This is a genomic window from Pasteurellaceae bacterium RH1A, from assembly GCA_012221805.1.
Classification (GTDB): domain Bacteria; phylum Pseudomonadota; class Gammaproteobacteria; order Enterobacterales; family Pasteurellaceae; genus RH1A.
In genome coordinates, this window is record CP015195.1 from 1,265,200 (window position 1) to 1,322,870 (window position 57,671).

The 57,671-nt window shown below is 47.5% G+C and carries 48 protein-coding genes and 4 pseudogenes (2 of these 52 only partly in view); 30 read left to right on the forward strand and 22 right to left on the reverse strand.

Translation table 11 applies throughout. The features are described from left to right. A protein-coding gene (locus A4G20_05950) for a hypothetical protein (protein ID QIW15905.1) crosses the window boundary here: on the reverse strand, nucleotides 1-646 show its 5' portion. 128 nt of this gene lie to the left of the window's left edge; the window shows 646 of its 774 coding nt (coding positions 1-646); the start codon lies at nucleotides 644-646; its stop codon lies off the left edge, out of view. 243 nt (nucleotides 647-889) lie between these two features. On the opposite strand from A4G20_05950, the gene A4G20_05955 reads away from it, so the two are divergent. The 12 genes from A4G20_05955 (at nucleotide 890) to A4G20_06010 (ending at nucleotide 13,580) form a co-directional block, all read left to right on the forward strand. Then, on the forward strand, nucleotides 890-2,533 hold the full coding sequence (locus A4G20_05955; GenBank protein ID QIW15906.1) for an oligopeptide ABC transporter substrate-binding protein OppA: 1,644 nt from the start codon (nucleotides 890-892) through the stop codon (nucleotides 2,531-2,533). Between the two features lie 133 nt (nucleotides 2,534-2,666). Then, nucleotides 2,667-2,954, forward strand: coding sequence for a 50S ribosomal protein L25 (locus A4G20_05960; GenBank protein QIW15907.1), 288 nt, complete (start codon nucleotides 2,667-2,669; stop codon nucleotides 2,952-2,954). 368 nt (nucleotides 2,955-3,322) lie between these two features. Next, nucleotides 3,323-3,901 (forward strand): RNA polymerase sigma factor RpoE, encoded by a 579-nt coding sequence (locus A4G20_05965; GenBank protein QIW15908.1) that lies wholly within the window; start codon nucleotides 3,323-3,325, stop codon nucleotides 3,899-3,901. A 40-nt stretch (nucleotides 3,902-3,941) separates the two neighbouring features. Beyond that, nucleotides 3,942-4,478, forward strand: a complete 537-nt coding sequence (locus tag A4G20_05970) for a transcriptional regulator (protein QIW15909.1) — start codon at nucleotides 3,942-3,944, stop codon at nucleotides 4,476-4,478. Between the two features lie 315 nt (nucleotides 4,479-4,793). Next, nucleotides 4,794-5,222, forward strand: coding sequence for a universal stress protein (locus A4G20_05975; GenBank protein QIW15910.1), 429 nt, complete (start codon nucleotides 4,794-4,796; stop codon nucleotides 5,220-5,222). Between the two features lie 201 nt (nucleotides 5,223-5,423). Beyond that, on the forward strand, nucleotides 5,424-8,054 hold the full coding sequence (locus tag A4G20_05980; protein ID QIW15911.1) for an alanine--tRNA ligase: 2,631 nt from the start codon (nucleotides 5,424-5,426) through the stop codon (nucleotides 8,052-8,054). An 85-nt stretch (nucleotides 8,055-8,139) separates the two neighbouring features. After that, entirely contained in the window at nucleotides 8,140-8,328 is a 189-nt protein-coding gene (locus tag A4G20_05985) for a carbon storage regulator (GenBank protein ID QIW15912.1), read from the forward strand. A 110-nt stretch (nucleotides 8,329-8,438) separates the two neighbouring features. Continuing rightward, complete coding sequence (locus tag A4G20_05990; GenBank protein QIW15913.1) at nucleotides 8,439-9,326, forward strand: UTP--glucose-1-phosphate uridylyltransferase; 888 nt, start codon at nucleotides 8,439-8,441, stop codon at nucleotides 9,324-9,326. A 183-nt stretch (nucleotides 9,327-9,509) separates the two neighbouring features. After that, nucleotides 9,510-10,559 (forward strand): rod shape-determining protein, encoded by a 1,050-nt coding sequence (locus A4G20_05995; GenBank protein ID QIW15914.1) that lies wholly within the window; start codon nucleotides 9,510-9,512, stop codon nucleotides 10,557-10,559. Nucleotides 10,560-10,617: 58 nt separating this feature from the next. Then, entirely contained in the window at nucleotides 10,618-11,670 is a 1,053-nt protein-coding gene (locus tag A4G20_06000) for a rod shape-determining protein MreC (GenBank protein QIW15915.1), read from the forward strand. Next, nucleotides 11,670-12,158, forward strand: coding sequence for a rod shape-determining protein MreD (locus tag A4G20_06005; GenBank protein ID QIW15916.1), 489 nt, complete (start codon nucleotides 11,670-11,672; stop codon nucleotides 12,156-12,158). Before A4G20_06000 ends, A4G20_06005 begins: the two co-directional genes overlap by 1 nt. 81 nt (nucleotides 12,159-12,239) lie before the next feature. Further along, entirely contained in the window at nucleotides 12,240-13,580 is a 1,341-nt protein-coding gene (locus tag A4G20_06010; protein QIW15917.1) for a recombination factor protein RarA, read from the forward strand. Nucleotides 13,581-13,701: 121 nt separating this feature from the next. On the opposite strand, the gene A4G20_06015 is transcribed toward A4G20_06010, so the two are convergent. Together A4G20_06015 and A4G20_06020 are read right to left on the reverse strand one after the other, a co-directional pair. Continuing rightward, on the reverse strand, nucleotides 13,702-14,457 hold the full coding sequence (locus tag A4G20_06015; protein ID QIW15918.1) for a deoxyribonuclease: 756 nt from the start codon (nucleotides 14,455-14,457) through the stop codon (nucleotides 13,702-13,704). Nucleotides 14,458-14,590: 133 nt separating this feature from the next. After that, the gene (locus tag A4G20_06020; protein QIW15919.1) at nucleotides 14,591-16,612 is read right to left on the reverse strand and encodes an excinuclease ABC subunit B; all 2,022 of its coding nucleotides are present in this window, start codon (nucleotides 16,610-16,612) and stop codon (nucleotides 14,591-14,593) included. A gap of 132 nt (nucleotides 16,613-16,744) precedes the next feature. Between A4G20_06020 and A4G20_06025 the strand changes: the two genes are divergently transcribed. From A4G20_06025 to A4G20_06055, 7 genes are all read left to right on the forward strand, one after another. After that, nucleotides 16,745-16,924: a hypothetical protein gene (locus A4G20_06025; protein QIW15920.1), complete on the forward strand. Its 180-nt coding sequence runs from the start codon at nucleotides 16,745-16,747 to the stop codon at nucleotides 16,922-16,924. Next, entirely contained in the window at nucleotides 16,925-17,224 is a 300-nt protein-coding gene (locus tag A4G20_06030; GenBank protein QIW15921.1) for a transcriptional regulator, read from the forward strand. Nucleotides 17,225-17,367: 143 nt separating this feature from the next. Then, nucleotides 17,368-17,961, forward strand: a complete 594-nt coding sequence (locus A4G20_06035) for a restriction endonuclease (GenBank protein QIW15922.1) — start codon at nucleotides 17,368-17,370, stop codon at nucleotides 17,959-17,961. A 672-nt stretch (nucleotides 17,962-18,633) separates the two neighbouring features. Beyond that, the gene (locus A4G20_06040; GenBank protein QIW15923.1) at nucleotides 18,634-19,788 is read left to right on the forward strand and encodes a hypothetical protein; all 1,155 of its coding nucleotides are present in this window, start codon (nucleotides 18,634-18,636) and stop codon (nucleotides 19,786-19,788) included. Between the two features lie 114 nt (nucleotides 19,789-19,902). Next, the gene (locus A4G20_06045) at nucleotides 19,903-20,172 is read left to right on the forward strand and encodes a hypothetical protein (protein ID QIW15924.1); all 270 of its coding nucleotides are present in this window, start codon (nucleotides 19,903-19,905) and stop codon (nucleotides 20,170-20,172) included. Next, on the forward strand, nucleotides 20,156-20,467 hold the full coding sequence (locus A4G20_06050) for a hypothetical protein (GenBank protein QIW15925.1): 312 nt from the start codon (nucleotides 20,156-20,158) through the stop codon (nucleotides 20,465-20,467). Before A4G20_06045 ends, A4G20_06050 begins: the two co-directional genes overlap by 17 nt. A gap of 224 nt (nucleotides 20,468-20,691) precedes the next feature. After that, nucleotides 20,692-21,711, forward strand: a complete 1,020-nt coding sequence (locus A4G20_06055; GenBank protein ID QIW15926.1) for a hypothetical protein — start codon at nucleotides 20,692-20,694, stop codon at nucleotides 21,709-21,711. 147 nt (nucleotides 21,712-21,858) lie between these two features. On the opposite strand, the gene A4G20_06060 is transcribed toward A4G20_06055, so the two are convergent. The 3 genes from A4G20_06060 to A4G20_06070 are packed head-to-tail and all read right to left on the reverse strand — an operon-like array spanning nucleotide 21,859 to nucleotide 23,077. Further along, the gene (locus A4G20_06060; GenBank protein ID QIW15927.1) at nucleotides 21,859-22,281 is read right to left on the reverse strand and encodes a guanosine-3',5'-bis(diphosphate) 3'-pyrophosphohydrolase; all 423 of its coding nucleotides are present in this window, start codon (nucleotides 22,279-22,281) and stop codon (nucleotides 21,859-21,861) included. Next, nucleotides 22,281-22,499, reverse strand: a complete 219-nt coding sequence (locus tag A4G20_06065) for a hypothetical protein (GenBank protein ID QIW15928.1) — start codon at nucleotides 22,497-22,499, stop codon at nucleotides 22,281-22,283. The genes A4G20_06060 and A4G20_06065 overlap by 1 nt, the downstream gene beginning before the upstream one ends. Continuing rightward, nucleotides 22,499-23,077 (reverse strand): hypothetical protein, encoded by a 579-nt coding sequence (locus A4G20_06070; protein QIW15929.1) that lies wholly within the window; start codon nucleotides 23,075-23,077, stop codon nucleotides 22,499-22,501. The genes A4G20_06065 and A4G20_06070 overlap by 1 nt, the downstream gene beginning before the upstream one ends. A gap of 149 nt (nucleotides 23,078-23,226) precedes the next feature. Between A4G20_06070 and A4G20_06075 the strand changes: the two genes are divergently transcribed. Continuing rightward, nucleotides 23,227-24,672: a catalase gene (locus tag A4G20_06075; GenBank protein ID QIW15930.1), complete on the forward strand. Its 1,446-nt coding sequence runs from the start codon at nucleotides 23,227-23,229 to the stop codon at nucleotides 24,670-24,672. 78 nt (nucleotides 24,673-24,750) lie between these two features. On the opposite strand, the gene A4G20_06080 is transcribed toward A4G20_06075, so the two are convergent. The 5 genes and pseudogenes from A4G20_06080 to A4G20_06100 all read right to left on the reverse strand — a co-directional run bounded on the left by A4G20_06080 (nucleotide 24,751) and on the right by A4G20_06100 (nucleotide 28,759). Beyond that, a complete protein-coding gene (locus A4G20_06080; protein ID QIW15931.1) occupies nucleotides 24,751-25,011 on the reverse strand; it encodes a toxin YoeB in 261 nt (86 codons plus the stop codon). After that, nucleotides 25,008-25,259: a prevent-host-death family protein gene (locus A4G20_06085; protein ID QIW15932.1), complete on the reverse strand. Its 252-nt coding sequence runs from the start codon at nucleotides 25,257-25,259 to the stop codon at nucleotides 25,008-25,010. Before A4G20_06085 ends, A4G20_06080 begins: the two co-directional genes overlap by 4 nt. Before the next feature lie 110 nt (nucleotides 25,260-25,369). Beyond that, a pseudogene (locus tag A4G20_06090) lies at nucleotides 25,370-26,703 on the reverse strand (exodeoxyribonuclease VII large subunit). A gap of 249 nt (nucleotides 26,704-26,952) precedes the next feature. Then, nucleotides 26,953-28,257, reverse strand: a complete 1,305-nt coding sequence (locus A4G20_06095) for a serine--tRNA ligase (protein QIW15933.1) — start codon at nucleotides 28,255-28,257, stop codon at nucleotides 26,953-26,955. A 19-nt stretch (nucleotides 28,258-28,276) separates the two neighbouring features. Next, nucleotides 28,277-28,759, reverse strand: a complete 483-nt coding sequence (locus tag A4G20_06100) for an SsrA-binding protein (protein ID QIW15934.1) — start codon at nucleotides 28,757-28,759, stop codon at nucleotides 28,277-28,279. Between the two features lie 243 nt (nucleotides 28,760-29,002). Between A4G20_06100 and A4G20_06105 the strand changes: the two genes are divergently transcribed. After that, nucleotides 29,003-31,510 carry a glycogen phosphorylase gene (locus tag A4G20_06105; protein ID QIW15935.1) on the forward strand — a complete coding sequence of 836 codons (2,508 nt, stop codon included), beginning with the start codon at nucleotides 29,003-29,005 and terminating at the stop codon, nucleotides 31,508-31,510. Between the two features lie 85 nt (nucleotides 31,511-31,595). Here A4G20_06105 and A4G20_06110 read toward each other — a convergent pair. The 3 genes and pseudogenes from A4G20_06110 to A4G20_06120 form a co-directional block, all read right to left on the reverse strand. Continuing rightward, nucleotides 31,596-32,908, reverse strand: a pseudogene (locus A4G20_06110) (ATP-dependent RNA helicase SrmB). A gap of 95 nt (nucleotides 32,909-33,003) precedes the next feature. Next, a complete protein-coding gene (locus A4G20_06115; protein QIW15936.1) occupies nucleotides 33,004-33,441 on the reverse strand; it encodes a ribosomal-protein-alanine N-acetyltransferase in 438 nt (145 codons plus the stop codon). Next, nucleotides 33,434-33,853 (reverse strand): DNA polymerase III subunit psi, encoded by a 420-nt coding sequence (locus A4G20_06120; GenBank protein QIW15937.1) that lies wholly within the window; start codon nucleotides 33,851-33,853, stop codon nucleotides 33,434-33,436. The genes A4G20_06115 and A4G20_06120 overlap by 8 nt, the downstream gene beginning before the upstream one ends. Nucleotides 33,854-34,047: 194 nt before the next feature. Between A4G20_06120 and A4G20_06125 the strand changes: the two genes are divergently transcribed. The 5 genes and pseudogenes from A4G20_06125 (at nucleotide 34,048) to A4G20_06145 (ending at nucleotide 42,741) form a co-directional block, all read left to right on the forward strand. Beyond that, the gene (locus A4G20_06125) at nucleotides 34,048-35,025 is read left to right on the forward strand and encodes a 16S rRNA (guanine(1207)-N(2))-methyltransferase (protein QIW15938.1); all 978 of its coding nucleotides are present in this window, start codon (nucleotides 34,048-34,050) and stop codon (nucleotides 35,023-35,025) included. A 111-nt stretch (nucleotides 35,026-35,136) separates the two neighbouring features. Further along, nucleotides 35,137-36,636 (forward strand): sodium/proline symporter, encoded by a 1,500-nt coding sequence (locus tag A4G20_06130; GenBank protein QIW15939.1) that lies wholly within the window; start codon nucleotides 35,137-35,139, stop codon nucleotides 36,634-36,636. 278 nt (nucleotides 36,637-36,914) lie between these two features. Then, a complete protein-coding gene (locus tag A4G20_06135; GenBank protein ID QIW15940.1) occupies nucleotides 36,915-38,114 on the forward strand; it encodes an integrase in 1,200 nt (399 codons plus the stop codon). 76 nt (nucleotides 38,115-38,190) lie between these two features. Beyond that, entirely contained in the window at nucleotides 38,191-39,099 is a 909-nt protein-coding gene (locus tag A4G20_06140; protein ID QIW15941.1) for a transporter, read from the forward strand. 37 nt (nucleotides 39,100-39,136) lie between these two features. Next, a pseudogene (locus A4G20_06145) lies at nucleotides 39,137-42,741 on the forward strand (bifunctional proline dehydrogenase/L-glutamate gamma-semialdehyde dehydrogenase). A 119-nt stretch (nucleotides 42,742-42,860) separates the two neighbouring features. On the opposite strand, the gene A4G20_06150 reads toward A4G20_06145, so the two are convergent. The 3 genes and pseudogenes from A4G20_06150 to A4G20_06160 all read right to left on the reverse strand — a co-directional run bounded on the left by A4G20_06150 (nucleotide 42,861) and on the right by A4G20_06160 (nucleotide 47,914). Then, nucleotides 42,861-43,958 carry a peptide chain release factor 2 gene (locus A4G20_06150; GenBank protein ID QIW15942.1) on the reverse strand — a complete coding sequence of 366 codons (1,098 nt, stop codon included), beginning with the start codon at nucleotides 43,956-43,958 and terminating at the stop codon, nucleotides 42,861-42,863. Nucleotides 43,959-44,229: 271 nt separating this feature from the next. Next, nucleotides 44,230-45,582 (reverse strand): lysine-sensitive aspartokinase 3, encoded by a 1,353-nt coding sequence (locus A4G20_06155; GenBank protein ID QIW15943.1) that lies wholly within the window; start codon nucleotides 45,580-45,582, stop codon nucleotides 44,230-44,232. A gap of 347 nt (nucleotides 45,583-45,929) precedes the next feature. Beyond that, nucleotides 45,930-47,914: pseudogene (locus A4G20_06160) on the reverse strand (iron ABC transporter permease). A 229-nt stretch (nucleotides 47,915-48,143) separates the two neighbouring features. Between A4G20_06160 and A4G20_06165 the strand changes: the two are divergent. Next, on the forward strand, nucleotides 48,144-48,353 hold the full coding sequence (locus A4G20_06165; GenBank protein ID QIW15944.1) for a cold shock domain protein CspD: 210 nt from the start codon (nucleotides 48,144-48,146) through the stop codon (nucleotides 48,351-48,353). A 64-nt stretch (nucleotides 48,354-48,417) separates the two neighbouring features. Here the strand turns inward: A4G20_06165 and A4G20_06170 are convergent, their stop codons facing one another. Both A4G20_06170 and A4G20_06175 read right to left on the reverse strand, forming a co-directional pair. Continuing rightward, nucleotides 48,418-49,719, reverse strand: a complete 1,302-nt coding sequence (locus A4G20_06170) for a purine permease (protein QIW15945.1) — start codon at nucleotides 49,717-49,719, stop codon at nucleotides 48,418-48,420. A 161-nt stretch (nucleotides 49,720-49,880) separates the two neighbouring features. Next, nucleotides 49,881-50,366, reverse strand: coding sequence for a DNA starvation/stationary phase protection protein (locus A4G20_06175; protein QIW15946.1), 486 nt, complete (start codon nucleotides 50,364-50,366; stop codon nucleotides 49,881-49,883). A gap of 385 nt (nucleotides 50,367-50,751) precedes the next feature. Here A4G20_06175 and A4G20_06180 point away from each other — a divergent pair, with 385 nt between their 5' ends. Beyond that, on the forward strand, nucleotides 50,752-52,131 hold the full coding sequence (locus A4G20_06180; GenBank protein ID QIW15947.1) for an L-serine ammonia-lyase: 1,380 nt from the start codon (nucleotides 50,752-50,754) through the stop codon (nucleotides 52,129-52,131). A 91-nt stretch (nucleotides 52,132-52,222) separates the two neighbouring features. Here A4G20_06180 and A4G20_06185 read toward each other — a convergent pair whose 3' ends face one another. After that, nucleotides 52,223-53,503 (reverse strand): serine/threonine protein kinase, encoded by a 1,281-nt coding sequence (locus A4G20_06185; protein ID QIW15948.1) that lies wholly within the window; start codon nucleotides 53,501-53,503, stop codon nucleotides 52,223-52,225. Continuing rightward, nucleotides 53,503-53,805 (reverse strand): transcriptional regulator, encoded by a 303-nt coding sequence (locus A4G20_06190; GenBank protein QIW15949.1) that lies wholly within the window; start codon nucleotides 53,803-53,805, stop codon nucleotides 53,503-53,505. The genes A4G20_06185 and A4G20_06190 overlap by 1 nt, the downstream gene beginning before the upstream one ends. A 224-nt stretch (nucleotides 53,806-54,029) precedes the next feature. Between A4G20_06190 and A4G20_06195 the strand changes: the two genes are divergently transcribed. Beyond that, nucleotides 54,030-55,409: a cysteine--tRNA ligase gene (locus A4G20_06195; protein QIW15950.1), complete on the forward strand. Its 1,380-nt coding sequence runs from the start codon at nucleotides 54,030-54,032 to the stop codon at nucleotides 55,407-55,409. 158 nt (nucleotides 55,410-55,567) lie between these two features. Here the strand turns inward: A4G20_06195 and A4G20_06200 are convergent, their stop codons facing one another. Further along, entirely contained in the window at nucleotides 55,568-56,725 is a 1,158-nt protein-coding gene (locus A4G20_06200; protein ID QIW16866.1) for a methionine synthase, read from the reverse strand. Between the two features lie 245 nt (nucleotides 56,726-56,970). Between A4G20_06200 and A4G20_06205 the strand changes: the two genes are divergently transcribed. Continuing rightward, on the forward strand, nucleotides 56,971-57,671 hold the 5' portion of the coding sequence (locus A4G20_06205) for an NADP-dependent isocitrate dehydrogenase (protein ID QIW15951.1). It continues 535 nt past the right edge of the window; only the first 701 of its 1,236 coding nucleotides appear in the window; the start codon lies at nucleotides 56,971-56,973; the stop codon falls past the right edge of the window.

A 57,671-nucleotide genomic window follows, 5' to 3' on the forward strand; every position in this document is an offset into this window, starting at 1 on the left:
CGCCAATAAACTGGCCGATCATCATAATCAAGCCCACCTTCCATAAAATTGCCCCGCCCAGCATAAAGAAAATCAGGGAGGCCAGGTTGGAGGTAAAATTCAAGACCTTGGCATGGGCAACAGCTTTAGGCAGGTTAAAGCCCAGCAAAAGCACAAAGGCCAGGGTGAAAAAAGATCCTGTGGCAGGGCCAAAGAGCCCATCATAAAAGCCAATGCCTAGGGCCGCTGTAAAGGCGAAAAGCGGAAAGCTGATACGCTGCTTACGATCTTCCTCGCCAATGCTGGGGCTAAAGAGGAAATAAAGGGCAATGATGAGGACTAAGAAGGGCAGGATAACCTTGAGCTGATCCACATCTAACATTTGCACCAGTATTGTACCTGCACTTGCCCCTAAAAAGGTCAATAAAATCAATAGGCTAATCTGACGTAAATTAACGGCCTTTTGGCGAATGAAATAGAGGGAGGCCGAAAAAGATCCGCCACAGGCCTGGAGCTTGTTGGTGCCCAGAGCTACAGCAGGCGGCAGGCCAGCAGCCAAGAGGGCAGGGATGGTAATCAGTCCGCCCCCACCTGCGATGGAGTCAATAAAACCTGCGACTGTGGCCGCAATAAATAAGAGTGCTAATACGTCAAAACCTAATTCCATAAGTCCCCACAAGCGGTTGAAAAAGTGAAAAAATTTGCAAGCAAGAGTAGCATTTCTTGGCTGGCTTGTTAATGGCCAAATGAGGTAAGGCAGGCATAAGGGGCAGAAAATCTGATTTGGCTTCAAACTAAATCTTTATTTTGTGAAAGAGATCACGTTTTTGAAAGTAAATGGCTTGTTAAAAAAAGGTGATTAGGGTAATTTACGCCCCGTTTATTTCCCCAAAATCAGAGGTTAAACCCCATGCAAGCGCAAAAACAACTAAAAAAACTCTTTACCCTTTCCCTCCTAGGCAGCCTTGTGGCCTTTTCCCACCAAGCTTTTGCGGCCAAGGTGCCAGCGGGTGTTGAGCTGGCTGCCAAACAAGAAATTGCCCTGCAAACGACAGCGGAAGTGAGTACGCTTGACCCGCAAAAGGCGTCAGGCGTGCCGGAATCCCGTGTCCTGCGCCAATTATCGGAGGGCTTGGTGATTACCGATGAGGCCGATAATATCATTCCAGGCGTGGCAGAGCGCTGGGAAAGTTCGCCTGATTTTAAAGAATGGACCTTCCACCTGCGTCAAGATGCCAAGTGGTCAAACGGCGATCCTGTCACTGCTCAAGACTTCGTTTTTGCCTGGCAGCGCTTGGTTGATCCTGCAACTGCCTCCCCTTATGCCTCTTATTTGAACTTTATGCAGCTAGAAAATGCGGCCAAAGTTGTAGCAGGCCAAGCACCTAAGGAAAGTTTAGGCGTTAAAGCCCTGGATGATCACACCCTGCAACTGACTCTTGAGGCCTCTGTGCCTTATGCGGTGGAGCTAACCCAACACTCCTCACTTATGCCGGTTCATCGTGCTTCTGTAGAAAAATATGGCGATAACTGGACGGCCGCAGATAAGTTTATCGGCAATGGTGCTTATAAAATCAGCAACCGAGTGATTAACGAAAAATTAGAGCTAGTGCGTAACGACCAGTACTGGAATGATAAGGAAACCGTGATTGATAAGGCCACCTTTGTTGTGCTGGGTGAAAGTGCAGGCATTAACCGCTTCCGTTCAGGAGACCTAGACGTTGCGATGATGCCACAACCCCTCTACAAGGATGCAAAATTCCAGCAAGAATATGGCTCGCAGATCCACAAGTTCCAGAAATTAGGCACCTTTATCTATAAATTCAATATGAATAAGGCTCCACTAGACGATGTTCGGGTGCGTAAGGCCTTGGATTTAGGGGTAGATCGGGATGTGATTGCTCATAAGGTGCTGGGCTTTGGTCAAAAACCAACCTTTACCTTTACCCCTGACTACATCGGCGCAGGCGAAAAAATCCAACAGCCTGAATATGCTAAATGGACTCAGCAGGAGCGTAATGAAGAAGCCAAGAAACTCTTGCGGGAAGCAGGCTTTAGCAAGCAAAATCCACTCAAGGCAGAATTGCTCTATAACACCAACGATGGCTTAAAAACCATCGCCATTGCAGTGGGTTCTATGTGGAAAACCAACCTTGATGGCATGGTTAATATCAGCCTCAAAAACCAAGAGTGGAAAACCTTCTTAGACATGAAAAAACAAGGCAACTACGAGATCATTTTCTCTGCCTGGAGTGCCGACTACAACGAAGCCAGCACCTTCTTGACCTACTTCTTGTCTAACAGTGAGCAAAATACCTCAGGCTTTAAGAGCGAGAAATTTGATGCTTTAATTGCTCAATCCTATGAAGCCAAAACCGAGGACGAGCGGGCAGAAATCTATGCCCAAGCAGAAGCTGAGCTAGACAGCCACCACCCATTTGTTGCTCTTTACCACTATGCTGGCCTCTTTATTAAGAACCCGAAACTCAAGGGCTATGAAGGCAAGAGCGCCCAAGACAACTACCGCATTAAAGATTTCTACCTTGAAAAATAGAAAAGGCTTTATTTTTTAAGCGATTTGGATTAAAATGCCCCTCGACCGACTGTTCAAGTCGGTCGAGTTATTTATAGGGAATAGCTGGGTCGCCTGCTATTTAATTTAAACCTTTTATTAGAGAATAAAAAAAATGTCATTTACATTTGAAGCTGAAGTACGTTTAACGCAAGGTAAGGGTGCGAGCCGCCGCCTGCGTCACAATGATCAAGTGCCTGCCATCATCTACGGTGGTTCAGAAGCGCCTTTATCAATCGTTTTAGACCACAACAAAGTAAACAACGCCCAAGTTCACGATGCGTTCTATGCTGAAGTTTTAACGATTGTTGTTGGCGGTAAAGAAGAGAAAGTGAAGGTTCAAGCCATCCAACGCCACCCAACCAAACCAAAATTAGTGCACTTAGACTTTAAACGTGCTTAATTCTTAGCATAAAAAGAAATGATAAAGCACTTTGATTCCTGTCAAAGTGCTTTATTTTTTGGATTATGTCGCTATGCTCATAGAACTGAAAGACGGTTGGTGAGCTTGTCGAACCATAAGTCTTTCAGTGTCGTGTGGCACAAAACTTATGCTTCGACAGGCTCAGCAACCGTTTTGTGCAAGTGCTACATGAGTGTACAATCAATCTACACGTTGATTTTTTCAGCAAACACAATACTTTTGCAAATTTTTAAAGAATTTCCCCCGCTTGAATGAACTTTTTTTAAATCTAAGCCACTAACCCAACGTAAGTGATCTAGAAACAAGAAAAATAAAGAAGGCAGCGAAGTTTAGGAGAATGCCGATAGATGAGTGAGCAAATCACCGATCAGGAATTAGTTGAACGTACGCAAAAAGGTGATAAAAAAGCATTTAATTTACTGGTGGTACGTTATCAAAACCGAGTAGCAGGCTTGCTAACTCGCTATGTTTCACGGGATGACATCCCCGATATTGTGCAAGAATCTTTTATCAAGGCCTATCGCTCCTTAGACAGTTTCCGGGGTGAAAGTGCTTTTTATACTTGGCTTTACCGCATTGCGGTAAACACCGCAAAGAATCATTTAACTTCCTTAGGCCGTCGCCCGCCCAAAGAAGATATTTTGGCCGAAGATGCAGAAAGCTACGATAGCGGCAGTCAGTTGCGTGACACCGACACGCCTGAAAACCTAGTGCTTTCTGATGAGCTTAAACGCATTGTATTTGATACCATCGAAAATTTGCCAGACGAATTGAAAACCGCCATCACCCTGCGGGAGATAGAAGGTTTAAGTTATGAGGAAATCGCCGAGGTCATGCAATGCCCAGTTGGAACAGTACGTTCCCGTATTTTCCGTGCTCGAGAAGCCATTGATGCAAAAGTAAACCCGCTAATGCAACAGCATTAGTTTAGAAATTGTGCAGAATTCAAGTAGATTGGAGTAAATTATGCAAGAGAAAGAAACCCTATCGGCCTATATGGATGGCAACCCAGCCGAGGGTCATTTCGTTGATACCTTGGTAAAAAGTCCTGAGTTACAAAAAACCTGGGCCAGCTACCACACCATTCGCAGTGTCATGCGGGGCGAAGAGCAGCTTTTAGGCCTGGATTTCAGTGCCAAAATGGAAGCCTTGATTGAACAAGAACAAATGGGTTCAGAAACCCAAGCGCCGAAAAAAGGTCTCCTGCTCAAATTAAAAGGCTGGAGCACCCCACTCCTGCAAGCAGGGATCGCAGCTTCTGTCTGCTTGATGGCTGTCGTAGGTGTTAATCTCTACAATGCTAACAGCAGCAGCGAAGTGGCCCAAGTTGAGCAGCCTGTTTTGCAAACCCTGCCCTTTACCAACACGGTTCAACAGGTCAGCTACCAAATTGCTAACCCTCAACAGCCTACCAAAGAGCAGTTGGAGTATCAGCAACAGCGTATCAACGAGCTGTTACAAAGCCACGAATTACAGCGCCATAGCACGCAACCAAATAAATAAATATCATCACAAAAAGCCACGATTTCGTGGCTTTTTTGCACTCTATGGTCGTGATATTGATAGGGCGTCTTGATGCTTTAAATATATAAAACAAGCAAGTTTATATTACCCCTTATTCCCCAGCCCCAAAGGGGCTGAAGATGCGTAACCTAGTACGGCTCTGCCGTGCTAGGCATAAATAGGTTGATTTTTATGCTTGAAACATCAATAGGCCTTAAATATTTCCCACCAATTTTCAAAAGTGTGATCTAGTCCAAGTTTTTTTGAAAATGAATATGTTAGGATAAAGCCATAACAGACCACCATAAGGAGTTCATTATGTACAAACATATTTTAGTTGCCGTTGATCTTTCCGAAGAAAGTCTGATCTTATTACGTAAGGGCGAGAGTTTGGCCAAACAGTGCGGGGCCAAATTGTCGGTCATTCATGTGGATGTGAATTTTTCCGATCTCTATACTGGCCTGATTGATATTAATATGTCTTCTGTACAAGACTCAGTCAGCAATGAAACCCTAGAGGCCTTGAATGAATTGGCAGGTAAAATTGATTATCCGCTGACAGAAAAACTCAATGGCACGGGCGATTTCAGCCAAGTCCTACAAGAAGCGGTGGATAATTACCAGGTTGATCTCTTGATTACTGGCCACCACCAAGACTTCTGGAGCAAGTTTGTCTCTTCCACTCGACAAGTCTTGAATACGGTATCTGTTGATATGTTGGTTGTGCCGCTGGCTGATGAATAACAAGCGGGGCATTTTAATCAAAAAATTGCAAATAAATCCCGAAAACAAACCGCTTGTTGGACGACAAGCGGTTTATTTTTGTAAAAGATAGGGAAATAGTCAGGTTTTTGCATGAAAAATCAGCATGAATGTTTTATAAAAAACCTAAAGTATGCAAGAATATGATGTATTTTGTCTTTATCCCTATTTAGAGTACGAAAAATGAAAACAACTTCTGACATCAGACAATCTTTTTTAGACTTTTTTAAAAGCCACGGCCATACGGTGGTGGAAAGTAGCTCCCTTGTGCCGGAGAACGACCCAACCCTGCTTTTTACCAATGCAGGCATGAACCAGTTTAAAGATGTATTCTTGGGCCTAGAAAAACGCCCTTACACCCGTGCTACCACAGCCCAACGCTGTGTGCGAGCTGGTGGCAAACATAATGATTTAGAAAATGTAGGTTATACCGCCCGCCACCATACCTTCTTTGAAATGATGGGTAATTTCAGCTTTGGCGATTATTTCAAGCACGATGCCATTCGTTTCGGCTGGGAATTTTTAACCTCGCCACAATGGCTGGGCCTGCCGAAAGAAAAACTTTACGTTACCGTCTATGAAACCGATGATGAGGCCTATGATATTTGGCACAAGGAAGTCGGTGTACCAGCCGATCACATTATTCGTATTGGCGACAATAAGGGCGCGCCTTATGCCTCAGATAACTTCTGGGCCATGGGCGATACAGGGCCTTGTGGGCCGTGTACTGAGATCTTCTACGATCATGGCGAAAGCCACTGGGGTGGCCTGCCGGGTACACCTGAAGAGGATGGCGACCGTTATATCGAAGTCTGGAACATCGTTTTCATGCAATTCAACCGTCAGGCCGATGGCGCCATGGAAAAATTACCAAAGCCATCGGTTGATACTGGAATGGGGCTTGAGCGGATGACCGCCGTGCTTCAGCATGTTAATTCCAACTACGAAATTGATATTTTCCAAACCCTGATTAAGGCCGTAGCAGATTTGTTAGGCGTGAGCGATTTAGACAATAAATCCCTGCGTGTGGTGGCCGACCACATCCGTGCCTGTTCTTACTTGATTGCTGACGGGGTTGTGCCGTCTAACGAAGGCCGTGGTTATGTATTACGCCGCATTATCCGCCGAGCTGTTCGCCACGGTAACATTTTAGGTGCTAAAGAAGCCTTCTTCTATAAATTAGTGCCTGTGCTTGCCCAGGTAATGGGTCAGGCTGGCCAAATTATTAGCCAAAAACAAGAACATATTGAGAAAACTCTCAAGGCTGAAGAAGAGCAGTTTGCCCGCACCCTTGAGCGTGGCTTGGCCCTATTGGAAGAGGCCTTGGCTAAGGTAGAAAACAAACAGCTTTCAGGCCAAGTTGCCTTTAGACTGTACGACACCTTCGGCTTCCCGCTAGATTTAACAGCCGATGTTTGTCGTGAACGTGAAATCACCATTGATGAAGCCGGCTTTGAGGCTGAAATGCAGGCCCAACGTGAGCGGGCCAAGGCCAGCAGTAACTTTGGCACAGACTACAACAATGTGATCAAGGTTGAAGGCTCAACCGAGTTTCTAGGCTATACCGAAACAGCGCTTGAGGGTGCTAAAGTGCTTGCCCTCTTTAGTAATGGCAAGGCTGTGGACAGCATTCAATCAGGCGAAAATGCGGTGGTTATCTTAGACAAAACGCCATTCTATGGTGAATCAGGGGGGCAAGTCGGTGATAGCGGCCTAATTTCAAAAGAAGATTGCAGTTTCTTCGCTGTAAACGATACTCAAAAATATGGATCGGTTTTCGGTCATATTGGTCAGCTTCGTTCAGGGACTCTCCAATTGGGTGATAAAGTTGCTTGTCAGATTAATGAAGCCCGCCGTCAGGCCATTACCCTTAATCACTCAGCTACCCACCTATTACATTCGGCCCTACGTCAGGTTTTAGGTGATCATGTGGCCCAAAAAGGCTCTTTGGTTAATGAAAACCTGCTTCGTTTCGATTTTTCTCAGCCAGAAGCCATTAGCAAGTCGCAATTAGAAGAAATTGAGCGTATTATTAACCGTAAGATCCGTGAAAATATTACCGTAACTACGGATGTTATGGATTTAGAGGCTGCCAAACAAAAAGGAGCCATGGCTCTCTTTGGCGAGAAGTATGGCGATAAGGTCCGTGTGGTGGGCATGAGTGAGTTTTCTGTCGAGTTATGTGGCGGGACACACGTTGGGCAAACCGGCCAGATTGGTTTATTCAAATTGGTCTCTGAAGGGGCCGTGGCCGCAGGCGTTCGCCGTGTGGAAGCCTTAACAGGTGAAAATGCTCTTGACTGGTTACACCACCAACAAAAAGTGATTCAACAGGGTGCAGAGCTGCTCAAGGCAGACAGCAATAGCCTAGTTGAAAAAATCCAACAACTACAAGACAAGGCCAAACGCACCGAGAAAGAATTGCAACAGCTCAAGGATAAGTTTGCCGCACAAGCGGGGACAGAATTGGCAAAATCTGCAAAACAAGTCAATGGTGTGAACTTGGTTGTTGAGAAACTTTCAGGCGTGGAAACCAAGGCCTTGAGAACCATGGTCGATGATCTGAAAAATCAACTGGGCACAGCCGTGATTGTCTTTGCCTCAGAGTTGGATGGCAAGGTTAATTTAGTGGTTGGGGTATCGCAAGATATCACCGACAAAATCAATGCGGGACAATTGGTTGGGCAGATGGCTCAAGCGGTTGGCGGCAAAGGGGGCGGCCGTGCAGATATGGCCATGGCTGGGGGGACACAGCCAGAGCATATCGAAGAGGCACTTGCCCTTGCGACGAATTGGATTCAAGCAAAACTTTAATCAATGAAGAGCGAAGCATAGGAGTTGCTTTACTCAGTTCTATAATATAGGAAGTTGTTATTATAGAGAAAACTAGGAGGCAACTATGTTAATTTTAACACGCAAGATTGGAGAGAGTTTACTGATCGGGGATGAAGTCGAAATTACCGTGCTAAGCGTGCGAGGCAATCAGGTAAAACTTGGGGTGAAAGCCCCCAAAGAAGTGGCTGTCCACCGTGAGGAAATCTACCAGCGCATCAAGGCATCAGAGGCTGAGTCCAATAATCAAAACTGATTTTTAGACTAGGGGCAAACAGGCCTCGCTACTGTTTTGTGTAATTTGTAAATTTTCAACCCAAACAAACCGCTTGCAGGATGTGCAAGCGGCATCTTTAAGGATATTTTATGAAAGTGATCATTCCTGTTGCGGGGCTTGGTACCCGTATGTTGCCTGCAACCAAGGCCATTCCAAAAGAAATGCTGACCATTGCAGATAAACCGCTGATTCAGTATATCGTCAATGAATGTGTGGCGGCAGGCATCAAGGAAATTGTTTTGGTGACGCACTCATCCAAGAATGCCATCGAAAACCACTTTGATACCTCTTTTGAGTTGGAAACCATGCTGGAAAAACGGGTAAAACGTCAGTTATTGGATGAAGTCCGTTCCATTGTGCCAAAAGATGTGACCATTATGCACGTCCGTCAAGGCCAGGCCAAGGGCCTAGGCCATGCGGTTTTATGTGGCCGTGCCTTGGTGGGTAATGAGCCTTTTGCGGTGGTTTTACCCGATGTGCTCTTGGCTGATTTTTCGGCTGATCAAAGCCGAGAAAACTTGGCAGCCATGATCAAGCGCTTTAAGGAAACAGGCAACAGCCAAATTATGGTGGCACCTGTCCCTCAAGAAAATGTCAGCAGCTATGGGATTGCTGACTGTGCAGGCGTGGACTTAGAAGCTGGCCTTAGTACGCCCGTTGTGAAATTGGTGGAAAAACCAAGCGTGGAAGAAGCACCGTCTAATTATGCGGTGGTCGGGCGTTATGTCTTCTCTGCGGCCATTTGGGATCTCTTAGCCAAAACCCCTGTGGGTGTGGGTGATGAAATCCAATTAACCGATGCCATTGATATGCTCTTGGCGAAAGAAACCGTGGAAGCCTTTAGGATGACGGGCAAAACCTTCGACTGTGGCGATAAATTAGGCTATATGGAAGCCTTTGTCGAATATAGCCTGCATCATAATAAGTGCGGAAAGGATTTTAAAACCTACCTCAAGAGCTTGCTCAAAACCCTTTAAGGCAAAATAGGCGGAATTAACCGCCTATTTTTTTGTCTCTATATAGGCCAAAGGCCTAAATTTTGCTGAAGGCAGATTATTTCATTGAATTAACAAGGGGTTTTTTGTTATATTTAGCAGGATTTTTCGCCTTAATCTGCGGTTAATGGCGGGCTGATTTTTATATTCAACGGATTTCACAATATGTTTAAAAAATTTCGAGGACTTTTCTCAAACGACCTTTCTATCGACCTTGGCACAGCCAATACCCTTATCTATGTAAAAGGCCAGGGCATCATCCTTGATGAGCCATCAGTGGTGGCAGTACGTCAAGACCGAATCGGGGCCAAAAGTATTGCAGCCGTGGGCAATGATGCCAAACTCATGCTAGGCCGTACCCCAAAAAGCATTGAAGCCATTCGCCCCATGAAAGATGGCGTGATTGCCAACTTCTTTGTGACAGAAAAAATGCTCCAGCACTTTATCAAACAGGTGCACAGTGGCAATTTTATGCGCCCAAGCCCACGGGTTTTGGTTTGTGTGCCAGCAGGGGCAACTCAGGTTGAACGCAAGGCCATTAAAGAATCGGCCATCGGTGCAGGCGCCCGTGAGGTTTATTTGATTGAAGAGCCAATGGCTGCTGCCATTGGTGCAGGCTTGCCAGTGCATGAAGCGACAGGCTCTATGGTGATTGACATCGGCGGTGGTACAACAGAAGTGGCTGTCTTATCCCTTAACGGCATTGTGCATTCAGCCTCTGTCCGCATTGGTGGCGATAAACTAGATGAAGCCATTGTAGCCTATGTCCGCCGCCATTTTGGTTCTGCTATCGGTGAAACCACGGCAGAACGGATTAAGAAAGAAATTGCCACGGCCTGCATCAAGGAAAATGATGAAATTAAAGCTATTGAAGTGCATGGCCATAACTTGGCAGAAGGGGCGCCGCGTACCTTTGAGCTTAATTCAAAACACGTTTTAGAAGCCATTGAACAGCCTTTAAGTGGCATTGTTGAAGCGGTTAAGGGCGTTTTAGAGCAATGCCCGCCAGAGCTGGCTGCGGATATTTTTGAGCGTGGCATGGTGCTGACAGGCGGTGGCGCACTCTTGCAAAACCTCGATGTCCTCCTTTCCCAAGCCACAGGCGTACCTGTCATTGTGGCCGAAGAGCCGCTAACCTGCGTAGCCCGTGGGGGCGGTAAAGCCCTAGATATGATCGACATGCACGGTGGCGATCTCTTTAGTGACGAAAGCTAAGTCCTTGAAATTGGCGATGTTCTCATCGCCAATCCCCTTTCCAGAGCCTTAAAAACGCATGAAGCCAATTTTTGCTAAATCCCCCTCCCTGGGCCTACGCCTATTTTTTGCTATCACCCTGTCTATCATCTGTATTCTTACAGATGGCCGCACGACAGCCATGATACAAGTACGCAACTGGCTTGAAACCGCAGTAAGTGGCCTCTATTATTTTGCCAATACCCCGCGTTCCGTCCTAGATGGTGTCAGTAATAACTTTATTGATAACAACAAACTTCAGCTTGAAAACCAGGCTTTAAAGGATCAGCTGCGTGAAAAAAATGCCGATCTGCTTTTGCTTGATCAGCTCAAGGTGGAAAACCAGCGCCTGCGCCTCCTATTAAGTTCCCCTCTGCGTCAAGATGAATATAAAAAAGTGGCAGAAGTTTTGGCCGCTGAAATGGATAACTACCGCCAGCAGGTGGTCATCAACCAGGGCCGAAATGATGGTGCCTTTGTGGGGCAGCCTATTATTGATGAACGGGGCGTGGTCGGCCAGGTCATTTCGGTGGGGGAAAAGAGCAGTCGAGTGCTACTGATTAGTGATGTGACCCACGCTGTGCCAGTTCAGGTCTTGCGTAATGATGTGCGAGCCATTGCCAATGGCACGGGCCATAATGATGAACTCTTGCTGGATAACCTGCCCCGTACGGTGGATATTGCCAAGGGCGATGTCTTAGTTACCTCTGGCCTGGGTGGCCGTTTTCCTGAAGGTTATCCTGTTGCGGTGGTGGAATCGGTGTCAAATGACGGCAAGACCCACTTCGCCCGAGTGGTTGCCCGTCCGCTGGCTTCTCTGGATCGTTTGCGGTATTTGCTCCTGCTTTGGCCAACCAGCGAAGAGGTGCGTAAGGCACAAAGCATTTCGCCACAAGATGTGCGTGATGCGGTGGAAGAGCGCCGCCAAAGCCTCAACCCGCTAGAACGCCTTAAAAATGGTATGAAAAAGACCCCTATCAAGGAAGACAGCAGGGAAGAAGCACAGGATGATGACCTAGGTGAAAACCCAGCCAGCCTGCCTGAGCAAGAAGAGGACGGCATCAACCACAGCACAGAAGAAGGAGCAGAATAATGCGAGGCAACCCAATTTTTCAACTGCTGGTCTTAATCGCCATTTTTGTGGTGGCCTTTGTGCTGGAAATTATGCCTTGGCCAGCAGGCTTTCAAGGTCTACGTCCAACCTGGATTGTGTTGGTGCTGCTTTATTGGACTCTGGCTTTACCCAATAAAATTAACGTTGGCACAGCCTTTGCCGCAGGCATTGTTTGGGATCTGATTCTAGGCTCTATCTTGGGCATTCACGCCCTGGTTTTGTCCTTTGCCATTTATTTTGTGGCCAAATACCACCTGATTTTACGCAACCTCTCCCTTTGGTTACAAAGCCTCTTGGTCATGGGCTTTATTGTGCTGATTCGCTGTGCCATTTTCTTGGTGGAATTTATTTTACACAGTGCAGAATTTAACAGCCAAGAGTTAGCTGGGGCGGTCATTAGTGGCGTACTTTGGCCTTGGATCTTCTTGTTGATGCGCCATATCCGCCGAGGCTTGCATTTGCGTTAGGCCGTAGGGTGGGCATCCTTGCCCACCGTGTTACCCGTTCCTATGGTGGGCAAGGATGCCCACCCTACATTTATATTAGATATGAAAAGTAGCCTTTCCCTTGATTTTACCGAAGACTTCCGTCCTCTTTCTGCCCGTATGCGGCCCCGCAATCTCAATGAATATATCGGACAGTCGCACATTGTCGGCCCAGGCAAGCCCTTGCGTCGAGCCATTGAAGCAGGCCACAGCCATTCGATGATTTTCTGGGGGCCGCCAGGCACGGGTAAGACCACCTTGGCCGAAATCATTGCCCACCAACTTGATGCCGAAGTGGAGAGGATTTCAGCCGTGACCAGCGGCATTAAAGAAATCCGAGAAGCCATAGAGATTGCCAAACGCAACCAACAAACAGGCCGCCGTACCCTCTTGTTTGTGGATGAAGTCCACCGCTTTAACAAGAGCCAGCAAGATGCCTTCCTACCTCATATTGAAGACGGCACCATCATTTTTATTGGCGCAACTACCGAAAATCCTTCCTTTGAACTCAATAATGCCCTACTTTCACGAGCCAGGATCTACATTCTAAAATCCCTGACCAGCACCGAAATCCAGCAGGTCTTGGCACAAGCACTGGCCGATGAGGAGCGGGGCTTGGGCCGAGAAAAAATCATCTTAGAAGATGAAGTGATTGATCTCTTGGCCGATTATGTCAATGGCGATGCTCGCTTTGCTCTAAATTGCTTGGAGCTGATGGTGGATATGGCGGAAGGATCGCCCCAAGGAAAGGTACTCAATAAGGCGCTTTTGGTGGATGTGCTAGGCGAACGCCAAGCCCGCTTTGACAAGGGCGGAGATCGGTATTACGACCTGATTTCCGCTCTACACAAGTCTATCCGAGGTTCTTCGCCCGATGGCGCTCTTTATTGGTATGCTCGCATTCTCACCGCAGGCGGCGATCCCCTCTATGTGGCCCGCCGCCTTTTGGCCATCGCCTCTGAAGACATTGGCAATGCTGACCCTCGAGCCATGCAAGTAGCGCTCAGCGCCTGGGACTGCTTTACCCGAGTAGGCGCCTATGAGGGCGAGCGAGCCATTGCCCAGGCCGTGATTTATTTGGCGGTTGCTCCAAAAAGTAATGCGGTCTATCAGGCCTTTAACCAGGCCAAGAAACTGGCCCAAGAGGCCAAGGACTATGATGTTCCACCCCATCTTCGCAACGCCCCAACTAAATTGATGAAGGAGCTGGGCTACGGCGCTGAATACCGCTATGCCCACGATGAAGCCCACGCCTTTGCCGCAGGGGAAAACTATTTCCCTCCCGAACTCAAGGATACCAAGTTTTACTACCCCAATGAGCGAGGCTTAGAAAAGCAAATTAAAGACAAGGTGGAATGGATAGAGGAGCAGAATAGGTTGAGTGCCAAGCAGCGTTATAAGTAAGGCCTGTTGGTGTTTTAAGTATATTGGTGTTTTAAGTATATAAAACAAACAAATTTATCTCATCTTTTATCCCCAGCCCCAAAGGGGCTGAATATGCGTAACCTAGTACGGCTCTGCCATGCTAGGCAATAAATTCATAAAACCCCAAGGCATTTTCTCTCACCTGCCCAGTTACCTCTTCCACAGGTATGCCTTTCAGAACAGCAATTTGCTCCATCACAGCCTTAAGCTGAAGCACGGTTTCTCGAGCCATAAAGCCCTCTTGCGGATAGGGGGCATCAGTTTCGATCATCAAACGCTTGAGCGGAAAGGCTTTTACTACGGCCTGGGTCTTGGCATTCCATAAAATATCGGGCGTAACACTGACCATATAGGCTGTATCTAGCAGCTTGTTTATAAGGGCAGGGCTGGCCTTAAACCAGTGAAAATGTGCCTTACTGATCTGATGTTTTTCTAACAAGGCTAGAGCCAGTTCCGTATCTTCATAAACTATATGCAAATTTAAGGGTAAATCCCACCGCTTGGCGGTGATGATAAAACGCTCAAGCAGCTCAAGATAGGGCTGGTAATCAAGGCTTGGGTTTTCCTTCTTCAGATAATAGGGCAGGCCGACTTCGCCGATGGCCGATAATCTATGGTGGTTTTCATCAATCCAGTCAAAGAGGGCTTGGATTTCTGAAGGAGAGGGTAGGGCTTGTTCAGGGTGGAAGCCGGCGGCGATATGGAGTTTGCTTGCAAGCGGTTGGATTTGGGCCAATTTTTGCAAACTGGCCAAGGAGGTGCTGACGGCTAGGCAGCCAGATAATTGGGGCTGGTTGAGGATGTAGTCAATATCCTCAGGCGGGAATTGGTCTAGGTGGATATGGCTGTCGAACATGGTTTTATTCCTTAGTAGGGTGGGCATCCTTGCCCACCATAAAAGATCTCTCCGATAGCGCCAGCGTCCTCGCTGGTGCTGAAACCCCCTTGATAGATAGGGCACCAGCCTGGAGGCTGGCGCCATCTTTGAGTTAGACCTCTAACAAGGCCAACCTAAGCTGCTGGATCTGATCCCGCACCGCAGCCGCTTTTTCAAACTCCAAGTCCTTAGCAAAGTCTCGCATTTGGGCCTCCAAACGCTTGAGTTCTTTTTCCAAATCCTTGCGGGACTTCGGCACAAAATCACTTGCAAGTTTTTGGTCTTTTTTGACCGCTTGCTTGCTCCTTTTTGGTTTGTCAGTCTGACCAATATCCAGCAATTCACCCACCTTCTTATTTAGGGCTTGCGGGGTAATACCCTGTTCCTCATTGTATTTCTGCTGCTTCTCTCGGCGGCGTTCGGTCTCTTGAATGGCCTTTTGCATTGAATTAGTAATCCGATCACCATAAAGAATGGCCTTGCCGTTGAGATTACGGGCGGCTCGGCCGATGGTCTGAATCAGGGAGCGTTCGGAACGTAAGAAGCCCTCCTTATCTGCATCAAGAATAGCCACCAGCGAAACCTCTGGCATATCTAAACCTTCTCGAAGCAGGTTGATCCCCACCAGCACATCGAACATCCCCTTACGCAGGTCGTGGATAATTTCCACCCGTTCTACCGTGTCGATGTCGCTGTGCAGGTAACGCACCCGCACCCCGTGTTCGTCCAAGTAATCGGTCAAGTCCTCGGCCATTTTTTTTGTTAGGGTAGTGACCAAGACCCTTTCGTCCACCTCCACTCGCTTATGGATTTCAGACAGGAGATCATCCACCTGGGTAGCAACAGGTCGTACCTCAATCAGCGGATCTAAAAGCCCCGTTGGCCGCACCACCTGATCGACCACATCGCCGTTGGATTTCTCCAACTCGTAGGGGCCTGGGGTGGCGGACACATAAATGGTTTGAGGCGAAAGAGCTTCAAATTCCTCAAAACGAAGCGGGCGGTTGTCCAGGGCTGAAGGTAGGCGGAAGCCGTATTGCACCAGGGTTTCTTTTCTTGCTCGGTCGCCCCGATACATCCCGCCAATTTGCGGCACGGTAACGTGGGATTCATCAATAATCAGCAGACCATCAGCCGGCATATAGTCAAAGAGGGTTGGCGGTGGCTGGCCCTCTTTTCTGCCCGACAGGTAGCGGGAGTAGTTTTCAATGCCCGAACAGTAGCCCAGCTCGTTCATCATCTCAATATCGAATTGGGTGCGTTGGGCCAGGCGTTGTTCTTCCACCAGCTTGTTTTCCTTGATCAGATAGGTTCGGCGGTCGGCCAGCTCCTCCTTGATTTGTTCAATAGCCTCTAAAATCCGCTCCCTTGGAGTCACATAATGGCTCTTTGGATAGACCGTATAGCGGGGAACCTTGCCCAGGCTGTGGCCAGTCAGCGGGTCGAAGAGGGAGAGGTTTTCGATTTCATCATCAAACAGTTCGACCCGCAGGGCCACCTCGTCCGATTCGGCTGGGAAGATGTCAATCACCTCGCCCCGCACTCGGAAGGTGGAACGCTGGAAGGCCTGATCGTTACGGGTGTATTGGAGTTCGGCCAGGCGAGTGAGGATCTCCCGCTGGTTCATAATAGCCCCCACCTGCAAGTGCAACATCATCTGCATATAGGCATCCACATCCCCCAAGCCGTAAATGGCCGACACCGAGGCCACCACGATGGTATCCCGCCGTTCCAAGAAAGACTTGGTAGCAGACAGCCGCATTTGCTCGATCTGCTCGTTGATGGAGGCATCCTTTTCAATAAAGGTATCGCTGCTGGGCACATAGGCCTCAGGCTGGTAGTAGTCGTAGTAGGAAACGAAGTATTCCACCGCATTTTCAGGGAAAAAGGCCTTCATTTCGGCATAGAGCTGGGCGGCCAGGGTCTTATTGGGTGCGAGTAGCATGGCCGGGCGGTTAAGGGTGGCAATCACGTTTGCGATGGTGAAGGTCTTGCCCGAACCTGTTACCCCCAAAAGGGTTTGGTGGGCCAGGCCATCATTAAGCCCTTCGGTTAATTTGGCAATGGCCGAGGGCTGATCGCCCGAGGGCTTAAAGGGGCTGTGGAGGATAAAGGGTTTGCCGTGTTTGGTCATGGCTGAGTTCCTATCAAAAATAAGGGTTATTGTAGCAGATCTTTAGTGAGAGTGGGGCAATGGTCTGCATCTTCACCCATTCTCCTATAGGCTTGACATATAAGGAATAACTTATAAACTAAGGGTTAGTTTATGAACCAAGTAAATGAATATCAAGGCAAGCCCTTACGAGCTTTCTTTGCTTTTGATCCAAAACGCCAAGCGATTGTCTTGTGTGGCGGAGATAAAACAGGCGATAAGCAATTTTACCAACGAATGATCCGATTGGCGGATAGAGAACTAAGTCAGTATTTAAAGGAACTGGAGGCCTAAATGAAAACGCTCGCACAATTTCTTGATGAATTTAGCCCAACCGATCGCAAAGAGATCGAGCAAAAGGCCGAGGAGCTGATGCTTGAAAGCGGCTTATCCACCTTGCGGCAGGAATTGGCACTTTCCCAAAAAGATATGGCCAAAAGTTTAGGTATCTCCCAGCCTGCGATTGCACAAATTGAACAAAGAGGAAATGATTTACGACTTTCAACACTAAAACGCTATATTGAAACCATGGGCGGTAAACTTAGCCTTTCAGTAGAAATGCCAACAGGGGATATTCGTATTTTTCAGATATAAAAGCGAGGACAGCATTCGTTGGTAAACTAGTTGCCATCAGCGAAAACAACAAAAACCAACCCACCCTCTTGCCCTAAAATTTGACGAAAGAAAGCCTACTGTTTAAGATAGGCCAATTCAAGAACCATCTCCAAGGAGAGCCAATGAGCCTGCCTATGAATGAAATTACCCGCCTAGAGCAGTTAGATTTGAATCGTAGTTACAGCTACGCTGATTATCTGATGTGGAAGCTCAAGGAACGGGTGGAAATTATTAAAGGCAAGATTGTTGCCATGTCACCCGCTCCAACACGCCTACACCAGCGGATTTCAATGAAGCTTACCGCTTATTTTGTTAGCGTGTTTGACAACCACGACTGCCAGCTTTACGCAGCTCCCTTTGATGTTCGTTTACCCGATCAAAATGGCCAAATTAAAAACGTGGTTCAGCCAGACTTATGTGTCATTTGCGATCATAGCAAGTTAGACGACAGGGGCTGCATTGGTGCACCTGATTTGGTGGTAGAAATCCTCTCTATGGGCAACTCCAAGCGTGAAATCAAGCATAAGTTTGAGCTATACCAAGAATCAGGTGTGAGTGAGTATTGGGTGGTGAATCCCTCTCAGGAATATATCCAAATTTATGTGTTAGAAAATGGCCGCTATATCGGCATCGCCCCTGTTTCCGAAGGCGAAATCATTACCTCAGTACGATTTCCCCACTTGAGTTTTTCCACGGCCAAGTTATATGAGCTGTAAGCCTAGGAGCTATTGATGTTTTAAGTATTAAAACAAGCAACGTTATATAATCTTTTTCCCCAGCACGGCAGAGCCGTACTGGGTTAAGCATGGTTGAGCAGCTTTGCTGCTCCTCATTTCACAGCCCCAAAGGGGCTGACTTATGCGTAACCTAGTACGGCTCTGCCGTGCTAGGCAATAAATAGGTTGATTTTTTATGCTTCAAACATCAACAGACCTTAAATCCCATAAAAGAAAAACCTAAACCGCTCAAAATCCCACCATTTCTTTGTACAGAGAACCGTTCCGAATGCAAGTATTTTGTAAAAATGTGAGCCATATCACAAAATCAGAAGAAAGTTCCATAAAATGACAAAAATCAAATAAAAATATTTTCCCCTTGTTTTTCAATATGTTGAGTTATTTTAAAAATGAAGTTTTTTGTCATTTTTTTGAAATAAATAGAGTTACACTTCTAAAAATACTTATAACTTATTGATTTAAAACAGGTTTTTAAACTATTTAAAAAAATGCTTTAGATTATTGACACAAAATCACATTTTTGCCATTATTCGCTCGCATTCAACAGTCGCCTAGTTTACAAAACTGAAGTTGTTGAATTCGGAGGACGCTCTTATACCTTAACGAGAGCCGTTTCTAAGCAAACTAAAATAACAATTTAAGGTGATTATTATGAAAAAAACACTCGTTGCATTAGCAGTAACTGCATTCGCAGCATCAGCTTCAGCAGTAACCGTTTACGACAATGAAGGTACTAAGTTCGTTGTTGATGGTCGTGTACATGTTTATGCAGATAAAGAAACCTCTAAAGAAGGTAATGCAAAAACAACTGGCCATTCAAAATTAGCAAATAATGGCTCTCGTGTACGCTTTACTGTAACACACAATATTACTGATGACTTTTATGGCTTTGGCCGTGTTGAACTACGTTTTCATGGTAAAGACAAAACCAAATTAGTGAAAAATGAGAAGTATGATTCAACCAATCCAAATTCTTTACCATATACATTAGAAGAAGGCCATTCAACTGGATCTGCTAACTGGGGTAACGTATATGCGCACCGTGGTTATGTTGGTTTAGGTAGCAAATCAGCGGGTAGCGAAGTAACCTTTGGTAAGATGCTACTCATTGGTGATGATATTGGCCGTATCGGTTTAGATAACCTTTATGGTGTAGGTTCTGCCTTATCAGAAGTTAAAGGTCAATCTATCCTAACTGAAGCAACTAATAGTGGTGTTGAATATCGCTTTACAGGTGTGAAAGGCTTAACCTTAGCAGCCAACTATAATTTTGCGACTGAAACTGACACAGTTGGCTCAGCCAAAGCTGACTACGGTGTAGGTGCAATCTATGAGTTTGCAGTAGCTGAAGATGCAACCGTAAGTGCTTCTGTAGGTTACTCACACACAGACTTCCAAAATGTAGCTGCAACAAACCAAGAAGATAAAGATGGCGTTTACGGTGGTGTAAACTACCAAAACAGCTTCTTCAAAGTGGGTGTTGATGGTGGTCGTGCAGTGCTTAAAGCCAAAAATGGCGACAAACTTAACACAACCAGTTTTGTAAGAACAGGTGCTAAATTCAACGTAACAGATAAAGCTGCAGTGTATGGTAACTATGGTTACTTAACAGTTAAAGCGGATACACCTAAAGAAGCTAAAACGCATGGTAAGAATACTGCTCACCGCTTTATGTTAGGTGCTGAATACAAACTTCACAAACAAGTTAAAACTTATGTTGAAGGTAAATTTGATAAAATCAAATTTGCTAACGGTACAAAACAAAAAGATAAAGGTATTGGTGTTGGTTTAGTAGCATACTTCTAAGATCTTTTTCTCCTAGTTCAAAACCACCCTCTCAAGGGTGGTTTTTTGTTATTCGTTTTTTATATTGTGAAAAAAAGGAAAAATGATTAGAATTTGTCTGGATGAGGTATTCAAATGAAGATAGAATTTGATCCAGATAAAAACCAGCGAAATATTGTTGAGAGAGGATTGTCTTTTGAGCAAGTCATTGACTTCCAATGGGGAACGGCCTATATTTGGCCTGACTTACGCTTTGATTATGGAGAAATTCGCTTAAATGCATTAGGCTTTTTAGGAGAGCGTCTTCATTACTTAACCTTTAAGCCTATTGAGGGTGGTGTGAGAGTTATTAGCTTTAGAAAAGCGAATAAACGAGAGGTAAAACAATATGAAAGTAATCAATAAAGCTGACTACTATGATGAAATTGCAGAAAAGACGCCCTTAACAGATAAAGAGCTTTCTCAATTTCGTCCATTAAAGGATGTTATGCCTGCGGAATTTGTTGAGATGGTAATGGCTCATCAAGCAGAACGTGAGCGTTTAGGCTTTATCACTCCTCAAGATAAGCAAGTACCTTTAAAACAATCCGTCACCCTACGCCTATCGCCTGAAATCTTAGAAAAATTCCGAGCAACAGGCAAGGGCTGGCAAAGTCGCTTAAATGACGTTCTCTTGGATTATGTAAAAACGGCAATGTAATATAAGGTTAAAGCCACTCTTTAAGAGTGGTTTTTTGTTATCTATAGCCTCAGAAGTTTTCAATTTAAGATGACTAGGCTGGTACCTCTATATCAATGGCTTATCAGCACTAATCTATCCTAGGGTAACTCCTTACCCACGGCCAAAAGCAAAAAGAAAGAGTTACATTTCTCTTATTTATATGTTACTATTTTACTCAATTAATGTTACTTATTGAGGTGGGTATGAACAATATTTTGCACAAATTACTGGAAATAGTGAAAGATAATCCTACACAAACAGCAGATGCCCTTGCCACTACTTTATCTATTACTCGGCAAAGTGCATCACGCAAGCTAAAGGGCTGGGTAGAGGATAATTTGCTGAGTGTATCAGGCAGAGGGCGTGCAACACGTTATGCCTTGGTTGAACAGGTTGAATCTTTCCATTTTGGACAGATTGACAGTTTAGATGAGTTTTTAGTTTATTCACAAACCTTAGGCCCTAAATTGTCCAGCTTACCACGCAATGTGCTAGAAGCTTTCCAATATGGCTTTACTGAAATGTTCAATAATGCCATTGATCATTCAGCAGCAACGGAAATCATCGTTGAAATTCGCCAAACCCCTATTTCAACCTTTGTCAGCATTAAAGATAATGGCTTGGGGATTTTTGAAAAAATTCAAAAGGCCTTTGGTTTAATTGATATTCGCCAATCTATCTTTGAATTATCAAAAGGAAAGCTAACTACAGACAAGGCTAATCATAGCGGGGAAGGCATCTTCTTTGCCTCTAAAATTTTTGATTTTTTCTGTATTAGCTCAAAGGGCTGGGCCTTTGTTCATAATGGTGACTTAATTGATGTTATGTATGAACATGATGTTGATTATGTTGATGGCACAGAGGTAATGTTTGAACTAAAACATAGCTGGCCAAAACAGACAAAGGATATTTTTGACAAGTTTGCCATGCCTGAAGAATATACTTTTGCAACAACTGTTGTGCCTGTTAATTTGGCTAAACACGAGGGGGAATTTTTGATTTCACGCTCTCAGGCCAAAAGGCTGGTTGCACGTTTTGAACATTTTCAACAGGTGATTTTAGATTTTCAGAATGTAGCCAGCATTGGCCAGGCCTTTGCAGATCAAATTTTCCGTGTCTATCAAAATGAACACCCTGATGTGCAATTATTTGTTACAAATGCTACAGAGGATATCCAGAATATGATTTCTCGTACAGGGTTTAAATTTAGCGAAGGAAGTTGATTATTTAGCATAAGATTACCTCCAAAACCAACCGCTTGTTTCCTCAGCAAGCGGTTGATTTTTGCGATTTATTTGCAAAATAAGAGTTTATTCCCCCTACATCTCCCACAAATACTAATCACTCTCAAATAAAAACCTAGCTGTTAGCTAGGTTAGTAAGAAGTGCTTGGCTTGTTGATATTTTTGCTGGCGCAATCTATCTTTTTCTGTTGGGTTAGGTAAACGAGATAAATCCATATTATGTGTCAAATCCGCTATTTTAACTTTTCGAGCAATTTCATTGGCCTTCACACGCCCCAAGTAATCTTGGTAAGATTCCCCCTTGCGTTTAGTTATTGCCTCAACCGCTTTAGCAATGGCTTGGCCAAATAAAACTGAAATCTCTCCCAAAGACATCTGGGTATCTTCTACACTATCGTGTAACCAAGCGGTTGCTATCACTATATCATCTTCATGAGAAAGCAAATCTGCAACAAACTTCAAATGATAGATATAAGGTTGCCCAGCTTTATCAAGCTGATTTTGATGTGCTTGCTGAGCAAACTGTGCGGCTTTTTGGGAAAGTAACATCAATGCACCTTAATAAAGCGGATAGCTTCTTTTTCTGAAATTTCATCGTAATCAGAAAAGTCGCTTACCAAAATCTTGTCTGCCCAAAATGTGCCGAATTTCTGATCCCAATCTTCTTGTTCAGGCTCATAGACAGCGAAAGAAAGCCAATCTGACGGCATTCCACGGATCAACTTTTGCTTGTTGTCGCCAATATCTGCTAAATAATATTGATACATTACTTTTTACCTTTGATGAAATCAATGTTCTTAGGTACTTTTAGATTAGCACTTAATTTCTGCATTTCAAGCAAAATTTTTGCTTTTTCTTGTACCGATGTTTCAGGAGATCGAAATACCTCATATAGTTGATGCAGTCTGCCATTTTTGAGTTCAAAGCTTTCTTGGGTATGGTATTGCAGTTCAAAAATAATATTATCTTTCTTAAGCAGAACATTTACAAAAGTGTTAATACCTTTATAGCTTGAGCCATCTTGCCAAGTGTTTTTGATAATAAGGGTCTTATATCCTTGTTCAATAAGTTGAATCTGCATTTGTTGGTATTGCTCAACAAAGGTGTGAGGATCAAAAATAGCTGTATAACGGATCAGGTCTTTAATACTTTCTACGGCTTTTTCCTCTGAAAGCCCCGCTAACATTTCTGTTTTGATTTTACGCTCTAAGGATTCAACCGATTTTAGGCGATATTCAAGTCCTGCTGTTTTACCTCCCACGGAAGAAATGATTTTAGTTACATCACGGGTAATCTGAGGTTCAAGCTCTTTGGCCTTTTCCCATAAAAGTTTAGCGCTTTGCATTATTAGCTTTTTCTCTGTTAAATACTATCAATAATAATATATCAATCAGCATTTGTTATCAATTCAATAGTTTGCCCGCTTCCTCTCACCAACCTATAATCCCTCTTGATTTATTTCTGTTTTATTTTTACCCAGTAGGAGAGATTACCATGTCAAAATGTCCATTTGATCACAAAAGCCTAACCACAGCCGCTGGTAGCCCTGTTGTTGATAACGACAACACCATGTCAGCCGGCCCGAAAGGCCCTTTGCTTTTGCAAGATGTTTGGTTCCAAGAAAAATTAGCCCACTTCGCCCGTGAGCGTATTCCTGAGCGTGTGGTGCATGCCAAGGGTTCTGCGGCCTTTGGTACCTTCACTGTTACCCACGACATCAGCAAATACACCAAGGCTGCCCTTTTCAACCAAGTTGGCAAGCAAACCGAAGTCCTCTTGCGTTTCTCAACCGTAGCGGGTGAACGTGGTGCGGCCGATGCCGAGCGTGATGTACGTGGTTTCTCCCTCAAATTCTACACCGAGCAAGGCAACTGGGATTTAGTGGGCAACAACACGCCGGTCTTCTTTATCCGTGATCCGCTCAAGTTCCCAGACTTCATTCACACCCAAAAACGCAACCCACAAACCAACCTGCGTGATGCCAATGCGGCTTGGGATTTCTGGGCTCGTCACCCTGAATCCATGCATCAAGTGATGATCCTTCACTCAGACCGTGGTATTCCAGCCACCCTTCGCCACATGAACGGTTACGGCAGCCACACCTTCAGCTTTGTGAACGAAGCCAATGAGCGTTTCTGGGTTAAATTCCACTTTAAAACCCAGCAAGGCCACAAGCACTTCACCAATGAAGAAGCGGCTAAAGTGGTGGGTCAAGACCGTGAATCCAGCCAGCGTGATCTCTTTGAAGCCATTGAACGTGGCGACTTCCCACGTTGGACAGTGCAAGTACAAATTATGCCAGAGGCCGATGCCCACAAGCACAACTATGCCTTCGACTTAACCAAAGTATGGCCACACGCTGACTACCCAGTGATGGATGTAGGTGTACTTGAGCTTAACCGCAACCCAGCCAACTACTTTGCTGAAGTAGAGCAGGCTGCCTTTGCACCGAGCAATATCGTCTCAGGCATCGGTTTCTCGCCAGACCGTATGCTCCAAGGCCGCTTGTTCTCTTACCAAGATGCACAGCGTTACCGCTTGGGCGTAAACCACCACCAAATCCCAGTGAACGCACCAAAATGCCCATACCACACCACTCACCGTGATGGGGCAATGCGGGTGGACAACAACGGCGGTGCCAACCCGAATTACGCACCAAACCGTTTCAACACCTATGTGCCAAGCCACGATCAGCAACCTGAATTGGCTTTAGAGCGCGGTGCTGCCCACTTTGATTTCCGTGGCTACGATGAGGATTACTACTCACAGCCAGCCGCCCTTTACGCCCTTTTCTCTCAAGAAGAAAAAGACCGTCTAGCGGCCAACTACGCAGCGAGCTTGTCAGGTGTCGAGCAATCTATTTTAGATATGCAAATGGTTCACTTTGAGAAGATCAACCCAGAATTAGCAAACGCCATTCGCCAACATCTGGCCAAATAAGCCGATGGAGGCAAAAAATCCTCCTATACACATTGTTTGCTAAAACTAAATCCCCACCGAAAGGTGGGGATTTTTTGTTTATTCTCCATAATGATAACGACAAGATGCTATCAAAATAGCATCATTTTCTACGCTATAAACCAGGCGATGCTCATCATTAATACGACGGGACCAAAAGCCACTTAAGTTATATCGCAAAGGTTCAGGCTTACCAATACCCGCAAAAGGTTCACGGCGAATATCTTTGATAAGCGTGTTTATTCGCTTTAGCAAGGTCTTATCATATTGCTGCCAGTAAAGGTAATCATCCCAAGCCTCATTAGAAAAAATCAGCTTCATTCAATCAGCTCTCTCTCAAGACCTTGGTTTTCACGTAATTGTTCAATGCTGGCCATTAAGCGTTTGGCATTTGCGGGGGAGCGTAAAAGATAGGCCGTCTCCTCTAAGGAACGGAACTGTTCATAAGACATGAGCACGCAATTTTCGCCCTTGGTGCGAGTAATCAACATCGGTTCAACATTTTTCACTACGTTTGCCATTGTTTGAGCAAGGTTTTGCCGTGCTTCTGAATAAGTAATTGTTTGCATAAAAGCTCCTCTATTGTTGTCCAATTTATTGTACAATAACTTCCCTTAGTAGCGCAAATACAAGCGGTCTAAAAATGGCAAAATGTTGCTAATCTTGATTTTATGTCTCTTTAACTATCAACCAAACCCTGCACCACACTCACCACCTTCCCCCTCTCCAAGCGGGTGATAAGCCTGTCGCCCACTTGGACTTGGCCGGCTTTGGTTAGCACTTGGCCTGTTGCTTCTTGCTGGGTCAGGCTATAACCCCGCCCCAGAACCTTGAGCGGGCTTAAACTTTCAAGCTGCACACAAAGCTGCTTGAATTTTTGCTGATCAGCCGTTAATTTTTTCTCTAGGGCATAATTTAGGCGTTGCTGTAATTGAATCTGTTGCTGCTTGAGTTTGACCACTTGATAGGGCAGAGGGTTACGCTTGAGCCTGTCGGCCAAGCCTTGCCAGGTTCGGGTTTTATGGGCTAACAGGGCAGCCATTTGTTGATAGAGGGCTTGTTCCACGGCCTTGAGCTGCTCCTGCTGGCGGGCTAAAGAACGCTTAGGATCTTGAGCCTTGAGGCGGAGCTTGAGCTGCTCAAAACGGTGGAGTTTCCTGGCCCACAAGCGGTCGAAGGCCAGGTTAATTTTGTCAAATTGATGCGTGAGCTGGCGAACCAATTCCTGCCTGTCACGGCTAACCAACTCCGCTGCCGCAGATGGTGTTGGCGCCCGCAGGTCTGCCACAAAATCGGCAATGGTCACATCGGTTTCGTGGCCCACGGCACTGATAATCGGAATCTGTGAATTGAAAATGGCATAGGCCACCCTTTCCTCATTAAAGCACCACAAGTCCTCCAAGGAACCACCCCCACGGCCGACAATCAAGACATCACATTCTTGCCGCTGATTGGCCAGTTCAATGGTTGCCGCAATATCCTGCACCGCCTCCTTGCCCTGCACCAAGGTAGGGTAAATAATCAGGTGAAGGGAAGGATCCCGCCGCTGCAAAATTTGCAAAATATCCTGCAACGCCGCCCCGCTTGATGAGGTGATAATCCCAATGGTTTTGGCAAAGGGGGGAATGGGTTTCTTGTGTTCTTGGGCAAAGAGGCCAAGGCCTGCCAGCTTGAGCTTGAGGGCTTCAAACTGCTGTTGCAAAAGGCCATCACCCGCAGGCTGCATACTGTCGATAATAAGCTGATAATCCCCCGAGGCTCATAAAGGCTAACGCTGGCCCGCACCAAAACCTGCATCCCATTTTGCGGCCTAAAGGCCACCCGCTGGTTTTTCATCCTAAACATGGCACAACGCACCTGGGCTTGTTCATCCTTGAGGGTCAAATACCAATGGCCCGACACAGGCTGGCTAAAGTTAGAAATTTCCCCCGTCAGCCAAATGGCGCCGAGTTCCATCTCCAGCAGGTTGCGGACGGTGTAGTTAAGTTGGGTAACAGTGAGGATCTTGTTCATATATAGAGGACTAAGTTTTTTTGCACAGTTTACGTGGAATGGAACAAGAAGGGAAGTGTTTGCTGGAATTGGAGAGGAGCTTGATAAATAAAGCAAAAATTCTTCTTTTTACAAGCTTAAAAGTGATTTTTTCGTTTTGGATCGTAAGAGTGCTATTTTAGCCATATTAATAATATTCCAAGTGTAAAACAAAAGCCCGAATTACTTCGGGCTTTTGTTTGCAAAAAATTCAGCTTTTCTAGCCGCTTGTTAGCCAATCACTTCCAAGCCGCCCATATAGGGGCGTAAGACTTCTGGCACATCAATCTTGCCGTCTGCACGTTGGTAGTTTTCAAGCACGGCTACCAGGGTGCGGCCAACCGCCAAGCCTGAACCGTTAAGGGTGTGAACTAGGCGGGTTTTCTTATCGCCCTTGGTGCGGCAGCGGGCGGCCATGCGGCGGGCTTGGAAGTCCCACATATTGGAGCAAGAAGAAATCTCACGGTAGGTGTTTTGGGCTGGCAACCAGACTTCTAAATCATAGGTTTTGGCAGCACTAAAGCCCATGTCGCCAGAGCAAAGTAGCATTTTGCGGTATGGCAGGCCTAATAGCTGTAGCACTTTTTCGGCATGGCCGGTTAATTCTTCAAGGGCCTCCATGGATTTTTCAGGGGCGACAATTTGCACCATTTCCACCTTGTCAAACTGGTGCATACGAATTAAGCCACGAGTATCACGCCCGTAAGAACCCGCCTCGGCACGGAAGCAAGGAGTGTGGGCTGTGTATTTAAGCGGTAGGCTTTCTTCGTCTAAAATTTCATCCCGCACCAAGTTAGTAACAGGCACTTCTGCTGTTGGAATCAGGGCTAGAGATTTTTGCACCTCGTTCGGGTCTTGGCCTTCTAGGGGCTTGGTGTGGAAGAGATCTTCACCAAATTTTGGCAGCTGGCCTGTGCCAAAGAGGGTGTCGTGATTAACCAAATAAGGCACATAGGTTTCTTGGTAGCCATGTTGTTCGGTGTGGAGATCCAGCATAAATTGGCTCAAGGCACGGTGCAGTTTAGCCACCTGCCCCTTCATTACCGCAAAACGGCTGGCCGCCAATTTGACGCCGGCTGGGAAATCTAAACCGCCTAGGTTTTCGCCTAAGGTAACGTGATCTTTAACCTCAAAATCAAAGGTTCTCGGCGTGCCCCAGCGGGAAACTTCTAGATTTTCGCTGTCGTCTTTACCAATTGGCACTTCTTCCGCAGGCAGGTTTGGCACGCTTAAAAGCAGCTCACGAATCTGGGCTTGTACCTTGTCTAATTCAATCTTGGCCTGATCCAATTCATTGCCCATGGTATCCACTTCAGCCAAGAGGACACTAATGTCTTCGCCCTTAGCCTTGGCCTGGCCAATAGCCTTGGATCGGCTATTACGCTCTGCCTGTAAGGTTTCGGTTTTAACTTGGAGGGTCTTACGCTGCTCTTCTAGGCTGGCCACCAAGGCAGTGTCAAGGTTGAAGTTGCGTTTGGTTTTAAGGATGTGTGCGACCTCATCTAATTGGGTGCGCAGGAGGTTTTGGTCGATCATATTTGTCCCTTTTTATCAATTAGCCACGTTTGGCATTTTTCATAATCCGATCTTTGGCGATTTTCCATTCACGGTCTTTGATATCATCACGTTTGTCGTGCTGTTTTTTCCCCTTGGCCAGGCCGATTTTGACCTTGGCCCAGGCCGATTTCCAGTACATGGTGGTGGCCACAACCGTATAACCATCACGGCTGACCTTGCCATAAAGCGAATCCAACTCCCGCTTATTTAAGAGGAGTTTACGGGTGCGAGTTGGGTCGCACACAATATGGCTGGAGGCCACACTCAAAGGCGTGATTTGTGCCCCAAAGAGGTAGGCCTCACCATTTTTAAAAATCACATAGGAGTCGCCGATATTGGCCTTGCCTGCCCGCAGGGATTTGACTTCCCAGCCTTGCAGCTCCAGCCCTGCCTCAATTTCATCTTCAATGAAATAATCGTGGCGGGCCCGCTTGTTAAGGGCAATGGTATTGGAGGCGACCTTGGCTTTTTTCTTGGTCATAATCTTAGTCCATTATTCAAATAGGCAAGATTTTACCTAATCTCCCTCCTAATGCAAATTACAAGCGGTCATATTTAGCAAATTTTTTGCAAATTTTCAGGATTTCTCCCCTTTTCTTGATCAAAGCCGCCAAAAGTCCTATTTTTCATTCCACTTATTGAAATAAGATGTACAAGGCCTTGCCCTTTTAGGGTAAAATACGCACAATTTTTCCCTTTTTATTTATCTTTCAGGAGTATCACGATGGATAAGCGTTTGTCTCAAACCAGCCTTAGCCCAGAAAATATTGACCGCATTAAGCGGGCCATTCTACAAAAAATGATCTATGCCCTGGGCGTTGAACCCCAAGAGGCCAGCCGCCGCAACTGGCTCAATGCTGCCATTCGGGTGGTGCGTGACCTTTCTACCGAAACCTGGCTCCAAACCCGCCGCAGCCAGGCCGCTAACGTAAACCGCCGGGTTTACTACCTCTCTATGGAATTTTTGATGGGCCGTACCTTCAGCAATGCCATGATTTCTGAAAACGTGTATGAACTGATGAAGGCCGCTCTTGAAGAGCTGGGCCAGGACTTTGATGAAATCATCAATGAAGAAGGCGATCCAGGCCTGGGCAACGGCGGTTTAGGCCGCTTGGCTGCTTGTTATATGGACAGCCTAGCTGCCATGAAGATCCCAGCCATTGGCTATGGTATCCGCTATGAGTACGGTATGTTCCGCCAAGAAATCAAAGATGGCGAGCAAATCGAACACCCAGACCACTGGTTAGACAAGGAATTTGCCTGGTCTTACCTGCGTTCCAGCAAACGCTTCCCCGTCCGTTTCGGTGGCCAAGCCTGGAAAGAGGGCGACAAGGCCTTCTGGAACCCAGCCGAAGAAATTTTAGCCGTGGGCCACGATGATCTAATCCCAGGCTACAATGTGAACGTGACCAACAGCCTGCGTTTGTGGTCTGCCCACGCTGGTAACAAGGCCTTTGGCTTGGCCGACTTCAACCGTGGCGACTACTTCTCTGCCATCAGCCAACAAACCAGCTCGGAAAACGTTTCCCGTGTCCTCTATCCAGACGACTCCACCTACAACGGCCGTGAGCTACGTTTACGCCAAGAATACTTCCTCTGCTCGGCCTCAGTGCAAGACATCGTCCGTCGCCACGAAGCCGAAGCCGGTTCTTGCCGTAACCTGGCTGATAAAGTCGCTATTCATCTTAACGACACCCACCCAACCCTGGCCATTCCAGAGTTAATGCGGATCTTAATTGATGAGAAGGGCTACAGCTGGGAGTTGGCCTGGAACATGACCCGCAAGATCTTCTTCTACACCAACCACACCCTGATGAGCGAGGCCTTGGAAACCTGGCCAGTTGAGATGATCGGTCGCATTTTGCCACGCCACCTGCAAATCATCCTCGAAATCAACGAATGGTTCTTAAAAGAAGTGCGTGAGAAATTCCAGGATGAAGAGCTCGTCCGCCGAGTTTCCATTATTGATGAAAGCGGCGAACGCCGTGTACGGATGGCCTGGTTGGCCGTGATTGCCTCTGGCAAGGTCAATGGCGTGGCCAAGATCCACTCTGATCTCATGGTTGATTCCATCTTTGCCGACTTTGCCCGTATCTATCCAGACCGCTTCACCAACGTGACCAATGGTGTTACCCCTCGCCGCTGGATTGCCATTGCCAACCCAGGCCTGGCCGAAATTCTAGACAAACATATCGGCAGCGGCTGGCGGGCAGATCTGGAGCAACTCAGCAAGTTCAACGACTTTGTGGACAACGAAGATGTTCAGGCTGAAATCGCTGCCGTTAAAGTGGAAAACAAACGCCGCCTAGCCGACTATGTGGAACGCACCCAGGGCATCAAGCTCAACCCTGAAGCCATCTTCGATGTGCAGATCAAGCGTATTCACAAGTACAAACGCCAACAGATGAATGTGCTCAACATCATCACCCACTACAACCGCATCCTCAAAAACCCTGAGGGCAACTGGCAACCACGCGTCTTTATCTTCGCAGGTAAGGCCGCCAGTGCCTACTATGCGGCCAAGAAGATCATCCGCCTCATCAACGATGTGGCCAAGGTCATCAACAACGACAGCCGAGTACGTGATTTAATTAAAGTAGTCTTTATCCCGAACTACAGCGTAACGCTTGCTCAAATGATCATCCCAGCGGCCGATGTATCTGAGCAAATTTCCCTAGCAGGCACCGAGGCTTCAGGTACCTCTAATATGAAATTTGCCCTCAATGGTGCCTTGACTGTGGGAACGCTTGACGGGGCCAACGTGGAAATTCTAGACCGGGTGGGCAGCGAAAACATCTTTATCTTCGGTAACACCGTAGAACAGGTGGAAGAGATCCGCCGCCAGGGCTACAACCCGCAAGACTACCTCAACCAGGATGAAGAACTGCGTGAAGCCATCTCCCAAATCCACAACGGCTTCTTTAGCCCAGAAGATCCATACCGCTACCACGACATTCTACAACCGTGGGGCGACTACTATCAGGCCTTCGCCGACTACCGCAGCTATGTGGACACCCAGGTAGCCGTGGCCAATGCCTTTAAGGACAAAAAAGCCTGGACAAGATCTGCCATCATCAACATCGCCAACATGGGCTACTTCTCCTCCGACCGCTCGGTCATGGACTATGCCCGTGACATCTGGAAGATTGAGCCGATGAGTGATATTGCCCTCAAGCAGTCTATGATCCAAGAGGTCTTGGAAGATTCTGCGGCTGAAGTGAAGGTGGGGTAAAGACCAAGATAGCGCCAGCCTCTAGGCTGGTGCTTCTAATCCATTGATCTATAGTGTTAGCCTGGAGTGAACTGTCTCCTAGTGCTTATACCTGCTCAGCACTCGGCTTTCTCCGCTTACCAATGTTTTTGGTGTCCTTATGGCGAACCTTGGCCTTTTTCTTGGCTGCCTCTTTTTTCTCTTCCTTTTTCTTCTTGATTCGGGCCTTTTCCTTCTTGGAAATCGTGGCTACCTCGCCATCTTTAGGTGCCTTGGTGCGGGGTTCTAAGCCCTCTAAAACCCGTGGTTTTAGCTCTTCTTGTAGGTAACGCTTGATCTTGCCCAAGAGCTTGTAGTCGTGGGCTTCCACCAAGGACACTGCTGAGCCCTTTTTACCCGCCCGAGCCGTGCGACCAATTCTGTGCAGGTAGGTATCAGCACTGTAGGGCAGATCGAAGTTGATGACAAAATCCACATCTTCAATATCAATCCCCGAGCAGCGACATCCGTAGCCACCAAGACATTAACCACACCCTCTTTGAGGCGATCAATAGCCTGGTTACGCTGGGTTTGGGCCATTTCCCCCTCTAGGTAGGTGGAGCGCAGACCTCTTTTACGCAGGGTTTCACTGAGTTCCCGCACGGTTTCACGACGGCGGACAAAGACAATGGCTCGCTCCACTTCAAACTGACTGATAACCCGAGCTAGGAGCTTGGTCTTGTGCTCAAGATTGTCGGCATGGTAGTACCACTGCTGAATTTTCTTGCGTTCCCGGCGGCTGGGTTCGGCATCCACTTGAACAGGATCGTTTAGGATTCGCTGGGCAAAATCGACCAGGAGTTCGCCCTCAAGGGTGGCCGAAAAGAGCCAGGTATGCTTACGCCAGCGGGTTTCGGCGGCAATTTGTTCAGCGTCCTGGCCAAAGCCCATTTGGAGCATGCGGTCGGCTTCATCAAAAATTAAGACCTCTACTGCCCGGCAATCGAAATTTTCTTCCTTGATATATTGAAGCAAGCGGCCAGGGGTGGCAACCACGATATCTTGGTTGGAGTTGAAGATTTCACCGTGGTTTTGATAGGCCACGCCCCCTGTGATGGTGGTGATGTCTAATTGGGTGAACTGGGCCAGTTCTTCGGCCTGTTCTGCCACCTGCATGGCCAGCTCACGGGTTGGGGTCAAAATCAGCACCCGAGGGGCGCCTGCCTTACGGCGGGGATAGTCCAAGAGGTGTTGAATGGCTGGCAGGAGGAAGGCTGCCGTCTTGCCCGTACCGGTTGGGGCAGAGCCTAATAAATCCCGCCCTTCTAGGGCCAGGGGAATGGTCTGCTCCTGAATGGCGGTTGGGCGGGTGTAGCCCTTTTTATGTAAGGCCCTAAGAAGCTCAGGGCTGAGATCGAGGGATTCAAAGTTTGGGATCATTATGTTTCCTAATCTAAAATGGATAGCGCCAGCCTCCAGGCTGGTGCTGATAAGCATAAAGGCACAAGCGTGGACGCTTGCGCCATCAGTTCTAATTACAAATACAAGGCCATCACCACCGCATTTTCCCGCCCGCCGTCTGGGGTAGGGTAGTAGTTCTTGCGGATGGTCACTTCATTAAAGCCTAGCCTGTCATAAAGAGCCTGGGCGGCCTGGTTGGAGGCTCGAACTTCCAGCCAGAGGGTGGCAATTCCCTTCTCTTTCAGTTGCAAAATCAACTCATTTAAGAGCTGCTTGCCATAGCCCTGGCCCTGAAAGGCAGGATGGACGGCGATATTAAAGAGGGTCGCCTCATCGAGCACGGTCTGGCAGATGGCAAAGGCAACAATGTGCCCTCCTTCCACCAGTTTTAGGTTGAGGTACTTGGCGCCCTGGTTATTGAGCAAGGTTCCCTTAGACCAGGGGACCAAATGGGCGGCTTGTTCAATCTCAAAGAGGCGCTCAAAGTCTTGGGAAGTAACCGTTTCAATCATCAGTAAAAAGACCTAAAAAGGGTTGAAGAGCCTGCCAAAAGCGGCGTTTATCTTGTGGATGCTGGAGATCCTGCCACTGGTTTTGCCGGATACAAGCGGGCTGATTTGCAAATTTTTTCACAAATTGCCCCGCTTGTTCTTCCTTTTGAAGCAGCCAAAATAGGGGCTGGTGGCTAATATGCAATCGCAAGGACTGCTCCAGATTGAGCCATTGGTATTGGTGAGGCTTAAGCCCCAGGCAGTGCAAGATATCCTGAAAGAGGGGGCTTTTTTGCCCATCTTCCTCACAGACCACCACCAATTTGACCTCTGGGCTCAGGCGAATTTGGGCATCCCCCTTGAGCACCTGGGGTTTCACCAGTTCCCATTGGGTGATCTTCATTTCATGCAGGAGGAGGTCGCGGCGGTTCATTTTCATCTAAACAATATCATTGAGCATGATTGGTAGGGACGCAGACATGCGTCCGCAAACTACATCATTGTATCAATATCGCACGGACGCACGCAGTGCGTCCCTACAATACTTTTTCCATTAAAATATTTTGGGAATGGTAGCAAAACTCGCTACAATGGGGAAATGATTTATTCTTCGTTATTAGGAATTTTATGTTATCTGTCGAAAGTGAAGTCTTAAGCCGCCATTTAAACTTCTTTGAAGGCAAGTCCTGCCTCTTTTTTGGGGATGTACGGGATGATTTTCGCCCATCTGCCCAGTCTATTCAGGTTTTCTCCAGCTATTTTGATTTTGCCCGTAGCCGCCAGCAGGTGGAATTTGGCTTCAACTGCCAAGCTCAGGCAGATCTGGCCGTGTTTTACTGGACAAAGAACAAGCAGGAGTGCCTCTTTCAACTCCTCCAATGGCTTTCAACTGCTCCCCTTGGGCAAAAAATGCTGATCGTGGGGGAAAATCGTGCCGGGGTGCGGTCTGTCGAAAAACTGCTAGAACCTTACGGGGACATCAGCAAAATAGACTCCGCCCGCCGCTGTGGCCTTTATCTCTTTGAGCTGAAAGAGGCGGCCAGTTTCGATTGCAAGAAATTCTGGAAATCCTACCGCTTGCAGGACTTAGATATTTTTGCCCTGCCGGCTGTTTTTAGCTCGGCAGAGTTAGACGGAGGCACAAAATTGCTGCTTTCCACCTTCGACAAGGCCGACCGCCTCAAGGGCAAGGTTCTAGATCTGGGCTGCGGGGCCGGGGTGATTGGGGCCAGCCTCAAGCAGGCCTTCCCTAAAATCAAGCTGACCATGAGTGATATTCACGCCATGGCCCTGGAATCCAGCCGCTGCACCCTGGCGGAAAACCAACTTGAAGGGGAGGTTCTGGCCAGTGATGTTTTCTCCCACATTTCAGATCGTTTCGACCTGATTGTCTCCAACCCTCCCTTCCATGATGGGATTGACACGGCCTACCAGGCGGTCGAAAGCCTGATTGCCCAGGCCAAGCAGCATCTGACCAAGGGGGGAGAGCTACGGATTGTGGCCAATGCCTTCTTGCCCTATCCCGATCTGCTTGACCAAGCCTTTGGATCGCATCAGGTTTTAGCTAAAACGGGGAAATTTAAGGTCTATTCGGCTAGGTCTTAAAAAGAATGTGATCTCCCGCACAAATTTACAAAAAACTTGTTGCGATAATGTTAATTCGGAGTAACTTGTCGTCCGTTTTTGACAAAGATTATAAAACATAAGGAGACAAGCATGTTTGATAACCCTACCAATATAACATTTGCAATTTATATCGTTGCAATGTTATCCATTGGCTTTATCGCCTACCGTTTTACCAAAAACTTTTCTGACTATATTTTAGGTGGTCGAAGCCTGGGTAGTTTTGTGACAGGTTTGTCTGCTGGGGCATCAGATATGTCGGGTTGGCTCTTGATGGGCCTGCCTGGGGCGGTTTATGCTGCGGGCTTGGTGGAGGGCTGGATTGCCATCGGCCTAACCATCGGAGCCTATCTCAACTGGCTCTTTGTGGCAGGTCGCTTGCGGGTGCATACCGAATTTAGCGGTAATGCCCTGACCCTGCCAGAATATTTCCACCACCGTTTTAACGATAACTCCAAGATCTTAAAGATCGTTTCTGCCACCATTATCCTCTTCTTCTTCGCCATCTACTGTGCCTCAGGCGTAGTGGCAGGGGCCAGACTTTTTGAAAACCTTTTTGGCGTGCCTTATGATATTGCCCTTTGGTATGGGGCCTTGGCCACCATTGCCTACACCTTTATCGGTGGTTTCTTGGCTGTAAGCTGGACGGATACCATCCAGGCCACACTTATGCTCTTTGCCCTTTTCTTAACCCCGATTTTCGTGCTTATTCACCTAGGTGGCTTTGAAGAAACCCATACCGTGATTGTCAATGCTGGCCAAGCCGCTGGTAAGGACTTTACCGATCTCTTTACCGGCACTAGCTTGATTGGCCTTTTGAGCTTATCTGCCTGGGGGCTAGGTTACTTCGGCCAACCCCATATTCTAGCCCGCTTTATGGCGGCCAAAGATGCCAAATCTCTGGTTAATGCCCGCCGCATTAGTATTATGTGGATGATCATCTGCCTCTTCGGTGCGGTCGGTATCGGCTTCTTCGGCCAGGCCTACTTCTTCGCCAATCCACAAGTAGCTGGCACAGTAAACGCCAACCATGAACAGGTCTTTATCGAACTTTCCAAACTGCTTTTTAACCCATGGATTGCCGGTATTCTACTTTCCGCTATTTTAGCTGCGGTTATGAGTACCTTGAGCTGCCAGTTGCTTATTTGTTCTAGTGCCATTACGGAAGACTTCTACAAGGGCTTTATCCGTCCTAATGCTTCACAAAAAGAGCTGGTCTGGTTGGGTCGTCTTATGGTCTTGATTATTTCCGTGATTGCGATTTTACTGGCCCAAGACCCGAATAGTAAGGTGCTAGGCCTGGTGTCCTACGCCTGGGCTGGCTTCGGCTGTGCCTTCGGCCCGGTGGTCATTCTTTCCCTCTTCTGGAAACGTATGAACACAGCAGGCGCCTTGGCCGGTATGCTGGTGGGGGCTTTAGTCGTGGTCTTCTGGAACGACCTTGTGCCGAATAGTGGGATTTATGAAATGATCCCAGGCTTTATCTTGGCCATGGTGGCCATTGTGGTTGTGTCCTTGATTACACCTGCGCCAGTGGCTCAAGTGGTGGAAACCTTTGAGGCGGCGGATAGGGCTTATGAGGAGCAGAAATAAAAATCTCTATGGAAAATCCCCACCCCCGTTTACGGGGGAGGGTTAGGGAGGGGGGATTGCCGTCAGGCAAGAAAGCGGTAGGATTTTGGTAAATATTTGCAAAATATTTAAGAAAAATACCCGCTTGTTAAGGTTAGTCCCCCCACCCCCGCCCTCCCCCGCAAGCGGGGGAGGGAGTAGGGTACAACCTGATAACATCCTTTACATCATAACCCAAGGACATCGTTTACATTCTTTGCCGTAAAATCGCACCAAACATCTTATCTTTGGTGAAGAAAATGGCTTGGAAACAAACGAATCCTATGGAACAAAAAACGTTATTTATCAAGGCTTGGTTGTCCCAACGCTTTACAAAATCCGACCTGTGTGAACAGTTCGGAATCAGTCGTCCAACAGCCAATAAATGGATTGAACGCTTTAAACAAGGCGGCTTTCCTGGTTTGCAAGAGCTATCCAGAAAGCCACATTATTCGCCCAATGCCACGCCACAATGGATTGTTGAGTGGCTGGTCAGTGAGCGACGCAAACGCCCCGATTGGGGGGCAAAAAAGCTGCTTGACCTGTTTGAGCAACGCTTTCCTGAAGCCAAGAAACCGGCTGATAGCACAGGCGATTTAATCTTGGCTCGAGCAGGACTGGTCAAGCCCCGCAAGGTTCGCCGTCACACGCCAGCAGACAGCTTGCCCTTTGCCGAATGTGACGCCCCTAATACAACCTGGTGCGTGGATTTCAAGGGGCAATTCCAGCTAGGTGACCAGAAATGGTGCTACCCGCTAACGGTGAGCGACCAGTTTTGCCGTTACTTATTGCTTTGTCAGGCCCTGCCCAATACCTTGGGTGACCCTGTAAAAGCCCAGTTTGAACGACTTTTTTACGAGTTCGGGCTGCCTTGGAATATTCGTAGCGACAATGGCTCGCCCTTTGCCTCAACTGCCCTGGGTGGCTTAAGCAAGCTGGCCAAATGGTGGATTGACCTGGGCATTCGGCCCGAGCGTATTCGCCCCGCCCACCCCGAACAAAATGGGCATCATGAGCGAATGCACCGTAGCCTCAAGGCTTGTTTACTCAAGCGTGAGGCCATTGCAGGGAATCTTGCAGACCAACAGGCCATGTTCGATGCTTTTGTGCACGAATATAACCATGAGCGTAGCCACGAAAGCCTGCTTGATGATGACAAAAAACGTCAGACGCCAGCAAGTCTTTATCAGCCCTCAAGTCGTATTTATACCGGCAAGATTGAAGACTATGACTACGGTCAAGGTGTTGAACTTCGTCGAGTTAAACCCAGTGGCGAACTCTGTTGGCAAGGTGAAATTTACTACCTGAGCCAAATTTTAAAGCAAGAAACCGTTGCTTTTGTGCCTTACGCCGATGGTATTTGGCACATTTATTACCGTTTTCATTTTCTGGGTCAAATGGATGACCGAGAGAAGAAAATTACTCCAGCAAGTAGCTGGCATATTAACCATACAATGTAAACGATGTCCTTAGAGAAAAATGTAAAGGATGTTTATGTTGTACAGTAGTTCGTTTAGCATCGGAAAAGGAACCCCAATGAACCCCTTCAAAAACACCTACCTCCTAGGTCTAAGCTACATTATCCTAATGGGCTTTGGGTTCCCCTTGATGCGATATATGGCCATCCAGTTTAACACCCTCAACAACAATGCCGTGCGATTCTTATCGGGCGGTTTGGTCTTTATTGGCATTTGCCTTTGGAAATTTAGGCCTACCCTTAAACAGATTTTTCATTCGCCTAAACTGCTGCTTACCCTCCTAACAGTTGGCGGCTTTATGACGGCCAATATGTATTTTTTTATCCGTGGCCTGGAGCAAACCTCAGCCTTATCAGGCAGTATTTTTAGCATTCTAGCCATGCCTTTGGCTATTTTTGTGGCGGCTCTGGTTTATCCTGATGAACGATCTAAAATCAAGCACTGGGGCTTCTATCTGGGCAGTGGGCTGGCTATTGTCGGTTCGCTTATCTTTGTTTTAAACAAGTCAGGTGGGGAGCTGGGGCAGGTTAGTTTAAGAGGTAGCCTTTACCTCCTTATCGCCATTTGTATTCAAGCGGTGCAGAATTTAGTGGTTAAAACCCTGGCCAAGCAGGTTAATGTGATTGTGATTTCCGCCTTTACGGCCAGTATTTCAGGCTTGATTTATCTGCTTTGGGCTTGGCAAACCGATATTTTAAGCCAGCTAACTCATGTAAGCTCACCTATGTTGCTGGCCTTAGGATTGGCTGGTGTTTATGGCATGCTAACCGGTATGCTCCTGGCCTTTTTTATCGTGCAGCAAAAGGGCATTGTGGCCTTTAACATTATTCAACTCTTAATTCCCCTTTCCACCGCTTTGGTGGCTTATGTCAGTTTGGGAGAAAGCATTTCTATACAACAAATCTTCGGTGCAATTTTTATTATTGGCGGCTGCGGCTTGGTTTTGCAAAAAATCCAGCAAAAATGACCGCTTGTAAGTATATACCTAACCATTAGAGGCAATTATGACTTATCAACTCCTTCCACAAAATACAACAATTCGTGAAACCCTCAGCCAGCACTACCGTGTTGATGAGCAAACCCTGATGCAGCAACTGATTGCTGAAGCCAAAATTGATCAGGCAGACCAGGCCGCCATTACTCAACTGGCCAAAAATTTGGTGGGCAAGGTGCGGGATTCTCGTAAAAAATCCAGCGGGGTAGATGCCCTGATGTTGGAGTTTTCCCTCTCCAGTGAGGAGGGCGTGGCACTGATGTGCTTGGCTGAAGCCTTGCTCCGTATTCCAGATAGCATCACGGCCGACAAACTGATTCGGGATAAGATCTCTCGTGGCGACTGGAAATCCCATTTAGGCAACAGCCCCTCTCTCTTTGTGAATGCCGCCGCCTGGGGGCTTTTAGTGACAGGAAAGGTCATTTCGCCTAAACAGGAAAAGGGCTTGGTTTCTAGCCTAGGCAAGGCCATTCAGAAGGGGGGAGAGCCGCTTATTCGTAAGAGTGTAGAGCTGGCCATGCAGATGTTGGGCAAGCAGTTTGTAACTGGCGAAACCATTGAAGCGGCCATTAAAAACGGCGAAAAACGCTTCGAGCAGGGCTTCCGCTACAGCTACGATATGTTGGGCGAAGCGGCGCTGACTGAAGCCGATGCCGACCGCTACTACCAAGACTATGTCAATTCCATTCACGCCATGGGCAAGCTCTCCGCCGGCCTTGGGGTCTATAAGTCCTCGGGGATTTCCATCAAATTATCGGCTATCCACCCACGCTATAGCCTGTCGCAACACCAACGTGTGCTAGATGAACTCTATCCAAAACTCAAAGATCTCTTCCTCCTGGCCAAGCAATACGATATTGGCCTGAATATTGATGCCGAAGAAGCCGCTCGCCTAGAGCTTTCCTTTGACTTGGTTGACAGACTTATTCAAGATCCAGACTTGGCCGATTTCAAGGGCATTGGCTTGGTGGTTCAAGCCTACCAAAAACGCTGCCGTTTTGCGGTGGATTATTTGATTGAACAAGCCCGCAAGCACGGCCGCCGCCTTATGGTGCGTTTAGTGAAAGGGGCCTATTGGGATGCTGAAATCAAGCTGGCTCAGGCCGAAGGGGCAGACAATTACCCAGTCTTCTCCCGCAAGGTGCATACTGATGTGTCCTACATCGCCTGTGCCAAACGCTTGCTAGATGCCCAAGATGCCATCTACCCACAATTCGCCACCCACAATGCTCGCTCACTGGCCACCATTTACCACCTGGCCAAGGGCAAGGATTTCGAGTTCCAATGTCTGCACGGCATGGGCGAAACCCTCTACGATCAAATTGTGGGCAAGGACAACTTGGGCGTGCAATGCCGGATTTATGCCCCAGTGGGATCGTATAAGACCTTGCTGGCCTACTTGGTTCGCCGCTTGCTTGAAAACGGGGCCAACAGCTCCTTTGTAAACCAAATCGTGGATGAAAATGTGTCCATTGATTCCTTGGTGGGCGACCAAGTGGCCAAGGCTGAACAGACCTCGGGCACGATGCACCCGAAAATTCCTTTCCCTCGTGAGCTTTTCGGCGACAAGCGAGCCAACTCCAAAGGCTATGATTTAACCGATGCGGTGCAACTCAAGGCCTTGGAAGAAGCCCTAGAATTTGCAAAAAATCAGACTAATTTGACCGCTTACCCACTCCTAGGCAATGGCGCCAAACCAGCGGGCGAGAGCCGTGCCGTGCTTAACCCTGCCGAGCAGTCTATGGTGGTTGGCCAGGTCTTTGATGCCACAGCTGATGATGTGGCTACGGCCTTTGCCGAAGCTGAAAAAGTGCGGGAAAGCTGGGCGGCGACACCAAAAGCCCAGCGGGCTGAATGCCTAGACAAGATGGCAGACTTAATGGAATACAACCTGCCAATCCTCTTTGATTTGGCCGTCCGTGAGGCGGGCAAGACCCTCAATAATGCCATCGCCGAGGTGCGGGAAGCGGTGGATTTCTGCCGTTATTATGCAGAAGAGAGCCGCAACCAGCCAGAACAGGCCGAAAGCCCACGGGGTATTGTGGTGGCCATTAGCCCTTGGAACTTCCCGCTGGCCATTTTTGTGGGCGAGGTGTCTTCTGCACTCGTGGCAGGTAATGTGGTGCTGGCCAAACCAGCCGAACAAACCTCCCTTATGGCTCATTTTGCGGTGGAACTCTTCCACCAGGCTGGCATTCCACAAGGTGTGCTCCAATGCTTGCCGGGCAGCGGTAAGGTGATTGGTTCGGCTTTGGTTTCAGATCCAAGAGTGGCTGGCGTCATCTTCACCGGTTCAACTGACACTGCTAAAAACATCAATCGCAATCTGGCCAAACAAGATCGCATTGTGCCGCTGATTGCTGAAACTGGCGGCCAAAATGCCATGATTGTGGATAGCTCCGCCCTGCCTGAGCAGGTGGTCTTAGATGTGCTTAACTCCGCCTTCGACTCGGCCGGCCAACGCTGTTCGGCCCTGCGGGTGCTCTACCTCCAAAACGATGTGGCCCCGCATATGCTAGATATGCTCAAGGGTGCCATGGCCCAACTCAAGGTCGGCAAGCCAGAAAACCTGACCACTGATGTAGGCCCAGTCATCGACAAAACCGCCCAGGCCCGCTTGCTGGCCCATATTGAGGACATGAGCAAGATCGCCAAGGACAAGTATCAGGTCAGCATTGATCCTGAAGTCAATGCTAACGGCATCTTTGTGCCACCGACCATGTTTGAAATCGACTCCATCAGCCGCCTCAAACACGAGGTCTTTGGCCCAGTCCTGCACGTTATTCGCTATGAGGCCAAGGATCTAGCCAAGGTCATGGCCGAAATCAACTCCAGTGGCTTTGGTTTAACCTCGGGCATTCATAGCCGAATTGATGAAACCATCGATTCTTGGCTCAACACCATCAATGCCGGTAACCTTTATGTCAATCGTAATACGGTGGGGGCGGTTGTGGGTGTGCAACCATTTGGCGGCATGGGCCTGTCAGGCACTGGCCCGAAAGCGGGTGGCCCACTCTATCTGCAACGTTTGGTCAATCGTCAAGCCTGGCAGCTGCCAAACTTGACAGGAGGCAAGGCCCTGGATGTCAGCCGCTTGAGCGACCTTATCCGCAGCATTCCAACCACCGGCCAAGAGCAGGAAGAAATCCTAGCTCTCTTGCAAAAATCGGCCCAAAATTCCCCGCTTGGCAAGATCTTTAATATGCAGGGCATTACCGGTGAAACCAACTATATGGAGCTGGTCGCCCGCCACTATATCGCCATCGGCCAGGGTTCTCTGGTTGAGCAACTTAAGGCCTTAGCCCTGATTGCCAGCGTTGGAGCCAAGGCCGTGGTGGAAAGCAGTGCACCATTGGCTCATTACGCTAAGCTTTTAGGGGATTATCTCTTGGTGGCTGAGCTAAACAGCGTGGAAGGCTTGAGCCTCATGATCGTGCTTGACCCGCTCACAGCTGAGCAAAAGGCTCATTATGCAGAACGTGCTGGTGCCATTCTCACCTATGTGGAAAGTTTTGAGCTGGCCAGCTCCTTGCTGCCGCTTATCCATGAAAAATCGGTTAGCATTAACACCACCGCAGCGGGGGTAATGCTAGCTTGATGGCGGAGATGGATTAAGACAGGATAGGGGGAACGGTTGCTGAGCCGGTTGGTGAGCTTGTCGAACCATTAGGCGAAGCATAAGTCGAGCCCATTTTTCATGTAAAAACAGGGAGCTTAGCTCCCTGTTTTTATGGTTACAAACCCGCTTTTAGGCTGGCTTCGATAAACTTATCTAAGTCGCCATCCAGTACCGCCTGGGTATTGCGGTTTTCCACACCAGTGCGGAGATCTTTAATACGGGCATCATCCAACACATAGGAACGGATTTGGCTACCCCAGCCGATGTCTGACTTGCTTTCTTCCAGGGCCTGCTTTTCTGCATTCTTTTTCATCATTTCCAACTCAAAGAGCTTGGCCTTGAGCTGCTTCATGGCCTGATCCTTGTTTTGGTGCTGGGAACGGCCGTTCTGGCACTGAACCACAATGCCCGATGGCATATGAGTGATCCGCACAGCAGACTCGGTTTTATTGACGTGCTGGCCGCCCGCCCCTGAAGCCCGGTAAACGTCAATCCGCAGGTCAGCCGGGTTGATTTCGATGTCAATATCCTCATCCACTTCAGGATAGATAAAGACCGCAGCAAAGGAGGTGTGGCGGCGGTTGTTGGAGTCGAAGGGGCTTTTCCGCACCAGGCGATGGATGCCGGTTTCTGTCCGCAACCAACCAAAGGCATAGTCTCCTGAGACCTTAACTGTCGCAGACTTAAGGCCGGCCACATCGCCGTCAGACACTTCCATCAGTTCACACTTAAAGCCCTTGCTTTCAGCCCAACGCAGGTACATCCGCAGGAGCATTTCCGTCCAGTCTTGGGCCTCTGTTCCACCAGATCCCGCTTGGAGATCCACATAACAATCGGCCGCATCATGCTGGCCGCTAAACATACGGCGGAACTCTAACAGGGCCAATTTTTCTTCCAGTTGGGCGGCCTCAGCCACAGCTTCATTGAAGGTTTCTTCATCCTCCGCTTCAAGGGCCAGCTCAATTAAACCTTCTGCATCTTCAATGCCCTGATCAAGGGCCTTGATGGTATCTACCACGGCCTCTAGAGCCGCCCGCTCCTTGCCTAGGGCCTGGGCCTTTTCGGGTTCATTCCAAATATCAGGCTGTTCTAATTCGGCATTAACCTCTTCTAAGCGTTCGACCTTGTGGTCAAAGTCAAAGATACCCCGAAGCACATTGGTGCGTTGGAGCAGATCAGCGAGTTGGTTTTTTAAGGGGTTGATTTCAAACATATTTTTTCCTTCTTATTGAAAGGGCGGATTATAGCAAAAAATAAGCGGTTCAATCTGCAAGATTTTTTGCAAATTGAACCGCTTGTGAAAGAAGTTAAGCTAGGGCGTGTCCTCAATTTGCTCACGGCGGTATTTTCAGCAAAAACTCGCCATCTACTTCGTCAAAAATACTCGCCAAATGTCTATTTGGCTGCGTTTTTTTCCTCGTATCTGTCGTTTTTTGCTCGAAAAACCGACTCGTTTTCAAATTGAGGACACGCCCTAAAAAGGCTTATTCAAAAAGAGCCAAATGCAGGCCACGCACCACTTCATCGGCTTCATCATTACGTACTAGGGTGCAAACATTGTTGGTGCTGGCCCCGTAGCTGATTAAGCGGATATTGTGGTTTTCCAGGGTTTGGAAGAGCTGCTTGGCCACGCCGGATTGGGTGTGGAGGTTGTTGCCGATAATAGCAACTAAGGCCAAGTCCTGTTCCACTTGCACGTTGCAGTGGTTGCTTAACTCGTCCAAGAGTTCACGAGAAAGCATTTCTGCCCCAGAAGAGGCAGAACCTGTCTTGTCTAGGGTGAGGGCAACGCTGACTTCTGATGTGGTAATCACATCCACTGAAATCTTGTGTTTGGCCAAGATATTGAACACGTTAGCCAAGAAGCCTTGAGCATGCAACATGCTGAGGCTAGAAAGCGTGACCAAAATTTGGTTACGACGTAACGCAATGGCTCGGAAGGTTGGGCGAGGTTGTGGATCACGGGTTACCCAGGTGCCGCCTTGTTCTGGGGCCTTACTTGAGCCAACATAAACAGGAATATTGCTGCGAACGGCAGGTAAAAGTGTAGCAGGGTGTAGCACTTTTGCCCCGAAGGTAGCCATTTCAGCGGCTTCGTTAAAGCTCATGGTGTCAATGCGTTGGGCCTTTGGTGCAATGCGTGGGTCGGTGGTGTAGATGCCGGCTACGTCTGTCCAAATTAAGACATCGTTGGCATTGAGGACTTCCGCTAAAAGGGCGGCAGAATAGTCACTGCCTCCCCGGCCTAGGGTGGTGGTTTTGCCCTCATCATCACGGCCGATAAAGCCTTGGGTAATGACGATCTTGCCTTCTGCAATCAAAGGCTTAATAAGGGCATCAGATTGGGCCTGGGTTTTCTCATCATTAGGGGCTGCCTTGCCGAAGTTGCTGTCAGTGGCTACGACTTCACGCACATCCACCCAAACGGCAGGGTAGTCACGCTCTTTTAAGAGCTGGGTGAAGATCTTGGTGGACATCATTTCGCCGTGGCAGATAAGTTCATCGGTTAAGGCATTGGAGGTGGCCAGGCTGGCAGATTCGGCCAGGGCTTCGATATGGTCTAAAAAGGCATCCACATCGGCCGCAACGGCTTGCGGGTTCTGCAATTTTTCAATGATATTGTATTGAATGGTGCGAACGCTTTGTAAGATTTCCTCACGGCGAGGCTTGTCGCAGCCGTTGGCTAGCTCCACCAAAAAGTTGGTAACACCGGCAGAGGCGGATAAGACCACCACCTTGGTGTTAGGATCTGCTGTTACGATATTTGCACACAGGGACATTGCATCAAAATTAGCAACGCTTGTACCACCAAATTTAGCCACAGAAAGATGAGACATAATAAAAAACTTCCTATAAAAAAATAAACTAAAATTTGAGTGAAATCGGGGAAAGGAAACCTTGAGCAAGGTTCAATGGGGCATGACTGCCTTGCGGAACGTAGAGCTCTCCATTTGTTTTCACAAATGACAGCTGATAGGATTCAACCTGCTCAGCCGATGATCAAACCAATCTAGTGAAATCACACCTCGGCAAGCACGCCCCTCATTTTTGCTTCAAACGGCCTAGTCACCTCACAAAAACTACCTGCGTGTTGCACCTCTCTTTTCGTAAACGAAAAACCTGTATAGAAATACTCTTTTATTGGTCCTCTGTCAAATAAAAATTGCCTGTTTAGGCTAGATGGCTAAATATTATTCTGCTTTCCCATCAACCCCTTTTCCAGCAAAAGAATTAAGCCCATCATTAAAATAATCAGGCTAGACCCGTAGGCCACGGCTAGGCCGTAGTCGCCGTCTTCAACACGGTTGAGGATAAAGGTGGTGGCCACTCGGGTGTCTGGGGTGACGAGGAAAATAATGGCGCTGATGGTGGTCATGGAGCGGACGAAGCTGGTAACCAGGGCCGAAAAAAAGGCGGGCTTGATAAGGGGATAGACCACAAAATACAAGGTCTTGAGGCTATCGGCTCGCAGGGAGAGGGAGGCTTGGTCGAGATGCTGATCGATTTGCTTGAGGCTGGCAATGGTGGCCCGCATGCCGATGGGCATATTGCGCATAACCATGGAAATCACAATGATGATGCCCGTGCCAGTCAGGTAAATCGGTGAGTGATTAAAGGCCAGCACATAGGCGATACCTGCCACCGTGCCGGGCAGGGCAAAGGAGAGCAGGGCCAAAAACTCAAAGCTCTGTTTCCCCTTGAAATCTTGGCGAACCATAATATAGCCCAGTATTAGCCCATAAGCGCAGTAATAGGCGCAGCCAGGGCGGAGAAAATCAGGGTTTGGATTAGAGAGGGAAAAGCCCCTTGGGATAGGCCTTGGCCGAAAAGCTGGCGGTAATGATCCAAGGTTAGGGTGTGGTTTATACCCCAGTTTTGGGTGAAGCTGCCGTAAAAAATGCTGCCGTAAAGGCTGAGGTTGAACAAGGCCCAGAGGCTAAAAAGCAGGCTAATGAAAAAGGCCATCAAAGCAGGCAGGGGCAGGCCTAGGCTACGGCTAGATTTGCCCGATACGGTTACATACGATCCCTTTCTGATCCAGAGGTATTGGAGCAAGAAAATCCCAAAAGAAAAGAGCAAGAGCAGAGAGCCTAGCCCGCTGGCAGCGGCATAATCGACCTGAACGCCGGCGATATAAAAATAAATTTGGGTGGCGATGACATCAAAACTGCCGCCCAAGACTATGGGCGTGCTGAAGTCAGCCAATGATTGAATGACGACCACCAAAAAGCTATTGGCCAGGGCGGGCTTGAGCAGGGGCAGGGTGATGGTAAAAAAGACCTGATAGGGGCCTGCCTTGAGGGTGTGGGCCATTTCTTCTATGCTTGCATTGAGGGATTTCAGCGCCCCTTCAATCAACATAAAGGCGATGGGGGTCAAGGCCAGGGTGTGGGCAATCACAATGCCAGTAAAGCCGTAGAGCCAGTTTTGGCTCAAGCCGCCATATTCCATCAAATAAGGGGTTAGGTAGCCCGAGCGGCCCAGCATGAGGGTTAGCCCCAGGCCAACCACAAAGGGCGGCGTGACCAAGGGCAAGAGGGAAAATATCTTGCTGATGGCCTGGCTGCTTTTGGCTATGCGGTGGGTATAGAGGGCAAAGAGCAGGCCTAAGAAGGTGGAAAGCAGGCCGACTGTCAGGGCAACATTGAGAGAATTGAGGATAATTTTGCTTAGGTAAGCTGGGGAAAGCGAGCCGAAAAGCGCTCCTTCTTGGCCAGCAAAGGCACTTAAAAAGAGGCTGAGAATGGGGTAAAGAATAAAGATCGTAATGGTTGCCAGCAAGGTCAGTAGGCTGGCAATCATAAAATGATCGCCCTTGAGGAGATGACGTTTGGCCAGCTCTTGGGTGATGAGGGCCAGCAGGCTGAGGCTTAAAAAACTGATGGCATAGCCAAAACGAAATTGGTTGAAGATGGCAGAAAGCAGGATAAAGGTCACCAGGCCCAGCAAATAGGCTAGGCGAAAACGGGTGGGAATGAGGGGGTAGGCTGCCAAGAGGCCAAACCAAGACCAGCTAAGATTGACACTTGTCCAGCCCATGGCCTGATAAATTTCCTGATCTGTTGATTTCAACAAGCCGTAATGTAGGGCTTGAGCGGGTAGGCAGGCAAAGGCAAGCAGAGCCAGCCCAATCCAAAAAATTGGGCGAGAAAGGAAAGAATAGGGCATAACAAGCGGTCTAAAAAGGGAGATTTTTTGCCATTCTACGGCAAAGTATTTTGCAAGAAAAGCCCCAATTTCTCCCGCTTGTTGGACGCTCTTGAAAAAATTTTGTGACTTGGTTCACATTACTTACAAAAATTTTGTGATCTAGTCCGAATTTTTGACTTTTTTCTATTGTGGATTTAGGCATTTTTACTAAAATTTGCCCAGGATTAACACACAAAAGGAACAGCGTATGGAACTTGGATTTGTCAAATGGTTCAATAATGCCAAAGGGTTTGGATTTATTACCTCAGAATGCTTTGAGGGAGATATTTTTGCGCATTTTTCAGCAATTGAGGGGGAGGGATACCGTTCCTTAAAAATGGGCCAGAAGGTGCATTTCGAGTTTAACAACGGGGATAAGGGCGCCCTGGCCACACGCATTGTGCCGGTTAAAGAATAAAACGCGCTATTAAAAAACCTCTACGGGCAGTCCTGTAGAGGTTTTTTGATGGAGAAGGGTTGGCTTAAGCTGCTTTTTTATCTTGAGGCAGCACCAAATTTAAGACCAAGGCCAAGATAGCCCCCACGGTAATGCCTGAGCCAAAGACTTCTTTGAAGAAGCTTGGTAGTTTGTCCAAGAGTTCTGGGCGGGTGGTAACGGCTAAGCCACAGCCGATGGAAATGGCAATAATCAAGCCGTTGCGTTTGCTGCGTTCAATGCTGTCTAGCATTTGGATGCCTGCTGCGATGATCATGGCAAACATCATCAGGCCTGCGCCGCCTAGGACTGGGAGCGGGATAGATACAATCAAGGCACCGAAAACAGGGAAGAGGCCAGCAAGGACAAGTAGGACGCCTGTAAGTGCCACGACATAACGGCTGGCCACACCGGTGAGGGAAATCACGCCGATATTTTGTGAGAAAGAAGAAAATGGCGTGGTGGACATAACCGCTGCCAGGGCTGAACCCAAGCCATCACAAAGCACGCCGCCCCGTAGGTGGTTGCCGGTGATTTCGGTTTTGGTGGCGTTGCCCAGGGCTAGGAAGTTACCGCTGGACTCAACAATGGTCACCAAATAGGCAATACTCATGCCAATAATGCCTGAAATCGGGAAAGACAGGCCAAAGTGAAGGGGCTGCGGCAGGGCGAACAGTTGGGCATTTTTCACGCCATCAAAGTTTACCCAACCCAAGAAGAGGGCGACCACATACCCCACCATCATACCAATCACAATGGCAGAAGCTGCGAAAATCCCCTTGCCCCATTGGACCAAGGCGACTACGAGGATAAGAACAAAGGTCGCCATCATGAGGTTTTCTGGGCTGGCATAGTTGGCATCACCCCGTTGGCCACCGGCGAACCAGTCCACTGCCACAGGAATGAGGCTAAGGCCAATCATCATCACTACCGTTCCCGTGACCACAGGTGGAAAGAGCTTGCGGATGTAGGGCATAAAGAAGCTGCCGATAATCATCACGAGGGAAGCGACAAGGGAAGCCCCTAAGATCCCGCCTACTCCAGCATCGCTAAAGCCAATGGCAAGAGCGGCGGCCACGAAGGTAAAGCTGGTGCCCATCACACTTGGCAGGCGAATACCAATGGGGCCAAGGCCACGGCATTGGATAAAGGTTACTACACCTGAAACCAGTAGGGCGGCATTGACTAAAATGATGGTGTCTTCTGTTGGAAGTTGGAGAACATTGCCCAAGACCAATGGCACGGCAATGATCCCGCCCAGGGCGGCCAGCAAGTGTTGAGCGGCAAGCAGTAAACTTAAGCCGAAGGGTGGTTTATCTTCAACCAAGTAGAGTAAATTGTTATTCATATTGAACCTTAAGTAGGAAAAATGAAGCGTGAAAAATCACGGGGTAAAAAAGAGGTGCGATTATAGCGGATTTGATAATTGACGCAACCGTTTGCTTAAATAAAAGTAAAAAAGCCTGAATATTGTTTTTCCAATATTCAGGCTTAAACCTATATTAAGGATTAGGCTTCACAGATGCCACAAGCAGCAGAAGCAGAGAACATCCAAACTTGTTTTTCTTGTTCTTTGATGTAGTCGCTCATTTGAGAAGCGGTACCTTCATCGCCGAACTCAGCAGCCAATTCCATGACTTCACGTTGTTGTTTAAGTAGGGCTTGGAAGCCTTCTAGTGTGCCTTGTAAGCATTCACGTGGGTTGCTGATGCCAACGTGCTCTTTAATGCGTGAAACTTTTAAGTATTCGCTGAAGGCGTTTTCAGGGCGTTGACCAAGGGTAAGAATACGCTCTGCCACTTCATCTACTTTTACGACTAAATCATCATAGATTTCTTCAAATTTAGCGTGTAATTCAAAGAAGTTTACACCCTTAATGTTCCAGTGATAACCACGTACGTTCATATAAAATACTTGGTATGAAGCAAGTAAGTTATTTAATTCTGCGGCGACTTTATTTGAAGTTTCTACATTTAAACCAATTGCATTTGTCATTTTTAAATTCCTCTTTAATTATTAAGTTAAGAAATATTCCTGTTTTGCCAAAACCACTGCATGACCAAAACAAGGGCTATTATAGGCGTTTTTTTAAAATGTGCAAGCAATTAAATTGATAGATTTATTTAATCGGCTAACTGATATTTATTGTTATTTAAGATTTATTGGGAATAATTTTTAATTAATCAACAAATAAAAACTATTTATATTTATCACTAAATGATAAATATTTTTATTTAATAAAATTTATGTTTAAACTCAATAAAGTTAGGGGCTAATTCTTTTGGGGTAGATTACAAAAAGCCTAGAATTTTGCTACAATGAGGCCTTTCTTTCCGCCAACAAGCGGGGGATTTTTTTCGCTTTTTTGCAAGGTGTGTTTATGATTAGTGTGTTTGATATGTTTAAAGTGGGGATTGGGCCGTCTAGTTCCCACACGGTTGGCCCAATGAAGGCCAGTAAGCTCTTTATTGATGAACTGCGTGACAGCCAAAAATTGGCCCAGGTCAGCCGTGTCCAGGTGGATGTTTATGGATCGCTTTCCCTTACGGGCCGTGGGCATAATACTGATATTGCTATTGTCTTGGGCTTGATGGGCTATTTGCCAGATAATGTGGATGTTGAAGCCATTGAGGGTTTGATTGAGGCCGTGAAAACCAGCGGCCAAATCACGCTCGACCAAGCAGAACCAGAATTCGCCAAAACCATCGCCTTTGATTTTATGGGCGATATGCCTTTCCACCACGATTTTTTATCTTTGCATGAAAACGGTATGCGTTTAAGTGCCTTTGCAGGCGAAACCTTGCTTTTGACCCGCACCTTCTATTCTATCGGTGGCGGTTTTATTGTGGAAGAAAGCCAGTTTGGCCATGAAGCCGAAGGCGGGCAAAAAGTGCCTTTCCCTTACCAATATGCCGCTGATATGCTCCAACACTGCAAGCAACAGGGCTTGCCTATTTCCAGCATTATGCTGAAAAACGAACAGGCCTTGCGTTCCAAACAAGAGATCAGCGATTACCTGCAAAAAATCTGGCAAACCATGGATGCCTGTATCCAACGTGGCCTAAACACAGAGGGCTTACTGCCTGGCCCGCTAAAAGTGGTTCGTCGTGCCAGCCTATTGCGCCGCTCGTTGGAGGCTTCTAGCAAATTAAATAACGATCCTATGCAGATCGTGGATTGGGTCAATATGTTCGCCCTGGCGGTAAACGAAGAAAATGCCGCAGGCGGGCGAGTTGTAACCGCTCCAACCAACGGGGCTTGTGGCATTGTGCCGGCCGTCTTCGCCTATTACCGTGAATTTATCGCCCATCCAACAGCTGAAACCATTGAACGTTATTTACTGGCCACCAGTTTTATCGGCTCACTCTATAAAATGAATGCCTCAATTTCAGGAGCAGAAGTGGGCTGCCAGGGCGAGGTGGGCGTGGCCTGTTCCATGGCCGCCGCAGGCTTAACTGAAATTATGGGTGGCAGCCCGGAACAGGTTTGTATTGCAGCGGAAATCGCCATGGAACACAACCTGGGCTTAACCTGCGACCCTGTCGGCGGCCAAGTGCAAGTGCCGTGTATTGAACGCAATGCCATCGCTTCCGTAAAAGCCATCAACGCCAGCCGCATGGCCCTGAAAACCACCAATGCCCCACGGGTAAGTTTGGATAAGGTCATTGAAACCATGCTAGAAACGGGTAAGGACATGAACGCCAAATACCGTGAAACCTCAACAGGCGGCTTGGCCATTAAGGTTGTGCCGTGTGATTAGGATGAATTAGCCTAGAAAAAGCGTGTGGATGTGAGTTCACACGCTTTTTTCTTGTAACAAGCGGGCAAAATAGGGCAAAAATTTGCAAGGGCTAAAGTTTGGTAAGTTGCTGGCTTAATCCTTCCAAAATCGGATCCGCAATAAAACTCGGTAAGTGAGCCGTTTTTATACTGGAGAGCTTGGTAGAATCACGCAGGATTTCATGTAGGATTTCATCCACCGTTTCAGCCGCAATGGCTGCCAGTTTGGCGGTTGAGTAAAAATGGCGGGGCTGGATCTTATGCCATAAGTAATGCTTATTTTCGCCCTGCCAGGCCATGGCCATTTTTACTTTTTGCTTTTGTAAGGTTTTTTCGCTAATCAGGGGATAGGCCGAAATTACATCATAAAAAGGTGTTAGGCGGTAACGGTTGCCCTGTTCAAGGAAAAGGCTAAAGTTTTTGGCATGGCCATCAATGGCGCATAAGAGCCAAAAAACGATCTGAGCCTTGAGAAAATGCTTGCGATCTTCGACTGGGGTCACAGAGCCGTTTAGCACAGATAAGATCTGCCCCATACTAGGCCCGCCATCACTCTCATATTTGCGGGCAGGGGCGATGTTAAGGGCTTGGCAGAAGTCCTCTTGTGGCAGGCGAACCAGCCAGGATTCTCTTTTAGACCAACGCCTGTCAAAGCGTTTCACCACCAGCACCGTAGTATCACCAAAGTGCATAATATCTGCTTCAGGCACAGCCAGGCCAAACATCTTCATTAATTTGAGGCAAAGCCATTCATTTTCACAGCTTTTAGAGAGATCTAGCTGGCCTTGCCCCACCATGCCAATCGGCAATTTGAAAATGTGGCTGGTGGGCGTGGTGTGCAGGGGGCGGCACCACTGATTGTTGTGTAGCAGCAAGGCTGTTTTTTCTTGGGCGCCAGCTAAGGAAATCCTAAAATCCTCATGATTTTGCATACCAAGCGGGGAATATTGATAGTTTTTCAACAAAGATTCAATTTCAGATTCAGAGAGCGGCTCAGCATAAATCCGCCGAACAGGGCGGGATTTGCCCTCTTGATAGAGCTGAATGGCACCCACGCAATCTTGCCCGATAACCGAAAGCAGATCAAAAGGGTGTTTGGTTGAAACCTGAAAACGCTGTTGAATACGAGAACGAATAAGTTCGCTATCAGGCAAGAGATTATCAAAGAAATTATAGACCTGATCGCCCCGATAAGGCTTGCCTGAAAGGGGTAAGGACAAGGAAATAGCACGGGCTTTTTCAGAGGCAATCCAACCCTTAAAATATTGAAATTCGGTTGCTCCATTTGCCAGCTTGCGCCATTCTCCTACAGGCATACCATTCATGGCGACAGTTAATTTCAGGTTGCTCATTACCAATCCTCATCATCAATTTGGTAGTGGTTAGTGGTTGGTTCAGCCACAATCAAAGCCAGCTCATCCTGATTGGCTGCTGTATTCATTTTGGGCCTTGGCTGAACGACCAATTCTAATTCCAAGGCCATTAAGATCTTAAACAGGGTTTCAAGTTTGGTGCTTTCAGGCATATTTTCAAACACAGAAACGGTTGCCTGCTTGGTGCCTGCTAGTTTGGCAATATCGGTTTGGGATAAATTATCCTGATAGCGGTATTCCCGAATGGCATGAGCTAACATCTTGGGCGTGGTCACAATCATCTTATCCTCCTTATCATCTATAAAGGATAAAAGGCAATATATCCCCTTTAGCCTATAAAGTCAATAATATCCCTTTTAGGGTATAAATCATTATTTAACCCTTATAGAGGATAAGTTGAATGATGTTCTCCAAGATCAAGCGGCTGATTTTGTAAGATTTTTTGCAAATCAGACCGCTTGTTCGCTATACTTAGGCCTAAATTTTTATTGGAAACGAGGCCGCTATGCTGAAGATTTATAACACCCTAAAACGAGAAAAAGAAGAATTTAAACCGATTAAGCCTAATCAGATCGGCATGTATGTCTGCGGTGTCACAGTTTATGACCTCTGCCACTTTGGCCACGGCCGCACTTTTGTGTCCTTTGATGTGGTGGTGCGTTACCTCCGTTATTTGGGTTATGAGGTGAATTATGTACGTAACATCACCGATGTGGACGATAAGATCATCAAACGTGCCCTAGAGAATAATCAGACCTGCGATGAACTGGTTGAAAATATGATCGCCGAAATGCATAAGGATTTCGATGCTCTCAATATTCTTCGCCCAGATGTAGAGCCACGGGCCACCCAGCATATGCCTGAAATCATCGCTCTGGTTGAAAAACTGATTGAAAAAGGCCATGCCTATGTGGCGGAAGATGGCGATGTGATGTTCAATGTGGAAAGCTACAAAAACTACGGCGCCCTTTCTCGCCAAAACCTTGAGCAGTTACAGGCAGGGGCCAGGGTAGAGATCAAGAGTGTTAAACGCAACCCAATGGATTTCGTCTTGTGGAAGATGTCCAAGGCCAACGAACCAAGCTGGGATTCCCCTTGGGGCAAGGGCAGACCAGGCTGGCATATTGAATGTTCGGCCATGAACAGCAAGGTTTTGGGTAATCATTTTGATATTCACGGCGGCGGAGCGGATTTAATGTTCCCTCATCACGAAAACGAAATCGCCCAATCCTGCTGCGCCCACGGCGAGAACTACGTTAATTATTGGCTACACACAGGCATGCTGACCATTGACAAGGAGAAAATGTCCAAATCCCTAGGCAACTTCTTCTCCATTCGCTATATGCTGGAGCGTTACGATGCCGAAAGCCTGCGTTATTTCTTCTTAACCGCCCATTACCGCAGCCTCTTGGATTACAGCATTGAGAATCTAGATCTAGCCCGTTCCGCCCTAGAACGCCTATACACTGCCTTGCGTGGTTGCGATTTAAGTGCCGAGCCACAAGGCGGCCAGCAATATGTAGAGGCCTTTAAGGCAGCCATGAATGATGATTTCAACACCCCAGGTGCCTTGGCTGTCTTGTTTGAATTGGCTCGGGAGGTCAATAAACTTAAGGCTGACAAGGCAACAGAGGCAGATGGTTTGGCAGCTCGATTGAAGGAGTTGGCTGGTGTCTTAGGCCTCTTGCAACAGGCCCCAGAAGCCTTCTTACAAGCGGGTGGAGATGACCAAGAAGTTGCAGAAATTGAAGCTCTTATCAAACAACGCAATGAAGCCCGAGCAGCCAAGAACTGGCCAGCGGCGGATGAAGCCCGCAATAAGCTCACAGCTATGGGCATTGTGTTAGAAGATGGAGCCAATGGCACGACTTGGCGTAGGGCTTAAAGAGAGGACACCAATGGCTGCACAAAAACTCACGAAAAAGCGTTTGATCCAGCTCTTAATTGCCATGGCAATTTTGGTGGGCTTGTTTGTTTATCGAACCTACAATTACTAAAAAATCGGGCCGAGGCCCGATTTTCTTTTGCAAAAAACAAGGGATTTTAGGCCGCTTGTGGCTTGCCCCACACTTCTTCAGCAATTTCACGGATGAAGTTGAGCTTGTTCCATTGCTGCTCTTCGGTCAGGATATTGCCTTCTTCGGTTGAAGCGAAGCCGCATTGCGGGCTGAGGCAGAGTTGGTTGATGTCCACATACTGGCTGGCTTCTTGAATACGGGCGAAGATTTCTGCCTTGTCTTCTAAGTTACCATCTTTTGAGGTAATCAAGCCTAGGACCACTTGCTGATCTTTAATAAAGCGTAGTGGCTTGAAATCGCCCGAACGTTCGCTGTCGTATTCCAAGAAGAAGCCATCTACTTGGCAGCTACCAAACAAGGTTTCGGCAACAGGTTCATAACCACCTGATGAGAACCAGGTTGAGCGGAAGTTGCCACGGCAGATGTGCATGGTCACGGTCATATCTTGAGGGCGGCCTGCAATGGCTCGATTGACTAAGTAAACATAGTCCTTGGCTAGTTGGTCTAGGTCAAAGCCACGGGCAGCATAGGCTGCACGCTTTTCTTCAGAGCAAAGCTCGCCCCAGCTGGTGTCGTCTAATTGCAGGTTACGGCAGCCCAGGGCATAGAATTTTTCAAGAGCGGTTTTATAGGCATCGGCGATGTCGTCTAAAAGCTGCTGGTTATTGTCTGCATAGCGGGCGATAGGCTGGTAGTTTTCTTCTCTCACGGTGCTGATCAGGTGCAGCATGCTTGGCGATGGAATAGTGAATTTCACAGGGTGGTTGCCTGCAATGGCTTGGAGCGAGCGGTAGTGTTCCAAGAAAGGATGGCTATCGGAAAAGCCGACTTTATCGACAATTTTCAGGGTTTTCGGCCGAACACTGTGGTGTTTAAATTGTACCGAGAATTTTTCCGCTTCAACCTCTTGCACGCCATCAAGGGCGGCTAAGAAATCCAAATGCCAAAAGGTGCGGCGGAATTCGCCATCGGTTACGGCGTGTAGGCCCACGACCTTTTGCTGTTCAACCAGCTTGGCAATTTCAGCGTCTTCAATTTGGGTTAAATCGGCACAAGATAAGTCACCACAGGCACATTGCTGGCGGGCTTGCTTGAGGGTTTCAGGGCGTAAGAAACTACCAACGATGTCAAAGCGGAAAGGGGCTTTAGTACGGGGTTGGGCTTGAGGGAAAAGTTTGGTCATGGGTGTCCTTAAATAAGTGAAAACAATGGCTTCAACCTTATCACAAACCTCAAAATTTGTAAAAAATCTTGAATGAATGACCGCTTGTTTATTGGCCATTGGTGGAATTTCCTCAAAAAAGTGACCAAGATCACAAAATAGCAAGAAATTCTGATCTGAAAGGTTAATTTCAGGCAAAAATTTGCTAAGATGTAAATGTAACAATTTTGTTAAAATTTATCATCCCTATTTTGAAGGAGAACCCCATGCAAACACCAAAAGGCAATCGCATCAGCATCAATGAAGACGGCTCACTTAATGTGCCTAATAATCCAACCGTTCCCTTTATTGAAGGCGATGGCATTGGGGTGGATGTTACCCCAGCCATGCGTACCGTCATTGATGCGGCGGTTAAAAAAGCCTATGGCGGCGAGCGTAAGATCGAATGGCTAGAAATCTATGCAGGCGAAAAAGCCAACAAGCTCTTCGGCGAGAACACCTGGCTGCCACAGCAAACCCTAGACCTCATCAAGCACTACCATATCGCCATTAAAGGCCCGCTTATGACCCCAGTAGGTGGCGGGATCCGCTCCCTTAATGTAACCATGCGTCAAACTCTGGATCTCTACAACTGCCTACGCCCAATCCGCTACTACCAAGGCGTGCCAAGCCCAGTAAAACGCCCGGAATTAGTGGATATGGTTATCTTCCGTGAAAACTCGGAAGACATTTACGCAGGCGTGGAATGGGCCGCTGGCACGGCCGAGGCTGACAAGGTTATCGCCTTCTTGCAAAATGAAATGGGCGTGAAAAAAATCCGCTTCCCGCAAGAGTGCGGCATTGGTATCAAGCCGGTTTCCAAAGAGGGTACACAACGCTTGGTGCGTGCGGCTCTCCAATATGTGATCGACAATGATCGGGATTCTCTCACCCTGGTTCATAAGGGCAACATTATGAAGTTCACCGA

Excerpts from the sequence above, each read along its gene's own strand:
- A4G20_05955 (QIW15906.1), top strand. The coding sequence starts at position 890 with ATGCAAGCGCAAAAACAACTAAAAAAACTCTTTACCCTTTCCCTCCTA.
- A4G20_05960 (QIW15907.1), top strand. The coding sequence starts at position 2,667 with ATGTCATTTACATTTGAAGCTGAAGTACGTTTAACGCAAGGTAAGGGT.
- A4G20_05965 (QIW15908.1), top strand. The coding sequence starts at position 3,323 with ATGAGTGAGCAAATCACCGATCAGGAATTAGTTGAACGTACGCAAAAA.
- A4G20_05970 (QIW15909.1), top strand. The coding sequence starts at position 3,942 with ATGCAAGAGAAAGAAACCCTATCGGCCTATATGGATGGCAACCCAGCC.
- A4G20_05980 (QIW15911.1), top strand. The coding sequence starts at position 5,424 with ATGAAAACAACTTCTGACATCAGACAATCTTTTTTAGACTTTTTTAAA.
- A4G20_05985 (QIW15912.1), top strand. The coding sequence starts at position 8,140 with ATGTTAATTTTAACACGCAAGATTGGAGAGAGTTTACTGATCGGGGAT.
- A4G20_05990 (QIW15913.1), top strand. The coding sequence starts at position 8,439 with ATGAAAGTGATCATTCCTGTTGCGGGGCTTGGTACCCGTATGTTGCCT.
- A4G20_05995 (QIW15914.1), top strand. The coding sequence starts at position 9,510 with ATGTTTAAAAAATTTCGAGGACTTTTCTCAAACGACCTTTCTATCGAC.
- A4G20_06000 (QIW15915.1), top strand. The coding sequence starts at position 10,618 with ATGAAGCCAATTTTTGCTAAATCCCCCTCCCTGGGCCTACGCCTATTT.
- A4G20_06005 (QIW15916.1), top strand. The coding sequence starts at position 11,670 with ATGCGAGGCAACCCAATTTTTCAACTGCTGGTCTTAATCGCCATTTTT.
- A4G20_06010 (QIW15917.1), top strand. The coding sequence starts at position 12,240 with ATGAAAAGTAGCCTTTCCCTTGATTTTACCGAAGACTTCCGTCCTCTT.
- A4G20_06015 (QIW15918.1), bottom strand. The coding sequence starts at position 14,457 with ATGTTCGACAGCCATATCCACCTAGACCAATTCCCGCCTGAGGATATT.
- A4G20_06020 (QIW15919.1), bottom strand. The coding sequence starts at position 16,612 with ATGACCAAACACGGCAAACCCTTTATCCTCCACAGCCCCTTTAAGCCC.
- A4G20_06025 (QIW15920.1), top strand. The coding sequence starts at position 16,745 with ATGAACCAAGTAAATGAATATCAAGGCAAGCCCTTACGAGCTTTCTTT.
- A4G20_06030 (QIW15921.1), top strand. The coding sequence starts at position 16,925 with ATGAAAACGCTCGCACAATTTCTTGATGAATTTAGCCCAACCGATCGC.
- A4G20_06035 (QIW15922.1), top strand. The coding sequence starts at position 17,368 with ATGAGCCTGCCTATGAATGAAATTACCCGCCTAGAGCAGTTAGATTTG.
- A4G20_06040 (QIW15923.1), top strand. The coding sequence starts at position 18,634 with ATGAAAAAAACACTCGTTGCATTAGCAGTAACTGCATTCGCAGCATCA.
- A4G20_06045 (QIW15924.1), top strand. The coding sequence starts at position 19,903 with ATGAAGATAGAATTTGATCCAGATAAAAACCAGCGAAATATTGTTGAG.
- A4G20_06050 (QIW15925.1), top strand. The coding sequence starts at position 20,156 with ATGAAAGTAATCAATAAAGCTGACTACTATGATGAAATTGCAGAAAAG.
- A4G20_06055 (QIW15926.1), top strand. The coding sequence starts at position 20,692 with ATGAACAATATTTTGCACAAATTACTGGAAATAGTGAAAGATAATCCT.
- A4G20_06060 (QIW15927.1), bottom strand. The coding sequence starts at position 22,281 with ATGTTACTTTCCCAAAAAGCCGCACAGTTTGCTCAGCAAGCACATCAA.
- A4G20_06065 (QIW15928.1), bottom strand. The coding sequence starts at position 22,499 with ATGTATCAATATTATTTAGCAGATATTGGCGACAACAAGCAAAAGTTG.
- A4G20_06070 (QIW15929.1), bottom strand. The coding sequence starts at position 23,077 with ATGCAAAGCGCTAAACTTTTATGGGAAAAGGCCAAAGAGCTTGAACCT.
- A4G20_06075 (QIW15930.1), top strand. The coding sequence starts at position 23,227 with ATGTCAAAATGTCCATTTGATCACAAAAGCCTAACCACAGCCGCTGGT.
- A4G20_06080 (QIW15931.1), bottom strand. The coding sequence starts at position 25,011 with ATGAAGCTGATTTTTTCTAATGAGGCTTGGGATGATTACCTTTACTGG.
- A4G20_06085 (QIW15932.1), bottom strand. The coding sequence starts at position 25,259 with ATGCAAACAATTACTTATTCAGAAGCACGGCAAAACCTTGCTCAAACA.
- A4G20_06095 (QIW15933.1), bottom strand. The coding sequence starts at position 28,257 with ATGATCGACCAAAACCTCCTGCGCACCCAATTAGATGAGGTCGCACAC.
- A4G20_06100 (QIW15934.1), bottom strand. The coding sequence starts at position 28,759 with ATGACCAAGAAAAAAGCCAAGGTCGCCTCCAATACCATTGCCCTTAAC.
- A4G20_06105 (QIW15935.1), top strand. The coding sequence starts at position 29,003 with ATGGATAAGCGTTTGTCTCAAACCAGCCTTAGCCCAGAAAATATTGAC.
- A4G20_06115 (QIW15936.1), bottom strand. The coding sequence starts at position 33,441 with ATGATTGAAACGGTTACTTCCCAAGACTTTGAGCGCCTCTTTGAGATT.
- A4G20_06120 (QIW15937.1), bottom strand. The coding sequence starts at position 33,853 with ATGAACCGCCGCGACCTCCTCCTGCATGAAATGAAGATCACCCAATGG.
- A4G20_06125 (QIW15938.1), top strand. The coding sequence starts at position 34,048 with ATGTTATCTGTCGAAAGTGAAGTCTTAAGCCGCCATTTAAACTTCTTT.
- A4G20_06130 (QIW15939.1), top strand. The coding sequence starts at position 35,137 with ATGTTTGATAACCCTACCAATATAACATTTGCAATTTATATCGTTGCA.
- A4G20_06135 (QIW15940.1), top strand. The coding sequence starts at position 36,915 with ATGGCTTGGAAACAAACGAATCCTATGGAACAAAAAACGTTATTTATC.
- A4G20_06140 (QIW15941.1), top strand. The coding sequence starts at position 38,191 with ATGAACCCCTTCAAAAACACCTACCTCCTAGGTCTAAGCTACATTATC.
- A4G20_06150 (QIW15942.1), bottom strand. The coding sequence starts at position 43,958 with ATGTTTGAAATCAACCCCTTAAAAAACCAACTCGCTGATCTGCTCCAA.
- A4G20_06155 (QIW15943.1), bottom strand. The coding sequence starts at position 45,582 with ATGTCTCATCTTTCTGTGGCTAAATTTGGTGGTACAAGCGTTGCTAAT.
- A4G20_06165 (QIW15944.1), top strand. The coding sequence starts at position 48,144 with ATGGAACTTGGATTTGTCAAATGGTTCAATAATGCCAAAGGGTTTGGA.
- A4G20_06170 (QIW15945.1), bottom strand. The coding sequence starts at position 49,719 with ATGAATAACAATTTACTCTACTTGGTTGAAGATAAACCACCCTTCGGC.
- A4G20_06175 (QIW15946.1), bottom strand. The coding sequence starts at position 50,366 with ATGACAAATGCAATTGGTTTAAATGTAGAAACTTCAAATAAAGTCGCC.
- A4G20_06180 (QIW15947.1), top strand. The coding sequence starts at position 50,752 with ATGATTAGTGTGTTTGATATGTTTAAAGTGGGGATTGGGCCGTCTAGT.
- A4G20_06185 (QIW15948.1), bottom strand. The coding sequence starts at position 53,503 with ATGAGCAACCTGAAATTAACTGTCGCCATGAATGGTATGCCTGTAGGA.
- A4G20_06190 (QIW15949.1), bottom strand. The coding sequence starts at position 53,805 with ATGATTGTGACCACGCCCAAGATGTTAGCTCATGCCATTCGGGAATAC.
- A4G20_06195 (QIW15950.1), top strand. The coding sequence starts at position 54,030 with ATGCTGAAGATTTATAACACCCTAAAACGAGAAAAAGAAGAATTTAAA.
- A4G20_06200 (QIW16866.1), bottom strand. The coding sequence starts at position 56,725 with ATGACCAAACTTTTCCCTCAAGCCCAACCCCGTACTAAAGCCCCTTTC.